At 73.8% G+C, this 57,671-nt stretch carries 45 protein-coding genes, 1 pseudogene and 1 riboswitch (2 of these 47 only partly in view); of the genes and pseudogenes, 15 read left to right on the forward strand and 31 right to left on the reverse strand.

The features are described from left to right. Window positions 1-506: the beginning of a hypothetical protein gene (locus FRAAL_RS19160; protein WP_041940750.1), read on the reverse strand. 829 nt of this gene lie to the left of the window's left edge; 506 of the gene's 1,335 nt are visible here — the first part of the coding sequence; it begins with the start codon at window positions 504-506; the stop codon falls past the left edge of the window. 204 nt (window positions 507-710) lie between these two features. Continuing rightward, the gene (locus FRAAL_RS33175; RefSeq protein WP_157892148.1) at window positions 711-863 is read right to left on the reverse strand and encodes a hypothetical protein; all 153 of its coding nucleotides are present in this window, start codon (window positions 861-863) and stop codon (window positions 711-713) included. 62 nt (window positions 864-925) lie between these two features. On the opposite strand from FRAAL_RS33175, the gene ligD reads away from it, so the two are divergent. Further along, window positions 926-2,671, forward strand: a complete 1,746-nt coding sequence (gene ligD / locus FRAAL_RS19165) for a non-homologous end-joining DNA ligase (RefSeq protein WP_011605504.1) — start codon at window positions 926-928, stop codon at window positions 2,669-2,671. A 253-nt stretch (window positions 2,672-2,924) separates the two neighbouring features. On the opposite strand, the gene FRAAL_RS19170 is transcribed toward ligD, so the two are convergent. The 15 genes from FRAAL_RS19170 to FRAAL_RS19240 all read right to left on the reverse strand — a co-directional run bounded on the left by FRAAL_RS19170 (window position 2,925) and on the right by FRAAL_RS19240 (window position 17,270). Then, the gene (locus tag FRAAL_RS19170; protein WP_011605506.1) at window positions 2,925-3,272 is read right to left on the reverse strand and encodes an antibiotic biosynthesis monooxygenase family protein; all 348 of its coding nucleotides are present in this window, start codon (window positions 3,270-3,272) and stop codon (window positions 2,925-2,927) included. 2 nt (window positions 3,273-3,274) lie between these two features. Then, window positions 3,275-3,616: an antibiotic biosynthesis monooxygenase family protein gene (locus tag FRAAL_RS19175; protein WP_041939494.1), complete on the reverse strand. Its 342-nt coding sequence runs from the start codon at window positions 3,614-3,616 to the stop codon at window positions 3,275-3,277. Further along, complete coding sequence (locus FRAAL_RS19180; protein ID WP_041939495.1) at window positions 3,616-4,353, reverse strand: SDR family NAD(P)-dependent oxidoreductase; 738 nt, start codon at window positions 4,351-4,353, stop codon at window positions 3,616-3,618. The genes FRAAL_RS19175 and FRAAL_RS19180 overlap by 1 nt, the downstream gene beginning before the upstream one ends. Window positions 4,354-4,550: 197 nt before the next feature. Further along, window positions 4,551-5,849 (reverse strand): beta-ketoacyl synthase N-terminal-like domain-containing protein, encoded by a 1,299-nt coding sequence (locus FRAAL_RS19185; RefSeq protein WP_011605509.1) that lies wholly within the window; start codon window positions 5,847-5,849, stop codon window positions 4,551-4,553. Further along, window positions 5,846-7,141: a beta-ketoacyl-[acyl-carrier-protein] synthase family protein gene (locus FRAAL_RS19190; protein ID WP_041939496.1), complete on the reverse strand. Its 1,296-nt coding sequence runs from the start codon at window positions 7,139-7,141 to the stop codon at window positions 5,846-5,848. The genes FRAAL_RS19185 and FRAAL_RS19190 overlap by 4 nt, the downstream gene beginning before the upstream one ends. Beyond that, window positions 7,138-7,668: a cupin domain-containing protein gene (locus FRAAL_RS19195; RefSeq protein WP_041939497.1), complete on the reverse strand. Its 531-nt coding sequence runs from the start codon at window positions 7,666-7,668 to the stop codon at window positions 7,138-7,140. Before FRAAL_RS19195 ends, FRAAL_RS19190 begins: the two co-directional genes overlap by 4 nt. Before the next feature lie 14 nt (window positions 7,669-7,682). Beyond that, window positions 7,683-8,177, reverse strand: coding sequence for an SRPBCC family protein (locus FRAAL_RS19200; protein WP_011605512.1), 495 nt, complete (start codon window positions 8,175-8,177; stop codon window positions 7,683-7,685). Between the two features lie 79 nt (window positions 8,178-8,256). Then, the gene (locus tag FRAAL_RS19205) at window positions 8,257-8,514 is read right to left on the reverse strand and encodes an acyl carrier protein (protein WP_011605513.1); all 258 of its coding nucleotides are present in this window, start codon (window positions 8,512-8,514) and stop codon (window positions 8,257-8,259) included. Between the two features lie 486 nt (window positions 8,515-9,000). Beyond that, the gene (locus FRAAL_RS19210) at window positions 9,001-9,375 is read right to left on the reverse strand and encodes a TcmI family type II polyketide cyclase (RefSeq protein WP_041939498.1); all 375 of its coding nucleotides are present in this window, start codon (window positions 9,373-9,375) and stop codon (window positions 9,001-9,003) included. Between the two features lie 577 nt (window positions 9,376-9,952). After that, the gene (locus FRAAL_RS19215) at window positions 9,953-11,089 is read right to left on the reverse strand and encodes a LuxR C-terminal-related transcriptional regulator (RefSeq protein WP_011605516.1); all 1,137 of its coding nucleotides are present in this window, start codon (window positions 11,087-11,089) and stop codon (window positions 9,953-9,955) included. Continuing rightward, window positions 11,086-11,796, reverse strand: a complete 711-nt coding sequence (locus FRAAL_RS19220; RefSeq protein WP_011605517.1) for a GTP-binding protein — start codon at window positions 11,794-11,796, stop codon at window positions 11,086-11,088. The genes FRAAL_RS19215 and FRAAL_RS19220 overlap by 4 nt, the downstream gene beginning before the upstream one ends. Beyond that, window positions 11,777-12,148, reverse strand: a complete 372-nt coding sequence (locus FRAAL_RS19225; RefSeq protein ID WP_011605518.1) for a DUF742 domain-containing protein — start codon at window positions 12,146-12,148, stop codon at window positions 11,777-11,779. The genes FRAAL_RS19220 and FRAAL_RS19225 overlap by 20 nt, the downstream gene beginning before the upstream one ends. Before the next feature lie 127 nt (window positions 12,149-12,275). Then, window positions 12,276-12,695 (reverse strand): roadblock/LC7 domain-containing protein, encoded by a 420-nt coding sequence (locus tag FRAAL_RS19230; RefSeq protein WP_041939499.1) that lies wholly within the window; start codon window positions 12,693-12,695, stop codon window positions 12,276-12,278. 1 nt (window position 12,696) lies between these two features. After that, window positions 12,697-15,546: a sensor histidine kinase gene (locus FRAAL_RS19235; RefSeq protein WP_011605520.1), complete on the reverse strand. Its 2,850-nt coding sequence runs from the start codon at window positions 15,544-15,546 to the stop codon at window positions 12,697-12,699. A 716-nt stretch (window positions 15,547-16,262) separates the two neighbouring features. Next, complete coding sequence (locus FRAAL_RS19240) at window positions 16,263-17,270, reverse strand: acyl-CoA thioesterase (RefSeq protein WP_063822651.1); 1,008 nt, start codon at window positions 17,268-17,270, stop codon at window positions 16,263-16,265. A 222-nt stretch (window positions 17,271-17,492) separates the two neighbouring features. Here FRAAL_RS19240 and FRAAL_RS19245 point away from each other — a divergent pair, with 222 nt between their 5' ends. From FRAAL_RS19245 to FRAAL_RS19285, 9 genes are all read left to right on the forward strand, one after another. Next, the gene (locus FRAAL_RS19245; RefSeq protein WP_041939500.1) at window positions 17,493-18,263 is read left to right on the forward strand and encodes an enoyl-CoA hydratase-related protein; all 771 of its coding nucleotides are present in this window, start codon (window positions 17,493-17,495) and stop codon (window positions 18,261-18,263) included. 80 nt (window positions 18,264-18,343) lie between these two features. Next, on the forward strand, window positions 18,344-18,655 hold the full coding sequence (locus FRAAL_RS19250; RefSeq protein WP_011605523.1) for a DUF6343 family protein: 312 nt from the start codon (window positions 18,344-18,346) through the stop codon (window positions 18,653-18,655). Window positions 18,656-18,947: 292 nt separating this feature from the next. Beyond that, window positions 18,948-20,249, forward strand: coding sequence for a DUF445 domain-containing protein (locus FRAAL_RS19255; protein WP_050997182.1), 1,302 nt, complete (start codon window positions 18,948-18,950; stop codon window positions 20,247-20,249). A 1,670-nt stretch (window positions 20,250-21,919) separates the two neighbouring features. After that, window positions 21,920-23,233, forward strand: a complete 1,314-nt coding sequence (locus FRAAL_RS19265) for a DEAD/DEAH box helicase (protein ID WP_011605527.1) — start codon at window positions 21,920-21,922, stop codon at window positions 23,231-23,233. A 513-nt stretch (window positions 23,234-23,746) separates the two neighbouring features. Continuing rightward, the gene (locus FRAAL_RS33785) at window positions 23,747-23,923 is read left to right on the forward strand and encodes a hypothetical protein (protein WP_011605528.1); all 177 of its coding nucleotides are present in this window, start codon (window positions 23,747-23,749) and stop codon (window positions 23,921-23,923) included. A 113-nt stretch (window positions 23,924-24,036) separates the two neighbouring features. Then, window positions 24,037-25,113: an alpha/beta fold hydrolase gene (locus tag FRAAL_RS19270; RefSeq protein WP_011605529.1), complete on the forward strand. Its 1,077-nt coding sequence runs from the start codon at window positions 24,037-24,039 to the stop codon at window positions 25,111-25,113. Between the two features lie 20 nt (window positions 25,114-25,133). Further along, window positions 25,134-26,762 (forward strand): pyridoxal phosphate-dependent decarboxylase family protein, encoded by a 1,629-nt coding sequence (locus FRAAL_RS19275; RefSeq protein WP_011605530.1) that lies wholly within the window; start codon window positions 25,134-25,136, stop codon window positions 26,760-26,762. Between the two features lie 187 nt (window positions 26,763-26,949). Continuing rightward, window positions 26,950-30,483 (forward strand): DNA polymerase III subunit alpha, encoded by a 3,534-nt coding sequence (gene dnaE / locus FRAAL_RS19280; protein ID WP_011605531.1) that lies wholly within the window; start codon window positions 26,950-26,952, stop codon window positions 30,481-30,483. Window positions 30,484-30,798: 315 nt separating this feature from the next. Then, window positions 30,799-32,193, forward strand: a complete 1,395-nt coding sequence (locus FRAAL_RS19285) for an SAM-dependent methyltransferase (RefSeq protein ID WP_011605532.1) — start codon at window positions 30,799-30,801, stop codon at window positions 32,191-32,193. A gap of 294 nt (window positions 32,194-32,487) precedes the next feature. Here FRAAL_RS19285 and FRAAL_RS19290 read toward each other — a convergent pair whose 3' ends face one another. From FRAAL_RS19290 to lat, 4 genes are all read right to left on the reverse strand, one after another. Then, window positions 32,488-33,399, reverse strand: coding sequence for a 1-aminocyclopropane-1-carboxylate deaminase/D-cysteine desulfhydrase (locus FRAAL_RS19290; protein WP_011605534.1), 912 nt, complete (start codon window positions 33,397-33,399; stop codon window positions 32,488-32,490). 37 nt (window positions 33,400-33,436) lie between these two features. After that, window positions 33,437-34,462: a polyphosphate kinase 2 gene (gene ppk2, locus FRAAL_RS19295; protein WP_083866851.1), complete on the reverse strand. Its 1,026-nt coding sequence runs from the start codon at window positions 34,460-34,462 to the stop codon at window positions 33,437-33,439. A gap of 356 nt (window positions 34,463-34,818) precedes the next feature. Continuing rightward, window positions 34,819-36,480 carry an aldehyde dehydrogenase family protein gene (locus FRAAL_RS19300; RefSeq protein ID WP_011605536.1) on the reverse strand — a complete coding sequence of 554 codons (1,662 nt, stop codon included), beginning with the start codon at window positions 36,478-36,480 and terminating at the stop codon, window positions 34,819-34,821. Next, complete coding sequence (gene lat / locus FRAAL_RS19305; protein WP_011605537.1) at window positions 36,477-37,901, reverse strand: L-lysine 6-transaminase; 1,425 nt, start codon at window positions 37,899-37,901, stop codon at window positions 36,477-36,479. Before lat ends, FRAAL_RS19300 begins: the two co-directional genes overlap by 4 nt. Before the next feature lie 395 nt (window positions 37,902-38,296). On the opposite strand from lat, the gene FRAAL_RS19310 reads away from it, so the two are divergent. After that, a complete protein-coding gene (locus FRAAL_RS19310; RefSeq protein WP_011605538.1) occupies window positions 38,297-40,261 on the forward strand; it encodes a protein kinase domain-containing protein in 1,965 nt (654 codons plus the stop codon). A gap of 380 nt (window positions 40,262-40,641) precedes the next feature. Continuing rightward, window positions 40,642-42,513, forward strand: a complete 1,872-nt coding sequence (locus FRAAL_RS19315; protein WP_011605539.1) for a serine/threonine-protein kinase — start codon at window positions 40,642-40,644, stop codon at window positions 42,511-42,513. Between the two features lie 247 nt (window positions 42,514-42,760). Here the strand turns inward: FRAAL_RS19315 and FRAAL_RS35095 are convergent, their stop codons facing one another. The 3 genes from FRAAL_RS35095 to FRAAL_RS19330 all read right to left on the reverse strand — a co-directional run bounded on the left by FRAAL_RS35095 (window position 42,761) and on the right by FRAAL_RS19330 (window position 48,223). Further along, on the reverse strand, window positions 42,761-45,229 hold the full coding sequence (locus FRAAL_RS35095; protein ID WP_011605540.1) for a serine/threonine-protein kinase: 2,469 nt from the start codon (window positions 45,227-45,229) through the stop codon (window positions 42,761-42,763). Between the two features lie 900 nt (window positions 45,230-46,129). Continuing rightward, window positions 46,130-47,035: an LLM class F420-dependent oxidoreductase gene (locus FRAAL_RS19325; protein WP_041940758.1), complete on the reverse strand. Its 906-nt coding sequence runs from the start codon at window positions 47,033-47,035 to the stop codon at window positions 46,130-46,132. Window positions 47,036-47,317: 282 nt separating this feature from the next. Further along, on the reverse strand, window positions 47,318-48,223 hold the full coding sequence (locus FRAAL_RS19330) for a TIGR03564 family F420-dependent LLM class oxidoreductase (RefSeq protein ID WP_041939502.1): 906 nt from the start codon (window positions 48,221-48,223) through the stop codon (window positions 47,318-47,320). 205 nt (window positions 48,224-48,428) lie between these two features. Here FRAAL_RS19330 and FRAAL_RS19335 point away from each other — a divergent pair, with 205 nt between their 5' ends. Beyond that, window positions 48,429-48,956: a TetR/AcrR family transcriptional regulator gene (locus FRAAL_RS19335; protein ID WP_011605545.1), complete on the forward strand. Its 528-nt coding sequence runs from the start codon at window positions 48,429-48,431 to the stop codon at window positions 48,954-48,956. A 28-nt stretch (window positions 48,957-48,984) separates the two neighbouring features. Here FRAAL_RS19335 and bluB read toward each other — a convergent pair whose 3' ends face one another. From bluB to FRAAL_RS19350, 4 genes are all read right to left on the reverse strand, one after another. After that, window positions 48,985-49,662: a 5,6-dimethylbenzimidazole synthase gene (bluB, locus tag FRAAL_RS19340; RefSeq protein WP_011605546.1), complete on the reverse strand. Its 678-nt coding sequence runs from the start codon at window positions 49,660-49,662 to the stop codon at window positions 48,985-48,987. A 92-nt stretch (window positions 49,663-49,754) separates the two neighbouring features. Then, window positions 49,755-49,952: riboswitch (cobalamin riboswitch) on the reverse strand. 80 nt (window positions 49,953-50,032) lie between these two features. After that, on the reverse strand, window positions 50,033-50,161 hold the full coding sequence (locus FRAAL_RS35615) for a hypothetical protein (protein ID WP_256804472.1): 129 nt from the start codon (window positions 50,159-50,161) through the stop codon (window positions 50,033-50,035). A gap of 1 nt (window position 50,162) precedes the next feature. Then, complete coding sequence (locus FRAAL_RS19345) at window positions 50,163-51,290, reverse strand: MFS transporter (RefSeq protein WP_011605547.1); 1,128 nt, start codon at window positions 51,288-51,290, stop codon at window positions 50,163-50,165. Between the two features lies 1 nt (window position 51,291). Beyond that, on the reverse strand, window positions 51,292-52,263 hold the full coding sequence (locus FRAAL_RS19350) for a LysR family transcriptional regulator (RefSeq protein ID WP_011605548.1): 972 nt from the start codon (window positions 52,261-52,263) through the stop codon (window positions 51,292-51,294). A 96-nt stretch (window positions 52,264-52,359) separates the two neighbouring features. Between FRAAL_RS19350 and FRAAL_RS19355 the strand changes: the two genes are divergently transcribed. Further along, complete coding sequence (locus FRAAL_RS19355) at window positions 52,360-53,187, forward strand: oxidoreductase (protein WP_041939503.1); 828 nt, start codon at window positions 52,360-52,362, stop codon at window positions 53,185-53,187. 14 nt (window positions 53,188-53,201) lie between these two features. On the opposite strand, the gene FRAAL_RS19360 is transcribed toward FRAAL_RS19355, so the two are convergent. Then, complete coding sequence (locus tag FRAAL_RS19360; RefSeq protein ID WP_157892150.1) at window positions 53,202-54,767, reverse strand: acyltransferase family protein; 1,566 nt, start codon at window positions 54,765-54,767, stop codon at window positions 53,202-53,204. Between the two features lie 714 nt (window positions 54,768-55,481). Between FRAAL_RS19360 and FRAAL_RS31910 the strand changes: the two are divergent. Continuing rightward, window positions 55,482-56,009, forward strand: a pseudogene (locus FRAAL_RS31910) (RNA-guided endonuclease InsQ/TnpB family protein); the annotation flags it as partial. 476 nt (window positions 56,010-56,485) lie between these two features. On the opposite strand, the gene FRAAL_RS19370 reads toward FRAAL_RS31910, so the two are convergent. Together FRAAL_RS19370 and FRAAL_RS19375 are read right to left on the reverse strand one after the other, a co-directional pair. Next, entirely contained in the window at window positions 56,486-56,839 is a 354-nt protein-coding gene (locus tag FRAAL_RS19370; RefSeq protein ID WP_011605552.1) for a hypothetical protein, read from the reverse strand. A 375-nt stretch (window positions 56,840-57,214) separates the two neighbouring features. Further along, on the reverse strand, window positions 57,215-57,671 hold the 3' portion of the coding sequence (locus FRAAL_RS19375) for a Clp protease N-terminal domain-containing protein (RefSeq protein ID WP_083867027.1). Its footprint extends 236 nt past the window's final position; the window shows 457 of its 693 coding nt (coding positions 237-693); its start codon lies off the right edge, out of view — the gene reads right to left on this strand; the stop codon is at window positions 57,215-57,217.

Raw genomic sequence — 57,671 nt, forward strand, 5'->3', positions numbered from 1 at the left:
CGCCGGGCGGCCTCGTACGCGCCCCGGTAGGCCTCGCGGGTCTCCTCGGCGATGTGCGCGGGCAGCCCGTCCGGGCGTAGCTGAGCGAGCATGGCCCGGGCGGGTGGGTCGACCCGATCAAGCAGGGCCCGGGCGAACGCGGTGGACGGCACGTAGGAGGGCAGCCGCAGCCGGCGCGCTCGGCTCACCGCGGCCCAGGTGCGCTGTACGGGCGGATGATCGGCCATGTTCGCCGAGGCCTCGTCCCGGCCGGCGGTACGCATGGCCCGCAGGGGCCCGTCGAGCATCTCCGCGGCGACGTCCACGGGCGGCGGGGCCCCCGGATCGGGCGGTGCGCTGCCCGGCGGCCGGCCGCCGAGCAGCCTGCGCAGCTCCGACTCGAGGCGGCGGCCCCGGTAGCGCACGAGGCCGAGCACAGCCTCGTTGATCCGCGAGACGGCGAGGCTGAACGCGGCGAACAGCAGCGCGAGGCCGATCAGAACGTCCAACGCGGACGAGTCAGGCATCCGATTCCCCCGATCCCACCGCGCCGACGACGGCCGGTTCGCCACCCGCGACCACGAACCCCGCCCGGAGCTGCGCGGATGCCAGCCGGCCGCGGGGTGCATCCGGGCACCGCGGGTGCATTCGGGCCGGACCGCGCATTTCTACACCGAGAGGCAGGATCGCCACCCAGCGGCGCCGGCCAATCCCACAGCCGACACGATCCGTCACAGCAGGACGAGGTCGGACGTGGGCACGGGGCCGCAGCCTTGAGGTGCCCCTGGCGGCCGCGGTGCCGGGGAGGCGGTGAAGTCGGCGAACAGCGAGGTCGGCGAACCCAGACCTCGGCGAACCCAGCCCTCGGCGAACGGGGACGTCACGGAACCTGCTCGGGAGGGTCACCGTCCTGCGCAACGCGGTCGCGGGCGGGTACACCGCCCGGATGGGCAGTGACGACGCCGGTGGCGACCACGCGCGAGGGTCTCGGCTGGCCGAGTACCGGTCTCGCCGGCACAGCGGGCGCACCCCCGAACCGGACGTGTCACCCCTCGCCGATGCGGGCGACGATGGCGGCCGGCGTACCCCCCGTTCGCAGGAGCGCCCGACCTCCCCCGCACCCCCGCCGCCCGATCACACGGGAGACGACCAGAACGGCCGCGGCGACCGGTTCGTGATCCACGAGCACCACGCCCGCCGGCTGCACTGGGATGTCCGCCTGGAACGGGACGGGGTCCTGGTCAGTTGGGCGGTGCCCCGCGGATTGCCGACGGATTCCCGCAGGAACCATCTGGCCGTCCGCACCGAGGATCATCCCCTCGCCTACGCCGACTTCGCCGGGACCATCCCGAAGGGGGAGTACGGCGCCGGTGAGGTGAGTGTCTGGGACCGTGGCCGCTACCGGCTGGAGTCCTGGTCGGCGGAGAAGGTCAAGGTGACGCTGCTCGGCGAGCGGGTCCAGGGACGTTACGCGTTCTTCGCCACCGGACGCGCCCACGGCGGGGGGACCGGATCGGACCAGAGGTCGGACCGGGGGGACCGAAACTGGATGGTTCACCGGATGGACCCGCGGGGCGACACGGACCCAGGCGGCACGGATCCAGACGGCACGGGCCAGCCACGCCGCGCGGGCCGGCCGGCCCGCACAGACCCGGCGCGCAGCCCGGACCTGCCGGGGGGTACGGAATCGCGGGACAGCATGGACCCGCCGGGCGACCCCGAACGCACGCCGATGCCGGGCCGGATGGCACCGATGCTCGCCGTTCCCGCCGCCGCACCGCCGGAGGGGGACGACTGGGCCTACGAGGTCAAGTGGGACGGGGTACGGGCACTCGCCTTCGTCGACGGCGGCCGGCCCAGGCTGCGCAGCCGCTCGGGGCACGACGTCACCGACGTCTTCCCCGAGCTGCACACGCTCGGCCCGGCGTTCGGCGCCACCCAGGTGATCCTCGACGGGGAGATCGTCGCCTTCGGCCCGGCGGGTACGCCCGACTTCGAGTTGCTCAGCCACCGGGTACACATCGCGACGCCGGCCATCGCGCGTCGTGCCGCGGCGACGATTCCCGTCCGGTACCTGGTGTTCGACCTGCTGTTCCTCGACGGGCACTCGCTCCTCGCATGGCCCTACTCCGGGCGGCGGGCGCTGCTGGCCGACCTCGCCGACCGCGGGCGGCTGCGCATCTCCGAGGAACTGGTCGGTACGGGCGACGAGGTCGTGGCGGCGAGCGCCGCCGCCGGCCTGGAGGGGGTCGTGGCCAAACGGCGCAGTTCCCCCTACCAGCCCGGTCGGCGGTCGGTGGACTGGGTGAAGGTGCGGCATGTCCGACGGCAGAGTGTGCTCGTCGGCGGGTGGGAGCCCGGCACCGGTCGGCGCGCCGACCGGATAGGGGCCCTGCTCGTCGGTGTCGCCACGCCGGCCGGCCCCCGCTACGCCGGGCAGGTCGGCACCGGCTTCAGCGAAGCGACGCTCGACCGGCTGGCCGCGTTGCTGGCGCCGTTGCGCCGCTCGGACCCTCCGCTTCGGGATGTCCCCGCCGAGGTCGCTCGCGGCGCCGTCTGGGTGGATCCCGAGTTGATCGCCGAGGTCGAGTTCACCTCGTGGACGACGGACGGCCGGCTACGTCACCCGTCCTTCCAAGGGCTGCGCATCGACATCTCCCCCGCCGACACCGCCCGTATGGAGGAGACCTGACCAGCCGACCGACCCACACTCGCGACCAGCACGCACTCGGACCAGCCACCCATCCGGCGACTGAGGCTGACCAGGCGAGCCCGTTCGGGCCCTGACTCCCGTTCGGACCAGACGCGCTCCACGGGGGCGGGCACGGGGGCGGGGGCGGGGGATGGCATGGCGTCGGCCGCGCCGCCTGCCCCAGACGGTGCGGCCGACGCCATGCGACTGTGGTGCCCCCGGGCGGTGGGTCCGGCCCGCGGGCAGCCGGGGGTCAGCCCGCGGGTGCCTCGCTGAACGGCCCCTGCGGGCCATACGCGGCGACCTCGGTGTAGATCGCCGGGCGGCGCTCGGGATCCTGCAGCGGCCGCAGCGGGGAGGTCGTCCCGCGGTGGTTCGCCCCCTGCTCCCAGGCGCTGAACTCGGTCACGCCCGACCAGACGCTCACCACGACGTACCGGGACGGGTCCGCCGCCGAACGCTGCAGCGTGTTGCCGAGCAGTCCCGGAGTGCCGACCAGCTTGGAGCTGATCGCATGGTAGGCGCGTTCCACCGCCCCGGGGTCGTCGGGCGGATCGACCGCCCAGAGCATCACCCGGACCGCCGCCTCGCCGGCTCCCACGGCTAGCCGGCCGCCGGCACCGGCAGGGACGCCGCGCCGGCCAGGTGGGTCAGGACGCTGCCGGTGGCCATCGAGCCGCTGGCGCGCAGCGGGTGCAGCGCCTTGCGGTGCTCCAGGTGCCGCTCGCTCGTCTCGAACTCGCGGAACTGCGCCTCGTCGACCCAGTCGCTGGTGATGAAGTACGTGCTCGGCTCGTCCTCCGAACGGATCAGCCACTGGCCCAGATTGGCGGGGTGAGAGGTCACCGCGTCGCCGATGCGCAGCCAGGTCTGCTCGAACTCGGCCTCGCGGCCGGGGTGGATCCGCATGGTCAGCATGATCCGGAAGGGCGGGGTCGATGCCATCAGATTCCTCCGTCGACCGTGAAGGTGGCGCCGTTGACGTAGGACGACACGTCGCTGGCCAGGAACAGGACGACCGCGGCGACCTCGTCGGCCTCGCCGAGACGGCCGAGCGGGATGCGGTTGGTGTAGGCCGTTCGGGCGGCCTCGGGCATGCCGGCGGCCTGGTCGGTCTCGATGACGCCCGGCGAGACCAGGTTGACCCGGATGCCGCGGGAGCCGAGCTCCTTGGACAGCGAGCGGGTCAGCCCGATCAGGCCGGTCTTCGCCGCGGTGTAGTGCGCCCGCAGCGGCACGCCGACGACGCCGGCGCCCGACCCGATGTTGACCACCGAACCGGACTCGCCGAGCAGCGGCAGCGCGCCCTGGGTGACCAGGTGGGTGGCGGTGAGGTTGGTGGCGAGCACCTGCGTCCAGGCGTCCAGCGGCAGGTCCGCGTAGGGGATGTGGCTGATCGTCCCGACGCTGTTGACCACGATGTCGAGGCCGCCGAGGTGCGTGCCGGTGGCCTCGATGAGCTCGGTGATCTGGGCCGGGTCGGCCACGTCCGCCTGGACGAGCAGGTGGTCGCCGCCGGTGTCCTTCAGCTCGCGGCGCAGGCTCTCGGCCTCCTCCGTCTGGCGCTGGTGGCCGACGACGACCGTCGCTCCGGCCCGGGCCAGGCCGAGCACGACGGCCCGGCCGATGCCGCGGGTGCCACCGGTGACCAGGGCGCGTCGCCCGGCCAGGTCTGGGAACATCGCTGACTGTCTCCTAGGTCGAGGAATCGAGCAGGTCAAACGGATCGAGCGGCTCCAGTGGGTCGAGCAGCTCAGACGGTTCCCGCAGGCCGGGCCGGGGCCCGGTCAGGCGAGGTGAGGTGAGGGTCCGGTCAGGCGGGGTGGGGGCCCGGCCGGTCGGGGTGGTGCAGGCCCGGTCAGGCAGGGCCGCGATCCGGTCAGGCGGGGTCGACGGCGCGCACGACGAGGCTGCTGTTGAAGCCGCCGTAGCCGCGGGCGTTGACCAGCGCCACCCGGACGGGGACCCGCCGGGGGGCCTGCACCAGATCCAGGCCGTAGCCCGGGTCGGGGGTGTCGAGGTTGCCTACCGCGGGGATGACGCCGTCCCGGATCGACAGCAGCGCCGTCGCCACCGACAGCGCCGAGCCGCCGGCGCACAACCGGCCGACGAGGCCCTGCGGCGCCGTCACCGGCACCGCGCGGTCGCCGAACACGTCCCGGATCGCCGCCGCCTCCTGGGCGTCGAGGTCCGGGGAGCCGGCGCCGTCGGCGAACACCACGTCCACGTCGTCCGGGGTGACGCCCGCGTCGGCCAGGGCGCGGCGCATCGCGGTGGCCAGCCAGCGACCGTCCGCTGCCGGGCGGGCGTGGTCGGCGGCGTCGTGCGTCGCGGCGTATCCCGCGATCTCCCCGTAGACGTGCGGGGCGCCGCGGGACGCCGCCGCCGCCGGATGCTCGACGACCAGGGTCGCGCCGCCCTCCCCCGGCAGGTAGCCGTTCGCCCGGATGTCGAACGGCTTGTAGCCGTCCGCCGCCGCGGCGGCGGTGCTGACCCGGCCGCTGCTGAGATGGCAGGTGAGCCCGTACGGCGTCAGGCCCGATTCGGCGCCCCCCGCCAGCACCGTCGACGTGCCGCGGCGGATGACCCGTCTGGCCTGGGCAAGACTGTCCAGGCCGCCGGCACCGTCGCTGACCACGACTCCGGATGGCCCCTTCAGGCCATGACGGATCGACGTCTGACCGGTCGTCGCCGCGTAGAACCAGGCGATCGACTGGTAGACGCTCACCGCGGTCCGCCCGCGGGTCCACAGCCGCTGCAGCTCCCGCTGACCGAAGTCGTTGCCGCCGGAGCCGCTGCCGAACACGACCGCGGTGGCGTACGGGTCGTGGTCGGCCGGGTCGTAGGCGGCGTCGGCCAGAGCCAGCCGGGAGGCGGCCATCCCGAACCAGGTCCACCGGTCGGTCTGGACGATGTACCGCTTGTCGACGTGCTCCTCCGGCTCGAACCCGCCGACCTCGCCGGCGAGCCGGGCGGAGTAGCGAGCCGGGTCGAAGCGGCTGATCGGGGCGACGCGCAGCTCCCCGCGCAGGGTCGACGCCCAGTACTGCTCGACTCCCAGGCCGCTGGGGGCGATGACCCCCAGGCCGGTGACGACCGGCCGGACCGCGGTAGCGGCGGCGGTGGGGGTGGTGGCGGTGAGGGTGGCGGCGGCGGCGGTGTCCACTGGGGCGCTCACCGGTTCGGCGTCGACAGGACGATCGCGGACTGGAACCCGCCGAAACCGCTGCCCACCGACAGGGCCACGTCCACGGTGTGATCACGGGCGATGTTCGGCACGTAGTCGAGGTCGCACGCCGGATCGCGGGTGGCCCAGTTGGCGGTGGGCGGGACCACGTCGTTCTCGATGGCCAGGGCGCAGGCGGCGATCTCCAGGGAGCCGATCGCGCCGAGGGAGTGGCCCACCATCGACTTGATCGAGCTGACCGGGACCTCGTACGCGCGCTGGCCGAGCGAGCGCTTGAAGGCCGCCGTCTCGTGCCGGTCGTTCTGCTTGGTGCCCGAGCCGTGCGCGTTGATGTAGTCGATGTCGTCCGCGCCGACCCGCGCCGCGTCCATCGCGACCCGGATCGCCTCGGCCATCTCGACGCCGTCGGGACGCAGGCCGGTCATGTGGAAGGCGTTGGACCGCGAGGCGTAGCCGCCGACCTCGCAGTAGATGTGCGCCCCCCGGGCCCGCGCGGACGACAGCTCCTCGAGGATGAGCACGGCCGAGCCCTCCCCCATCACGAAGCCGTCGCGGCTGGCGTCGAAGGGGCGGGAGGCGTGTTCCGGGTCGTCGTTGCGCGCCGAGGTCGCCCGGATCGCGTCGAAGCAGGCCACCGAGATCGGCGACAGTGGCGCGTCGGAGGCGCCGGCGATCACGATGTCCGCCTCACCGTCGGCGATGAGCTGCGCGCCGTAGCCGACCGCGTCGATGCCGGAGGTGCAGCCGGTGGACACCACCGACGCCGGGCCGTGCGTGCCGAAGCGGCAGGCGAGCTCCGTGGCCAGGCAGCTCGGGACGAGTGCGTGGTACAGGAAGGAGCTGGCGTAGTGCGGGTCGACCTCCCAGTGGCGGCCCGAGTCGGAGACGACGACGTACTCGTTCTCCAGCCGGGTCGTCGCGCCGACCGCACTGCCCATGCTGACGCCGATGATCGGGCCGTCCCCGCCCTCGTCGCCGAGGCCGCCGGCGCCGGCCGGGCGCAGGTCCAGGCCGCTGTCCTCGACCGCCTCCAGCGCCGCGGCGAGCGCGAACTGCACGAAGCGGTCGTTGCGGGCGATCTGCCGGGCGGTCAGCCCGGCCGCCGCCGGATCGAAGTCGCATTCGGCGGCGACCTGGGAGCGGAACTGCGACGGGTCGAAGAACGACAGCCGCCGGGTCGCCGTGCGTCCGTCGGTCAGCAGCGTCCAGAACTCCTTGCGGTTCACCCCGCCCGGGGCGACCACCCCGATGCCGGTGACCGCGGTCCTCCTCGGTGCGCTCACCGTCTGGCCCCGGCGGACAGGGCGTCGGCGATGTGGGCGGTGTCGGCGGTGTCGGCGGTGTCGGCGGTGACGGTGACGGTGTGGGCGTGGGGGCCCGACTGGATGATCGGGGCGTGCGGCGCGTCCGGGTTCAGCACCGCCTCGGTGTCGACGTGGCCGAGGTCGGGACGGGGCGCCAGTGGGCTGAGGTGGAAGACCAGGAACGCGGTCTCGTCGCCCGTGTTGACGATGCGATGGCGCATGCCGATCGGGATGCACACGCCGTGGTCGGCGCCCAGGACCTGGTGCTCACCGTCCAGCCGGGCGGTGACGAGGCCGCGCACGCAGTAGAGGAACTCCTCCGAGTAGGGGTGCCAGTGCTCGGTGACGACCTCGCCGGGCTCGAGGGTGAGCGTGCCGAGGAAGCCGGTGGTCGAGCCGACGGTCGCCGGGGAGAGCAGGGCACGGATGTCCCCGCCGCGGCGCCGGTTGGGCGCGATGTCGTGGATGCAGAGAACCTTCGGGGTCGTCGTCACTGGAGCTGCCATCGGTCGCGTCCTCCTCAGACCTGTTCCGGCACGGCCACGGCGAGCGGGGCGGGCCGCGCGGCCGCGGCGGCCCGCTCGACCTTGTCCCGGATCACGGCCATCTCCCGGGCGGTGTTGGTGTTGATCCGGGCGGTCATCTGCTCGTCGTTGAGCGGCGCCGCCGGGCGCATGTGGAAGTCCTGCACCCAGCGCATCCGGGTACCGGTGCCCTCCGGGGTGTAGGTCCAGTGGATGTGCATGTACTCGAACGGCCCGGTCTCGACGCGGTAGGCGCGGACCTGCCGGTTCACCGGGTCGAGCGTCCGTTCCGACACCCAGCTCCACGCCGTTCCGTTCTCGTCCGGGTGCATGGTGAGCCGGAACTTGAAGGTATTCCCGTTGCTCTCGATGATGTCCACCGACGCGTACTCCGTGAACAGGTCGGGCCACGTGGGCAGATCGTTGGTGATGGTCCAGACCGTGTCGATGTCGGCGTCGATCAGAATCGAGTTGTCGGTATGCCCACTCACGGCTACTCCCCGGTTTTGTGAAGGAAATCCGGATGCGGATCGAGAATCGGCGGCCGGCGGGTCCGCGCGCCCGGCGAAATCAGACCGTTTCGCGCTCGCCCAGCGCGGCGTTCACGGTGTCGAGAATCTCGGCGAGGGTGTAGTCGTCGGGCATCTCGGCCGGCAGGTCCACCCCGAAGGCGCCGACCACCTCCGCCGAAAGCTGGAGGTAGGCCAGCGAGTCCAGGCCGATGTCCAGGAACGTCACGGCCAGGTCGGTGGGGCGGTCCTCCGGGGGCAGCCCGGCCTGCTCGACGAGAAAGTCGAGCAGGGCGTCGGCCGTCCACTGCTGGGGCATGTCACGATCTCCTCGGGTTGGTGCAGATGGGATCGATGGGAAGGTCGTCGTCATGTTTGTGCCGGGATCCGCCGCGGGCAGCGAGCCGGCGGGCGACGGTAGGCGACGGCGGGTAGCGACGAGTAACAGAAAGTGACGGCAGGCGACAGCGACCGGCAGCGTTGGCGGTCCCGGGCGCCAGGCAGCAACCCCGGCGGAGCAGGCGGTTACGCGCATTCGGGTGGCCGGCGCGGCGCGCCCGCCGCGCCGGCGTTACCGGGGCAGGTCGAGGCGGCCCTGGGCACCGCGGCGATCGCGGGCCCGGAGGGACGTCATGGCGGCACGGGTCGGGTCGGGTCGAGACGGGTCGGCGAGACCGGCCGGTGCGGATCCGCCAGCGCCAGCCGGGCCGGCGTGCGGATCAGGTCTCGGCGGCGCACGCCCCTCGCGGGGGGCAGGCCGGGGCCGCGGGTGACCGATGCCCGCGGCGCTGTGGACCCGGGCCGGTCAGCCGGCCGACCAGTGGTAGAAGCTGCGCGCCATCGCGTCCCGCGGTCCCCGCCAGGTCGCCGGTTCGTAGGCGGTGATGAACTTCTCCAGCTTCGTGTTCACATCGACGAACAGCGGATGCCCGCGCACGTCGGAGACGGTCGGCGCGATATCGGCCGGCGCGTCGATGAGATGGAAGTAGAGCCCGTGGAACTCGAACAGCTCGCGGCGGGTGACGCCGACGATGCCGGGGAGTTCTCCCGCATCGGACTCGGCGAAGGTCTCCGCGACGGCGTCGGCGTCGGCGGGGTTCATTCTCGCCACGATCAGCGTGCGGTGCGTCGGCTTTTCCGACGGTGTGGCGGCGGGCTGCGATCCGGCAACTGCGGGCACGGAAGGACTCCTCGGGCGGTTTCCAGGAGAGACGAGCGGCGCGCATGGCGACCTGCGGGCCGGCAGGTCGACGGCACGGTGGATGGCGGACAGACGGACCCGCCGCGGGCCACGCGTGCGCCCGCGCGGCCTGCGGGGCCCGTCGACGACGGGCGGGCAGGCGGGCACCGACCGACTCGCGACCGCCGGCCGTACCCGCCGACCCCCTGACATTGTCAGTATTCGGCTCATCGAGAGCATGCGGCCGGGCGCGGCCGGTGTCCTGAGATTGGCCTGGCATCAAGCTGCCCTGGCAACGATGTGCCAACTGACACGCACCCACGCCACAACACCGCTACAACGATCCGACCGTAGGGCCTTGACCAGCAGGGATATCCCCCAATGCCGGCCCGTCCACGCCCATCCGGAGCGCCCTCGACCGCAGGCCCGGCGAGAACGCGGCCGCCCCCGTGAGCACTGTCACGTGGGGTCGGCAGCGCCGCCGGGACCGTCGTCACCCGCGAGATCTCGTTGTTCCCCGCCCGAGCCGCACCATTCCACTACTTTCCGTAACATCGGCGGGCCGCCGACGACGGGATCAGAGCCAGCCGCGGCGGGAGGCGAGAGTGCCGGCCTGGAAACGGCTGCGGGCGTCGAGGCGGGACATCAGGTCCGCGATCATGCGGCGCACGGTGCGCACGGAGACACCGAGATGGCGGGCGGCGGCCTCGTCCTTGACGCCGAGGCTGAGCAGGCGCAGCAACAGCCGCTCGGTGTCGGAGGGGTCGTCCGCGGACTCCTCGCCGCCGGTCTGCGTCGACCCGCCGCCGAGCGGCTCGGCGATCTCCCAGACCTGCTCGAACAGGGTGAGCAGGACGGCGGTGAGCTCGGGCGTCCGCACGAGCAGCGTGTGGCCGCCCGTGCCGATGCCGCCGCGGGCCAGCCGGACGAGCCCGACGCGGCCGTCGATGGTGGTGGCGTCCAGCCGCGGGTCGTCGGTGACGCGCGCGTCGAGGCCGTGCGCGGCCACGGTGCGCACGTAGCCGGCGCCCCGTTCGTCGAGGCGCAGCGAGCGCGGCAGCACGCTGCGCATCACGACCCCGCGCCGCAGCGCCCGCAGCTCGACCGGCATGACGTCGGCGGACAGCGCCGCCGACCAGCCGCGGCGGGTGCGCAGGGTGAGCACCTCTCGCTCGGCCCGGCCGACGAGGGTGAGCAGCTCGGCGCGGGCCTGGTCGACGCCGTCGATGCGCTGCACCTCGACGGTGTCCGGTCCGGGGCGGCCCTCCAGGTAGTCCGAGACGAAGACGCTCACCTGTGCCCGGGCCCGCACGAGCCGCTCGTGGCGGCGGATGAGCTGCTCGTGCTGGGCCTGGAGCAGATGGTCCAGGCCGGCCTCGGGATGGACGGCGACGAAGCGTCCGGGCCGGTCCCGGGAGGCCAGCAGCAGGCCGAGCTCGACCAGCCGGTCGCGGATCCGGCCGACGCCGCCCGCCGGTTCCCCGAGCATCTGCGCCGCCTCGGAGACGCTCAGCGAACCGTGGCGCAGCCAGAGCCGATAGGCGGACAGCGCGTCGTCGTCCAGACCGAGGATGTCGAGCGCTCGGCCCTTCCCGGGAACCGGCTCGGGAGCCGGATCGTGACCTCCCTGGCGGGCCGGGGGCGGGGCGGTCGGGCCCACCGCGGGCGGGGCGCTCGTGCTGGTCAGGTCCGAACAGTCGTCCGTGGCGTTCACCCGGACCGCTGCGGCAGGCTCGGCCGGCCGGCCGACTCGGCGGAGACCACGTCAAGCGCATGGCGGACCAGCGAGACCAGCGACTGGCGGACCGACTCGCGCTGGCGGGCGTCGCAGAACACCACCGGCCGGCGCGGGTCGAGGTCGAGCGCCGCGCGGACGTCCTCGACGCGGTACTCGCGGGCGCCGTCGAAACGGTTCAGTGCGATGAGGAACGGGATGTCGCGCTCCTCGAAGTAGTCGATGGCGGGGAAGGAGTCCGCCAGCCGCCGGGTGTCGACGAGCACCACCGCGCCGATCGCGCCGAGGACCAGCTCGTCCCACATGAACCAGAACCGGTCCTGCCCGGGCGTGCCGAACAGGTAGAGGATGACGCTGTCGATGAGCGTGATCCGCCCGAAGTCCATCGCGACGGTCGTCGTCGTCTTCGCGCTGACCGAGCTGGTGTCGTCGATGCCGATGCTGGCGGCCGTCATCGCGGCCTCCGTGGTCAACGGTGGGATCTCGCTGACCGCGCCGACGAACGTCGTCTTCCCGACGCCGAACCCGCCGGCAATGATGATCTTTACCGGATGGGGCGCCGCCGTCTCGGGCGAGCGCGCCCGGTCGGACCAGGAGCCCTTGTTGTCGGGCCACGAGCCCTTGTTGTCGGGCCACGAATCCTTGTTGTCGGGCCACGAATCCTTGTTAGAGGGCCTGTAGTCCATCGAGCACCTTTTCGATGAGGGCGGCGGAAGGACGGTCGGACGAGCGGACGGGTCGGTTCACCGTGACCAGCCCGGCGTCGAGCATGTCGCCGACGAGAACCCGCACGACGCCGAGCGGCAGATCCAGCCGCGCCGAGATCTCGACGATCGACTGCACGCGCTGGCAGAGCAGCGCGATCGAGCGCTGCTCCATCTCCAGCGTCGCGCCCATCAGCCGTCCGTTGGGAGTGGTGGTCACCAGCGCCACCAGCTCCAGCGCCCGGTTGGTGGGCCGGGTCCGACCGCCGGTGACGGCGTAGGGCCGGACGACCGGACCCGCATCATCGTCGAACCATTCCTCGTCCTGCGACATACCGGTCCTCCTGCCTGAGAGAGCTCCGCCGCCATGACGGTGAGCGTTGCGGTCCGGTCGGTGCGGGCAGGGGTCGACCGGTGGGCCAGATTCGCGGTCGTACCCCCGTCGACCGCCACGGCGCCGCCTACAGCGGCAGCGCGGACTGCATCTGGGCGCGCAGCTCCGGGGTGAGGAACTCCCCGACCCTGGTCACCAGCAGGGCCATCTCGTAGGCGATGAGGCCGATGTCGGCCCCGGTGCTGGACAGGATCGCCAGGCACGAGCCGTCGCCGACCGCCGTGACGAACAGGAAGCCCTGGTCCATCTCGACGATGGTCTGGCGGACACTGCCACCGCCGAAGAACCGGCCCGCGCCGCGGGCGAGGCTGTTGAACCCGGAGGCGACCGCCGCGAGCTGGTCGGCGGTCGCCCGGTCCATCCCGTAGGACGTCGCGAGCAGCAGACCGTCCGAGGACAGGGCGATCACGTAGGTGACTTCCGGAACCTTCTTGACGAGGTTGTTGAGCAACCAGCTCATGTTCTCGGACGGCCCCAGCGGACGCATCTCAGGTCACCTCTCCCACATCGTCGCCGTCGTTGGACACCTGACCGTCCGCCAGCCCGCGACCGAAGTTGCTCTGGAAGGACGACATCATGCTGCGGATCTCTTCCGGGCTGCGCTGCGCGGCGAGCTTGCCCGGCTGGTCGTCCGGGCCGTCTCGGCGCAGCTGGGGTGCGAGGCTGGCCCGCCGGGTGCGCCGCGGCAGACCGACCTCGGTGTGCTCCTCCGGCGCCGGGCCGCCACGCTCCGCCCCGTCCGCCCCACCGAAACCACCGGGACCACCGGGACCACCGATGTGGCCGAAGTCGCCGGCTCGGGTGGGGGGCGCCGGGCGATGAAGCGGGACTATCGACTGGCCCGCGCCGGGGGTGTCGCCGCGACGGGGCCCGGTCGGGCGGCTCAACGGCGAGGTGAACGGGTCGTTGCGGGCCAGGGGGCCGCCGGACAGGTCGCGCGCCGCGGGGGGCTGCGCGAACAGGGACGGGGGGCGGCGCCCGGCGTCGTCCGCCGGCGGCTCCGGCGGCCCGAACCGGTCGGTCTCGGCCGGCGGGTACGGCTCCGGGGCGCCCCGGCTGCCGCGGGAGCGGCGGGTCGGCAGGTCGGGCAGGTCGCCGTCGCCCTGACCGGGCTCGCCGCCCGGGGTGGGCTTGGGACGCGGGCCGGTCGGCCGCGGCGGGCCGTCCGGACGGCGGCCGTTCGAACGGTGCCGGGGACGGTCCGCGACGAACCAGCTCGACCGGACCGTCGCGAAGACCGGCAGGTCGTCGATCAACGTCTCGTCCGGGCCCCCCGGCGCCTCGTCCGGCCGCTGCGCAGCGGGGGCGGCGGTCAGATTGCCGTCCGCGTCGACGAACGGTCCCCCGAACCCGTCCTCGTCGACCGTCGGGCCGTCGAGCGCGGGCACGGCGGCGACGGGCAGCGCCCGCACGGTCGCGGTGCCCTCCGACCGCGTGTCGCCGTCGCCCTCGGGCTGGCGCAGCAGGGTGGCCGGCACCAGGACGATGGCCATCGTTCCGCCGTAGGGCGAGGGACGGAGCTCCACCGAGATGGCGTGCCGCTCGGCGAGCCGGCCGACGACGAACAGGCCGAGCCGCTCGCTGGTCGACAGGTCGAAGGGCGGCGGGTTGGCCAGCCGGTCGTTGAGGGAGTGGAACTCCTCCGGGCTCATCCCCAGGCCGCGGTCCTCGACCTCGATGACGAAGCCGTTGGACACCTCGTGCCCGTTGACCTGGACCGGGGTGTGCGGCGGGGAGAAGGAGGTGGCGTTCTCGATGAGCTCGGCGAGCATGTGGATGACGTCACCGACGGCGTGCCCGCTGATGGCCCCGCCGTCGATGGGCATCACCTTCACCCGGGTGTAGTCCTCGACCTCGGCGACGGCGCCGCGCACCACGTCCTTGACGGCGACCGGTCGGCGCCAGCCTCGCGCGGGCTTGGAGCCCGACAGCACGATGAGGTCCTCGGCGTGGCGCCGCATGCGGGTGGCCAGGTGGTCGAGACGGAACAGCTCCTCGAGCTCGTCCGGGTCGGTCTCCTTGCGCTCCAGCGCGTCGATCACCTTGAGCTGGCGGTGGATGAGGGCCTGGCTGCGGCGGGCCAGGTTGAGGAAGGTGTCGCCGATGCTCTTGCGCATCGCGGCCTGCTCGACCGCGGTGCGCACCGCGACGGAGTGCACGGTGGAGAATGCCTCGGCGAGCTGACCGATCTCGTCCGTACTCTGCACTTCGACCGGGAATAGCTCGGCGGACATGTCGACCTGTTCGCCGCGGTGCAGCCTCTCGACGACCCCTGGCAGCCGCTCGTTGGCGACTTCGAGGGCACCGCGTCGCAACGTCCGCAGATGCCGGATCATCGGGCTTGCGACCAGCAGCGAAATCACGACCGACACGACCAGGACCAACGCGACCCCGAAACTGCTGAACAGGGCGTCACGAGTGGCTGAACTGGCGATGTCCTGGCTGGTGGAGCCCAGGTCGGTCGCGATCCTCCGCTCGACCTGCCGCATCGCCGCGATCTTCTGGTCGACGGTGTCCAGCCAGTTCTGCTGCGTAATCGTCAGCGGCTGACCATTCTGAACGGCGTTGACCGTGTCGTCGCGCATTGCGGTGGCGGCGGAGATGGTCCGGCCGACCGTGACGTTGTAAAACGCCTGCTCATCCGCGGTGGCGGTGGCCCGGAACTGCTGCAGCCAGGCGTCCTCGGCGCCGGCCGAGCTCTCGATCTGGCGCAGGGTCGCGGAATCCGTCTGGCCGAGAATGATCACACGGGCGATCGAGCCGCGCTGCTGGGCCGCCTCCTCCTTCGCCCGGGAGATACCGACGAGCGTGGTGGCGCCGTTGACCAGCGACGCGTTATCGCTGCCCGCGGTGACGCTGGCGTTGAGCGAAAGGAGGTCGCGCACCAGGTCGTTGTAGAAAGTGTTGTTCTGGTCGACCTGGGCCTGCCGGGCGTCGATCGCCTTGCGCTGCGCGGGCAGCCGGTCCAGGCGCGTGGAGATCGACGCCAGCGTGGCCGCCAGGGTGTCCCGGGCGCCCGAGGGCAGCCCGGCCTCCCCGGCGTTGTAGGTCCCGAGCGCCTGGTCCACCGGACCCCGGGCGGCGACGGCGGCCTGTCCCGGGCCGGCGGCCATGTAGTTGGAACCCACATAGGCGTTCGTCGCGTACCGCTCGGCCTGCAGCGCGGCGACCAGGTCGTTGCCCTTGATCGAGAAGGCGGCCAGCGCCTTGATGCGGTTCGCGGCCCGTACGTTGTCGACGTTCCCCCGCACCTGTATCGCGCTCAGTACCGCCAACGCGGCCAGGGGGACGACGAGAATCACCACGAGCTTCGAGCGGATGGGCCAATTCTGGAGCATCCGGTCCTCTCGTCCGGCACCCGGGAGTTGGGCGCCTCATGTGCGGGGTGAGTGTTCGAGTTCAACGGGTCTTGTCCCCGAAGGACCACGCGCGACAACACCCGGACCGGGGTATTGGAGGCGTGGCCCGAACATCGGGGGAATGTTCCTGGGGCGCCGACGACTCTAGCGGGTGAATGAAGGGGCTGCGTTAGGGGCGGGCGTCTATAACGGAAGAGCATGGCGGCGTTGCACCGCGTGACGGGCATTCGTTCTGACCCGCTATGAGCGATAGGACAGCTACGCATAATGAAAGTCGACGTAGCCCGGACCAAGCGACGTCCATGCACCGGAACTAGCACTGATCGGCAGTATCTGGCAGGAGCCGGCACTAGGAGTCCGCCCGGTGGTGTCGAGCCGATGACCGAACTCCCGACGGCGGCAACACAATCACAGAAGTGTTGCCGGAAACACATCCGCACATCCCGGGACGCCCTGCCGGGACCGGGTCGTCGGAGTGGTCGTCGGCCGGGTCGCAATACGCGCTCTCACCGGCTTGGGTTGGAGCCCGCCCCCGGGACTCCCCCGCGCCCACCATCACCCGGCGATGTCCAGCTGCACAGCACCCGCCGCACGCCTCGACCTACCCCGGCTACCGAGGTTTCAATCCAGCGTTTGCCGCCGATCCCCAGGCGGTCATCTGTTCGGCCCACCAGCCCGCCCAGCAGGGCTGTCGGTCAGCGGGCGGTCGAGGCGGGCGACAGGTGATCGCCCCGGCTGACCGGGGACGGCGGACGCACCCGGTGGACCAGCGTCGTCTGACTCACGGTGGCGACCAGCGCCCCCGCGCGGTCGTACATCCGCCCGCGCACCTGCGCGACGTTGCGGACGATGGCCTCGACCCGCACGTCCAGCAGCACCCACTCGCCGACCGGCGGCGAGACGATCCGCAGGCTGTTGTCGAGGCTCGTGCCGGCGGCCATGTCCCCCGTGGCCTCGATGAGTCCGACCGGGGCGAAGTCGCCGAGCAGGGCGAGCACCGCCGCATCCAGGGGCAACCGAGGTCGCAGGCGCAGCCACAGCGCGCTGCTGCCGCCGCCCGGCCGGCCGTCGAGGTCGGTCCGGGCCGGGCGCGCCCACCGCTGCTCGACCAGGGAGATCACGCCGTCGCGGGGGAACTCCAGCCAGGTCGGGTACTCCCGCGGGGGGCAGCCGTCGGGGTCCGGCGCCCAGTCACCGGCCGGGCCGAACCTGCTGACGACGCCGCTCACCCGGCTGAACGTGCCCCCCGCGAGGAACACCAGGCGTCCGGCCGCCGTGGCACGCACGACGGCCTGCGACAGACCGCCGGTGCCCGGGTCGACGCTCAGCTCCACCTCTTCCCCTGCGCGCACCGGAGAGAGGAACTGGGTGTGCGCCCACACGCAGTCCCGGCCGCCGCAGGCCTGGACGAAGGCGATCGCGGCGGCGAGGCCGCAGCCACCCCACAGGGTGCCCCGCGTGTTGAGAAGGTGCGTGTCGGCCACGAAGCTGCCGCGGAGCTCTCCCGGGTCGACCGTCAGCCCGAGCAACTCGGCGAGGGAGGTGGCCTCGCGGCGGAGCTCACCCTGGGACCGTTCGGCCCGCCGCGGACCACCGCCCTGACCGCCCTGCCCGAGCTGGCCGCCCTGACCACCCTGGCCGAGCTGGGTCGGCAGGTCGGCCGCAGGTCTAGGCGGGATGCCGGGTTCGCACGGATCTGTCACATTCTCATCCTGGCAGGCCCGGTCGGGCCACGCGTCAGGGTCGCCCGACGGGACCGCCGGGGTCCGCTTTCGCGCGGACCCCGCACGGTGACACAGTGCGAGTCAGCCGGCGGCACCGCCCGTTCGCAACACCGCCCGTTCGCAACACCGCCCGTTCGCAACACCGCCCGTTCGCAACACCGCCCGTTCGCGGCACCACCCCGTCGGCATCAGGAGGCCAGAGTGAGCAGCCAGATCGAGACCGAGGTCGCCGACGGCGTGCTCACGGTGCGCATCGCCCGCCCGGACAAGCGCAACGCCCTCACCCAGGCCATGTACGCGGCGCTCGCCGAGGCGTTTGCGGCGGCCGAGGCCGACACCGGGGTGCGGATCGTCCGGATCCGTGGCAGCGGCGGCTCCTTCACCGCCGGCAACGACCTCGCCGACTTCCTGGCCACGGCCGACCTGGCCCCGGACGGTCCGACGATGACCTTCATCCGGACGGTCGCCCGCGGGACGAAGCTGCTCGTCGCCGAGGTCGACGGGCCGGCGGTGGGCATCGGCACGACCCTGTTGCTGCACTGCGATCTGGTGTACGCCACCGAACGCAGCACCCTCGGCATTCCGTTCGTCAACCTCGGTGTTGTGCCCGAGTTCGGTTCGTCGCTGCTGCTGCCCCGCCGGGTCGGGCCCGCGGCGGCGGCGAAGCTTGCGTACTTCGGCGAGCCGTTCGGTGCCGCGCAGGCCGCGGAGCTGGGGATCGTCACCGAGGTGCTGCCCGATGCCGACGCGCTGCGCGTCCGGGTGGACGACCGGGTCGCGGCGCTGCTCGCCCAGCCACCGCAGGCTCTGGCCGCCACCCGTGCCCTGCTCCACGACGGCGGGACGCCGGCGGTGCTCGAACGCATCGACGTCGAGGGCGTGCTCTTCGCGGAGCGGCTGGCCTCGGCGGAGGCGAAGGCGGCGATGACCGCGCGGCTACCCGGCCGCGCGGCGCCCCCACGGTCGGACTGAGTCCCCCGCGCGGACACCCACCGGCCCGGAGCGGTCACGATCCCCGGTTCACCCGGGCGTGGCCGGGCATACCGGGGATCGTGACCAGTTCCCTGCCGCGCCAGCGCGACCAAGGGGACGTCCTGCCACGTCGGCGCTGGTGGCATCGGCTCTCCCCCGGTCCGGGGGGTGCACCGCCGGCCCGCAGCGCACTCGGGCTGCGGCTGGCGCTCGCCGTGTTCGGTCTGGTCTTCTGCGGCGTCACCGCGGGTCTGTTCGCCTCGCGCGACCAGCCCGCCGCCGCGGGGGTGCTCGCGTTGCTGGCGCTGGTGGCCGTCGTCGACCTGGCCGTCATCCGGCGCCGGTGGCGCCAGCGTTCCCATCCCCGCCGACCGCCGCCTCCGCGGCCGTGACCGCCGAGCGCGCGACATCCTGGCTCCGGCCGATGTCCCAGGGCCACGCGTGCCCCGAGACCGCCCGGCATCCCGAGACCGCCCGGTGTGCCGAGGCCGCCCGGTGTGCCGAGGCCGCCCGGTGTGCCGAGGCCGCCCGGTGTGCCGAGGCCGCCCCGTGTGCCGAGGCCGCCCGGTGTCCCAAGGCCGTCTGGTGTCCCACTCCGGCCGCATAAGGTGTCCGAGGATCGACTGATCGGATCCGGTGGGCCCGGGTGGGCGTCGAGGTGGCACGGGAGAGGGACGGCGGCCCATGAGCGAGCCGGCGGGCGGCGGACGGCCGATGCCGCCCGGGCTGCCCCGGGGCACGGCGGACGAACCGGGGCTGCGCCAGGCGCTGCGCCGCATGCGAGTGATCGCCACCGGGCTGCTCGCCGCCGTCGTCACCATCTACCTGCTCGCGCAGGGCTGGCACAGCCACGGCGGCCCCGGCTGGGTGGCGTACGTGGCCGCCGCCGCGGAGGCCGGCGTCGTCGGCGCGCTGGCCGACTGGTTCGCGGTGACGGCCCTGTTCCGCCACCCCCTCGGCCTGCCGATCCCCCACACGGCGATCATCCCGGAGCGCAAGGACGCCCTCGGCCGTGGCCTGGAGAACTTCGTCAGCACGCACTTCCTCGCCGAGGAGGTGATCCGGGAGAAGGTCGACGGCATCGGCGTCTCGGTGCGCGTCGGGTCGTGGCTGCGCCAACCGCACCACGCCGAGCGGGTGACGACCGAGATCGCCGGGCGGCTCACCTCGGCCATCTCCGGGATGAGCGACGACCTGGTCCGCGAGGTCGTGGAGAAGGCCGTGCTGCCCCGGGTGGTCGAGCGGCCCTGGGCGGGGGTGCTGGGCGCGGCGTTGCAGCGGGTGCTCGACGACCGGCTGCATGTCCGGCTCGTCGACGTGATCGTCACCGAGGTCCAGGAGTGGCTGACCCGCAACCCGGAGGTCTTCACCCGGCTCGTGGTCGACCAGGCGCCGAGCTGGACGCCGCAGTGGCTGGACGAGGCCGTCGCGATCAAGGCCTACGACAAGGCCCTGGAGGCGATCGCCGAGCTGCGCGCCGACCCGGAGCATCGGGTGCGCCAGGCGCTGGACCGGTTCCTCGGCGACTTCGCCGGCCGCCTGCGCGCGGATCCGAGCCTCGGCGAGCAGGTCGAGCAGATCAAGCACCGGCTGCTGGGGCACGCGGAGGTCGGCCGGGCCGTCGCCGCGATCTGGGCGACGACGCGGACGATCCTGCTCGATCTCACCACCGATCCGACCAGCACCGCCCGGGTACGGGGCACCGACGAGCTGGCCGCGTTCGGGGCGCGGCTGGCCACCGACCCGGAGCTCGGCCGCACCGTCGACCGGGCCGCGTCCGACCTGGCCGCCCGGGCGGTCCAGCGCTACCAGGGGGACATCGCCGCGATCATCGGGGACACGGTCGCGAGCTGGGAGCCCGAGGAGACCTCGCGGCGCATCGAGCTGCACGTCGGCCGGGACCTGCAGTTCATCCGCATCAACGGCACGGTCGTCGGCGCCCTCGTCGGGTTGGTCATCCACGCTCTCACCGAGCTGGTCTTCTGACCACGGACCGCCCGCTCTCGATCACCCGGCGCGCAGCAGCTGCAGGAGGCCCACCGCGGCTCGCCCGCCCGCAACCGTCGGGCGTGCAGAGGGGCGCGCCGCCGAACGAACGCACCCACACGAACGCAGCCGCACGAACCGCAACGAACGCAGCCGCACCCGCAGCCGCACCCGCACCCGCGGCCGCGGCCGAACGAGCCGCAGCGGACCGCCGTCCGCACCTCACCCCTGCACGTGCACCCGGACCGCCCTCGGGACCGGGCGGCGCGGGGGACCACCGGATCGGGCGACGCGGGCTGGCCGACCCTGCCCACCCGGGCCGTCCGGCCCGTCACACCACCCTGCCCGACCGGGTCATCGCGCCCTGGCGTCGATCAGGCGGGCAGACCCCAGGCCGACAGGAGCAGCCCGTCCGGAGCAGCCGACCGGAGGGACTGCGCCGACCGGGCCACCCGAAATGGCGGCCTTCCCGGTGATCCGGAGGACAGACGACGTGGTCCCACCGCTTCATCCGCTCCTTCAGACGGCGCCACGCCCGCCGATCCCTGCCGGACCGAGCGGCGCGGCGGACCCGAACGGCGCGCAGGACAGGGCCCGCCCGTTCGGACCCCCATGGCGCCGCCGGCGGCATCCTCACCCGAAGGTCCCGTCCACCCCGTGCCGGTCGCCACGTCCGCGATGGTCCTCTGGCACCTCCGACCGCCGCGGCGCCGCGGCGGGTTCGCATCGGCCGTGACCGCGGTCATCCCGGCGTCACCGACGGTTTCGGCCTGCTCGGCGCGCCTGCGGCCGGGCCCTTCGCCGGTCGGCGCAGGCCGACGGTCCCGATGGTGACCCTCGTCGCGTCCCCGGCCACCACGCCCCCTCACCTCCGGTGACAGCCCGGCGATTGTTGCTGCGACGCAGGCGCCGGACGCACGCGTCATCGGCCGATGCCGCCCACGCCGTGGCGTTCTCCCTGGTCACCGGCGCAGCCCGGAGCAACCCGGCACGCTGCGCAACCGCCGCCGCCGGGGGGCGGCGCCGACCCGCCGGCCCGACCGGGACGAGGCGGACGACCGTGCGGACGCGCACCGGCTCGCCGTCGTTGCGTGACCGCCCGAACCGGCACAGAGGGGTATGCAACGGCTCGTTGCGTGCCGCGGCCCTATCCCGAAGCACGGATCGTCGATGTACCGTGAAGGAGACGACGGCCCGAGCGGCTGTCCGCGCCCGGCTGAATGGTCGGGTGTGCGAGGTCGGTGCGAGCGCCATAGCGGGAATCACCCGCCGTTGGGTCTGGTCGCGGAGCCGGCCGTACCCCGGCCGCCGGACGATGCAACGGGCTGGTGTGGACCTCCTCACCCGTCCAATTGATCTCATGGTGGCCCTGACCTGATCGGCGGATCCCTCTGTCTCAGCACGGAAACTCCCAGTCCCCTGCTGCCCATCGCCAGCCCCGCCCGGCCCGTGGCCGCGGCGTTGCAGGCGGTGCTGGACGCGGCGGCGCCCGTACCGCGGGCCGCGGTCCTCGGCCCGGCGGCTCCCGCTTCGGCGGCCCGGCGCGCCCGGCCGCTCCCCTCATCACGACCCGTGAACCCCGACCCCCGGCCGAGTCGTTCGAGGCAGCCGGCCTGCCCAAGCGCCTGATCAAGGCGCTCGCCGACCGCAACATCGCCGCGCCGTTCCCGGTGCAGGCCTCGACCCTGCCCGACGTACTCGCCGGGGAGAACGTCCTCGGCAGGGCGAAGACCGGATCGGGCAAGACGCTTGCCTTCGGGCTGCCCATCCTGGCCCGGCTCGCCAGCGGCGGTCCGGCGGCGCCGCGCCGTCCCCGCGCCCTGGTCCTCGTCCCGACCCGGGAGCTGGCCCAGCAGGTCAGCGACGCGCTCGAGCCGCTGACCCGGGCACTCAACCTGCGCCTGGCGCCGGTGTACGGCGGGACGTCGATCAGCCGACAGATCTCGGCGCTGCGCCGCGGCGTGCACCTCGTCGTGGCCACCCCGGGCCGGTTGACCGACCTCGTCGAGCGCAGCGCCTGCGAGCTCGGCGAGATCGAGATGACGGTGCTGGACGAGGCCGACTTCATGTGCGACCTCGGTTTCCTGCCGGCCGTGCGGGCCCTGCTCGACGCCACCCCGTCCACCGGGCAGCGGCTGCTGTTCAGCGCGACGCTCGACCGCGAGGTCGAGGTCCTCGTACGCGACTACCTGCCCGACCCGGTCCTCGTCGCGATCGACTCGGAGACCTCCCAGGTCACCACGCTGGTCCGGCACGCCCTGGAGGCGCCCGACCGCGCCGCCCAGGTCGCGCTGGTCACCGCGCTGGCCGGCGGCTCGGGCCGCACCCTGGTCTTCGTCCGCACCCAGCGGGACGCCGACCGGGTGGCCGAGTCGCTCAGCCGCGCGGGCGTGCCGGCCGAGCCGCTGCACGGCGGGATGCCGCAGGGCGCCAGGACCCGGGCGCTGGCCGGTTTCACCGACGGCTTCTACCGGGTGCTCGTCGCCACCGACGTCGCCGCCCGCGGCATCCACGTCGACGGCATCCGGCTGGTCATCCACCTCGGCCCGCCGGAGGATGCCAAGACCTACCAGCACCGCGGCGGGCGGACCGCGCGCGCCGGCGCCGACGGCGCCGACGTGCTGGTCACCCTGCCCGCCGAGCGGGGCAAGGTCCGCGGGCTGCTGCGCGCGGTCGGCATCGAGGCCCGTCCCGAGCCGACCACGCCGGACGACCCGATCGTCCTGGAGCTCGCCGGCCCGCCAGCCCCCCGGGTCAGCAAGGACGAGATCCCGCAGGCCCGCGTGGCCGGCGCGACCGGTGGGCGCGGGCCGCGCGTCGGCGCCCCCCGGACCGGCAGCGGCCGTGACGGTGAGCACCGGCACGCCCGCCGCGACGGCGGCCACCGCTTCGCCCGGTCCGGGACCGCGCACGGCCGGCCGCAGCGTCGCCCCGGCGCCCCGGCGGCGGCCCCGGCCCCCGCCGCCCCGGCCTCGACGGCCTGACCCACCGACGGCCTGACCCACCGACGGTCCGACCCACCGACGGTCCGACTGGCCGACGGTCTGATGGCCCGGCGGCCTGAACCACCGTCGGCCTGACCGACCGACGGCCTGCATCACCACACGTCACCCGCTCCCGACGTCGGCGCCGCCCCCCTGATCCGTCAGGGGAGCGGCGCCGACCGGTATCCGGCGCCGGCCGGAGGGTGTCCCGACGCAGCCGCTCCTCCGCCCCTTCCGCTCCTCCGCCCCTTCCGCTCCTCAGCCCCTTACCTGTCTTCGGTGACCGGCGGGGAGGAGTCCACTGAGGCACGGCACCGGACCGTCACCGTGGGGCCGCCGCGTCCAGAGCGGCCGACTCCCTGCGACAGGTCCGTCACCAGCGGCGGGAGACCGACACGTGCGGAGACAGTCCGGATCTGTGGTGTGAGCAGGGCCACCCGAGGTCTTTGTGTGCCCCGTCCGCTCGATACCGTTTTAGGGACAGGTGTCGACATCGATGGAAGGAGCGTGCACATGGAGCAGGACCAGTCGACCCATCTGACCTCGGGTCTGTCCGGGCCGGGTCCGCGGGACATCGTCCCCGGCGCCGCCGACGCGGTGGAGGTCGTGGAGATCACGACAGAGAAGATCGCGTTTGGTTCCGTCGCGAACCCGAAGCGGCTGCGGCTCGGAGTCGCCCGCGCACTGTGACCCCCTACGGGTCTGCATTTCTCCAGGTCGGCCGCCGTCGGGCGGCCGACCTTGCGTTTCCTCTCATCGATCCCGGCTTCCGGTCGGGGTCGGGATGGTCCTACCGTCGAGGGATGAGCAGCCCCGAGACGACCCCGCGTGCCGCCGGATCGACCGCAGCCACCGGCTCCACCGGTCCGGAGCCGGCCGCCGTCGCGGGGCACGCCCGCGTCACGTCACCGGCCGGCGGCGACGGTTTCCGGTCGTCCTGGGCCCAGCTCGACGGGCCGGTGCACGTCGTCGACTTCGGCGGCCCGTCGGACGGCCCGCTGCTGCTGTGCGTGCACGGCCTTGGCGGTTCCTATCTGAACTGGCTGCCCCTCGCCCCGCTGCTCACCACCACCCACCGGGTGATGGCCGTCGACCTGGCCGGTCACGGCCGCACCCCGGCCGCCGGCAGGCGCACCGACGTCGTGGCCAACCAGGGCCTGCTCGACCGGTTCCTCGCCGAGGTCCTCGACACCCCGCCCGTCCTCGTCGGCAACTCGATGGGCGGCATGATCAGCGTGATGCAGGCCGCCCGGCGCCCCGACTCGGTCGCCGGCCTGATCCTCGTCGACCCGGCGCTGCCCCGCCCGCGCGGCGTGCGTCCCGATCCGGAGATCGCCCGCATCTTCGCCGGCCTGTTCGTCCCCCGCCTCGGCGCCGCGGTCCTCGCCCGCCGGCGGACCCGTTTCACCCCCCGTGAACTCGTCGACCAGAGCCTGCTGCGGCTCACCGCCGACCCGAGCGCCATCCCCGAGGCGGCGCTGGCGTCGATGGAACGCGCCCAGCGGGAACGCGGCGGGCTGCCCGACGCCGACCAGGCGTTCGTGGGCGCGGCCCGCTCGGTGGTCTGGTCGCTGCTGCGCCCGGCGCCGCTGGCGCACATGGTCCGCACCGTCCCCCAGCCGACGCTGTTGCTGCACGGCTCCGCCGACCGGCTGATCCCGGTGGCGGTGGCCCGCAACGTCGCCGCGCAGCGGCCCGACTGGCGGGTGGAGATCCTCGACGGCCTCGGCCACGTGCCGATGCTCGAGGCCGCGGAGCTGACCGCCGAGCTCATGACGGACTGGCTGGGTCACGAGGGCCGCGCGGCGGCCGAACGCGCCCGCCGTCCCGCCAGCCCGGCGGCCCCGGCCCTGGCTCCGCTGCCGGCGGTGGGGAGCTGACCGGGACGGCCGACCCCGGCGTGGCGCTCGACCCCGGCGAGGCGATCGACCCCGGCGAGGCGATCGACCCCGGCGAGGCGATCGACCCCGGCGAGGCGATCGACCCCGGCGAGGCGTTGCGGGCCGCGCTGCGCGCCGCCGCCGGCCACGCCGACGCCTGGCTCGCCGGCCTCGCCGGGCGCCCGGTGCGCCCGGCGCACAGCGCCGCCGAGGTCCTGGCCCGGCTCGACGGCCGGCTGCCGGCGGGCCCCAGCGACCCGGTGGCCGTCGTCGACGCGCTCGTCGAGGCGGTGGGGGGCGGGCTGACCGCCACCGGCTCACCCCGGTTCTTCGGCTACGTCGTCGGCGGCACCCTGCCGGCCGCGCTCGCTGCGGACCTGCTCGCCGTCGTCTGGGACCAGAACGCGGCGCTGGCGTCGCTGTCGCCCGCGGCCAGCGCCGCCGAGACCGTCGCCGGCCGATGGGTCGCCGAGCTGCTGGGCCTGCCCGCGGGCGTGTCCGTCGGCTTCACCACCGGCACCCAGATGGCCCACGTGACCGCGCTCGCCGCCGCCCGCCAGCGGGTGCTCGCCGACGCCGGCTGGGACGTCGCCGCCGACGGTCTGACCGGGGCGCCGCCGGTGCGCGTGCTCGCCGGCGCGGACCGGCACGCCACCGTCGACGCCGCGCTGCGCCTGCTCGGCTTCGGCACCCGCGCGATCGTCGAGGTGGCATCCGACCGGCTCGGCCGGATGCGCCCCGATGCCCTGCGCGCCGCCCTCGCCACCCCCGACGACCGCGGGGACCTCGCGGGTCCCGCGCAGGCGCGCTCTCCCGGCCGGCGGCCGACGATCGTCATCGCCCAGGCGGGGGAGATCAACACCGGCGCGTTCGACCCGCTCGCCGAGATCTGCGCGCTCGCCCACGCCCACGGCGCCTGGGTGCACGTCGACGGCGCGTTCGGCCTGTGGGCGGCGGTGTCGGCGTCGCCGGCGCGCCGGGCCCTCGTCGCGGGCGCCGAGCTCGCCGACTCCTGGGCGACCGACGGCCACAAGTGGCTCAACGTCCCCTACGACTGCGGGATCGCCCTCGTCGCCGACCGGGCAGCCCACCGACGGGCGATGTCGGCGTCGGCGGACTACTTCGTCCTCGACGCCGCGGGGCAGCTCGACCCGGTGGACTGGACCCCGGAGTTCAGCCGGCGGGCCCGCGCCCTCGCCGTCTACGCGGCGCTGCGCTCCCTGGGCCGCGCGGGCCTGCGCGACCTCGTCGACCGGTGCTGCGACCTCGCCGACCACGCCGCCACCCGGCTCGCCGCCCTACCGGGCGTGACGGTGCTCAACGCGACCGGTGACCCCGCCCACCCGGGCCCCCTCGTCGCCCTCAACCAGGTCCTCCTCCGGATGGACGACACCGACGCCGCGGGCAGCCGGGGGGCGGCCGCCCGCGGCGACCAGCTGACCCGCCAGGTCACCGCGGCGGTGACGGCGGGCGGCGAGGCCTACGTGACCGGCACGGTGTGGCGGGGCCGCGCGGCGATGCGCCTGTCGGTGGTCAACTGGGCGACGACCCGGCGGGAGATCGACCGGGCGATCGCGGCGATCACCGCCGCGATCGCGGCCGCGCGGCCCCGCGGTGCCGATCCGCACCCCAGCGGTGTCCCTTCGTGATGGTCACGCCGACACGGTGATGGAGGCGCCGGCGGGCTCGGGCGGGCCGCTAGGCTGCCGGGTAAAGCCCCGTCCATCCGGCCGATCCCCGTGGCGAGCGCACCCGGCGCGTCGGCGTGCCGTCCGCCCGTGACGGGGTGATCGGCCCCGCTTCGACCGGCGTGCCCAGCGCGCGGGAGGGTCCGACGTGTCAAACTCCTTCGTCCATCTGCACGTCCACACCGAGTACTCGATGTTGGACGGGGCGGCTCGGCTGAAGGACATGTTCAGCGAGGTCTCACGCCAGCAGATGCCGGCGGTCGCGATCACCGACCACGGCTACATGTACGGGGCGTACGACTTCCACAAGCAGGCCACCGCCGCGGGCGTGAAGCCGATCATCGGCTGCGAGGCGTACGTCGCCCCCGAGTCGCGCCTGCTCAAGCAGCGGGTGCGCTGGGGCGAGCCGCACCAGAAGAGCGACGACGTCTCCGGTGGCGGCTCCTACACCCACATGACGATGTGGGCGCGCAACGCCGACGGGCTGAAGAACCTGTTCCGGCTGAACTCGCGGGCGTCGATCGAGGGCCACTACATCAAGTGGCCGCGGATGGACCAGGAGATCATCGCCGAGCACGCCGACGGGCTGATGGCGACGACCGGCTGCCCGTCCGGCATCGTGCAGACGCGGCTGCGCCTGGGCCAGTACGACGCCGCCCTGCAGGCCGCCGCCACCTACCAGGAGATCTTCGGCAAGGAGAACTTCTTCTGCGAGATCATGGACCACGGGCTCGACATCGAGCGCCGGGTCCGCGACGGCCTGGTCGACATCGCCCGCGCGCTGGACATGCGCTTCGTCGTCACCAACGACTCGCACTACACCTACGAGCACGAGCGCGACGCCCACGCCGCGCTGCTGTGCGTGCAGACGGCCTCGACGGTGGCCAACCCGTCGTTCCAGTTCGAGGGCTCGGGCTACTTCCTCAAAAGCGCCGAGGAGATGTACGGGATCGACTCCTCGGACATCTGGCAGGAGGGTTGCGAGACCACGCTGCTGATCGCCGAGCGGGTCGACCCGACCGGCATGTTCGCCAAGCACAACCTGATGCCCCGCTTCCCGGTGCCCGACGGCGAGACCGAGGAGAGCTGGTTTCGCGCCGAGACCTGGGCGGGCATGGACCGGCGCTTCCCCCAGGGGTTCGACGACGAGCACCGCGAGCGGGTCGAGTACGAGATCAGGGTCATCCTGCAGATGGGGTTCCCGTCGTACTTCCTCGTCGTCGCGGACTTCATCATGTGGGCGAAGGCCCAGGGCATCCCGGTCGGGCCGGGCCGCGGCAGCGCCGCCGGGTCGATGGTCGCCTTCGCGCTCGGCATCACCGACCTCGACCCGATCCCCCACTCGCTGCTGTTCGAGCGCTTCCTCAACCCCGAGCGCGTGTCCATGCCCGACATCGACATCGACTTCGACGAACGTCGTCGCGGCGACGTGATCCGTTACGTGACCGAGCGCTGGGGCGACGACCGCATCGCCCAGATCGTCACCTTCGGCACGATCAAGGCCAAGGCCGCGATCAAGGACTCGTCGCGGGTGCTCGGCTACCCGTACGCCGTCGGCGACCGGATCACCAAGGCGATGCCGCCGGCCGTGATGGGCAAGGACATCCCGCTGGGCGGGATCTTCGACCCGAAGCACCCCCGTTTCAGCGAGGCCGGGGAGATCCGCGGCCTGTACGAGTCCGACGCGGACGTCAAGAAGGTCATCGAGACGGCGAAGGGCCTGGAAGGGCTGATCCGCCAGGCCGGGGTGCACGCGGCCGGCGTCATCATGTCCGCCGAGCCGATCATCGACCACATCCCGGTGTGGCGCCGCGACGCCGACGGCGCGATCATCACCCAGTTCGACTACCCGACGTGCGAGACGCTCGGCCTGCTCAAGATGGACTTCCTGGGCCTGCGCAACCTCACCGTCATGGACGACGCGGTGCGCAACGTCGAGGCCAACCGGGGCATCACGATCGACCTGCTGGGGCTCACCCTCGACGATCCCGCCGCCTACGAGCTGCTCGGCCGCGGCGACACCCTGGGAGTGTTCCAGCTCGACGGCGGGCCGATGCGCTCGCTGCTGCGGATGATGCGCCCGGACAACTTCGAGGACATCTCCGCCGTGCTCGCCCTGTACCGACCGGGGCCGATGGGCGCGAACTCGCACATCAACTACGCGCTGCGCAAGAACGGCCAGCAGGAGATCACCCCGATCCACCCGGAGCTGTCCGAGGCGCTCGCCGACATCCTCGACACGACCTACGGCCTGATCGTCTATCAGGAGCAGGTCATGGCGATCGCGCAGAAGGTCGCCGGCTACTCCCTCGGCGGCGCGGACCTGCTGCGCCGGGCGATGGGCAAGAAGAAGAAGGAGATCCTCGACAAGGAGTTCGTCCCCTTCTCCGAGGGGATGAAGAACAGCGGGTACTCCGAGGCGGCGATCAAAACGCTGTGGGACATCCTCGTCCCGTTCTCCGACTACGCGTTCAACAAGGCGCACACCGCCGGCTACGGGCTGGTCTCCTACTGGACGGCCTACCTCAAGGCGAACTATCCGGCCGAGTACATGGCCGCGCTGCTGACGTCCGTGCGTGACGACAAGGACAAGAGCGCGATCTACCTCAACGAGTGCCGCCGGATGGGCATCCGGGTGCTCCCACCGGACGTCAACAGCTCCAACGCCGACTACACCGCGCACGGCGCGGCCGAGATCCGGGTGGGCCTGGCCGCGATCCGCAACGTCGGGACGAACGTCGTCGAGTCGATCGTCCGCACGCGGAAGTCGAAGAGCCGCTTCGTCTCCTTCCCGGACTTCCTCGACAAGGTCGACGCGGTGGTCTGCAACAAGCGCACCATCGAGTCGCTGATCAAGGCTGGCGCGTTCGACGCGCTTGGGCACACCCGCCGAGGCCTGGTCGAACGGCACGAGCAGGCCGTCGACGCGGTGATGGGGGTGAAGAAGAAGAACGCCGAGGGCCAGTTCGACCTGTTCGCCCTCGATGCCGACGACGACCCGGGCGCAGCGCCCGTCTTCGGCGTCCAGGAGTTCTCCGACCAGGAGTGGGACAAGGCGGTCAAGCTGTCCCACGAGCGGGAGATGCTCGGGCTCTACGTCTCCGACCATCCCCTGCGCGAGGTCGAGCACATCCTGACCGCGAGGGCGGACTGCAGCATCGCCGCCCTGACCGGCGGGGAGTACGCGGACGGGTCCACCGTGACCATCGCCGGGATCATCTCCAGCCTGCAGCGCAAGGTGACCAAGCAGGGCAAGCTGTGGGCGCTGACCACCGTCGAGGACCTCGCGGGCGGGCTGGAGGTGATGTTCTTCCCGCAGACCTACGAGGTGTGCTCCACCCAGCTCGCCGAGGACGCCGTCGTCATCGTCCGGGGGCGCCTGGACAAGCGGGAGGACACCCCGCGCCTGATCGCCTCCGAGCTGACCGTGCCGGACCTCAGCGAGGCGGCGCTCAGCCCCCCGGTAGTGATCACCATGTCCGCCGCCCGGGTGAACCCGCCGACGGTGGAACGGCTGCGCGAGGTCCTCGGCACCCACCCCGGGACGACCGAGGTCCACCTGCGGCTGCAGACCCCCGGCCAGACCACCGTGCTGCGCCTCGACGACGCCTACAAGGTCCAGCGCACCCCCGCGCTGATGGGTGATCTCAAGGCCCTGCTCGGCGCCGCCGCGGTCGCCTGAACCCGCCGCTTCCCGGGCCCCATCCCACCCACGGCCACCTGCGGTTTTCCCTACGTCAACCGGCCGAAATATTCCCCCGACGGGGATACCGCCATGCGACACCGGACACCGTTCGCACACGGCGTTTCTGGGGGACGATGGGAGCCAGGTAACCAGGTGCGACCGCGCCCCGCGGGGCTGGGCCGACCATGGGCCTTCCGCCGATCGACCGGGCCGCCGGCGTGGGCGAGGGTCCTGGTCGGGCGGGTGCCGACCGGGCAGTCTCCGGCGACGTCCCAGCCGAAGGGACCGCGCACACGACCCGGAGGATGCGCCTTGACGATCAGTCGAGAACTGGAGGAGCACGAGCCCGCCGCCCCCACCACCCACGCTCCGGACCCACGGTGGTCGCCGGAGCTGGCACGGGCGACCCGCACCCTGCTCGAGACCTTCATCGGGACCGCGCCACCGGTGCGGGTCGTCCTGTGGGACGGCTCCGCGCTCGGCCCGGACACCCCCACGCAGGTCGTGGTGCGCTCGCCGCAGGCGATGCACCGCGCCCTGTTCCGCCCCGGCGAGCTGGGTTTCGCCCGCGCCTTCGTCGCCGGCGATCTCGACGTCGAGGGCGACATCTTCGCCGCCCTGGAACTGCGCAACCACCTGTCCGCCCTCCCCCGCCGCCCCACCCCCGCCACGGCATCCGCCCTGCTGACCCTGCTGCGCGAGCTCGGCGCCCGACCGCCCGCCCCACCGCCGGAGGAGGCCCGGCTGCACGGGCGCCGCCACAGCCGCCACCGCGACGCCGCGGCGATCTCCCACCACTACGACGTGTCCAACGCGTTCTACCGGGTGTTCCTCGGCCCGACGATGACCTACTCGTGCGGGGTGTGGGAGTCACCGGCCGGCGGGCTCGACGCCGCCCAGACGGCCAAGCACGAACTGGTCTGCCGCAAGCTCGGCCTGCGCCCCGGCGAGCGGCTGCTCGACGTCGGCTGCGGGTGGGGCAGCATGCTCATCCACGCCGCCCGTCACCACGGCGTCCGCGGCGTCGGGGTCACCATCTCGGTGGAGCAGGCCGCGGAGGCCCGCCGGCGGATCGCCGAGGCCGGGCTCACCGACGCCGTCGAGATCCGTCTGCAGGACTACCGGGAGATCCCCGACGGCCCGTTCGACGCGATCAGTTCGGTCGGCATGGTCGAGCATGTCGGGCGGGCGATGCTGCCGACGTACTTCGCCAGCCTCTACGGGCTGCTGCGCCCCGGCGGCCGGCTGCTCAACCACGGCATCTCCTCCCCCGGCGACCCGGCCGGGGCGTACCGGTACCAGCCTCACCTCGGGCCCATCCCGCTGCCGAAGGGCCGCGACTTCCTGCGCCGCTACGTCTTCCCGGACGGGGAGCTGCACGAGATCGGTCTGATGACGTCGCTGACGCAGGCCGCCGGCTTCGAGGTCCGGCACGTCGAGAACCTGCGCGAGCACTACGGCCTGACTCTGCGGGCCTGGGTGCGGGCGCTGGAGGAGAACTGGGACGCCGCCGTCGCCCAGGTCGGCGCCGGGCGGGCGCGGGTGTGGCGGCTGTACATGGCCGGCTCCGCGCTCAGCTTCGAGGCCGGCCAGACCCAGATCCACCAGACCCTCGCCGTGCGCCCCGACGCCGGCCGCTCCGGCCAGCCCCTGCGCCCCCGCTACGACTCCCCCGCCCCCCTGCCCACCCAGCCCACCACCGGCTGACCGCCGACGACCCCGGACGCCGGCCCGGCATCCGCCCGGCCGGGCTGGCGTGCTGGGGCGGCCTCCGCGCAAGCTCACCCCATTCATGGAGACGTTCGCGTCGCCCGCCTCGGCAAGGAAGTCCGATGCGTTCGCGGTGCTGGACCAGCCCATCGGGTCATGGTCGCAGCCCGGCCAGGGGCGGTCAGAACGCGAGCACCTGACGTAGTCCTCGGTCCAGGTCTCGCAGGAGGCCCCCCGGTATGGCGCCTACAGCGTGCCCGAGTTCGTCCTTGTCGAGAGTGACGATGGCCGTCACGTTGGCGACGGAGTCGCGCGGAAGGCCCTGTCCGCGAGGGCGTTGAGGACCGCGACGACCGTCGTGCCGGGCGGGAAGGCGTCGGCGGCGAGGGCGAACAGGGCGTAGAGCAGCTTCGCCTCGTAGACCGGTTCCAGGGCGAGGCCGTGGCGGTCGTGGAAGTCGGCGATGAAACGGGCCAGCTCCGGCGTCGACTTCGCGTAGCCGCCGAAGTGGAAGTCGTAGGCCATGGTCCAGTTGCCGGAGTTCACGCCGAACGCCGCGCGCTGGAGGGCGTCGACCTCGTCGGCGAGGAACCGTGCGCCCCGCAGCACCGGGACGCCGAGGGCGCGCTGGCCGGGCGCGAGGCCCGCGGCGATGCCGGCGAGGGTGCCGCCGGTGCCGCAGGAACAGCAGATCACGTCAAACGGGCGGTCGATCTCGGCGGGCAGCTCCGCACAGCCGCGCACCCCGAGCGCATTGCTGCCGCCCTCGGGCAGCAGGCAGAACGCGCCAAACTCGGCGCGCAGCCGATCGACGACCCCGGGCGACGACTTCGTCCGGTACGAGGTCCGGTCGAGGTAGGTCAACCGCATGCCGGCGTCGACGGCGAAACGCAACGTCGGGTTGAGCGGCAGGTGCTCCTCGCCGCGGATCACTCCGACCGTCCGGAAGCCGAACAGCCGGCCGGCCGCCGCCACCGCCCGGACGTGGTTCGAGTACGCGCCGCCGAAGGTCAGCAGCGTGTCGTGCCCGAGCCGGCGTGCCTCGTCGAGGTTGCCTCGCAGCTTGCGCCACTTGTTGCCGGGAATGTCCGGGTGGATCAGATCATCCCGCTTCAGCAGCAGCCGGACGCCTCTCCCGCCCAGCCGCGCGTCCGCGATCTCCTCGAGCGGCGACGGCAACACCGGCAGCCGCAAGCCCCCCACATCGGCAAGATAGCCGTGCTCGCGGCGCCGCGAGGGATCAGTGCAGGGTGGGGAAGGTGCGGTCGGCCTTCTCGCCGGTCTCCAGCAGGTTCATCGCGGGGCCGACGATGAGCGGGTCGGGGGTACCGACGACGCCGGCATCCTTACCCGTGTAAGGAAGCGTGTGCAGGACGTGACGCATGGTCTCCAGCCGGGCCCGCTTCTTGTCGTTGCTCTTCACCACCGTCCACGGCGCCTCGACCGTGTCGGTGTAGAAGAACATCGCCTCCTTGGCGTCGGTGTAGTCGTCCCAGCGGTCCAGCGCGGCGAGGTCGATCGGGCTGAGCTTCCACTGCCGGACCGGATCGATCTGGCGGACGATGAACCGGGTCTGCTGCTCGCGGCGCGACACCGAGAACCACAGCTTGATCACTCTGATCCCGCTGCGGGTCCACATCCGCTCCAGTTCCGGGGCCTGACGCAGGAACTCGCGGTACTGGTCCGGTGAGCAGAAGCCCATGACCCGCTCGACGCCGGCCCGGTTGTACCAGGACCGGTCGAACATGACGATCTCGCCGGCGGCGGGCAGGTGCTCGATGTAGCGCTGGAAATACCAGGACTGCTGCTCGCGCGGCGAGGGCTTCTCCAGCGCGACGACCCGGGCACCGCGCGGGTTGAGGTGCTCGGTGAACCGCTTGATCGTCCCGCCCTTGCCGGCGGCGTCGCGGCCCTCGAAGACGAGCACGATGCGCTGCCCGGTCTCCTTGACCCAGTACTGCATCTTCAGCAGCTCGATCTGCAGCAGCCGCTTGTCGCGCTCGTAGTCGGCGCGGGCCAGGCGGGTGTCGTAGGGGTAGTTCTCCCGCCAGGTGTCGACGGGGGTGCCGTCGGGCCGCAGCAGCGTCGCCTCGTCGTCGTCCTCGTCGAGGACCCGCAGGCCGGCCAGGCTCTCCGCCTGGACACCGACCCGCTCGGCGAGGCCGGCCGCGCCGAGCCACCCGCCGATGCCGTCGGCGATGCCGCGCACCAGCGGCTCCGCCCGGCCGTCGGCCCCCTTGGGGATCACCCGTTCGACATGGGTCACGCTGATTCCCTCCCGTACGGACAACGAGGCTGCACCGGGTGGCTGTTCCCACCCGGCGGCACCGTCGACCAGGGCGGATCCGCAGGGCCGGGGGCAGCCGGCCGGCCAACGGTACGGAGGCCGGCCGGCCCCTGGTCGACGGGCGTTCGAACACCAGGTGACAGGACGGTCCACATCCGACACAACCGACACATCGGACGCCCATCGCGCCATCGTGAAACGAGCGGAGGCGGGGAGTGCGCCTTTCGCGGGCGGTTGGAGAGGCGAACGGGCCGAGGGCCGGCGGCCGGCGGACGGCGGCCGGCGGACGGGCCGACGGGCGACGGGCGACGGGCGACGGGCCGACAGGCCGACGGTCAGCGGGGCAGGCGGAAGGACAGGTCGGCGGCGGGGACCACGGTGTCGAGCTGGGCGCGCTGCAGCCGGCCGGAGTAGTCCCAGCTCAGCGACTGCCAGCGGGTGACCTGGTCGAGCATCCAGACACCGGACTGGCGACTGCCGTTGCCGGACCGGCCGTTGCCGCCGAAGGGCAGGTGCGCCTCGGCGCCGGTCGTCGACCCGTTGACGCTGACCATCCCGGCCCGCACCCCGCGGCGGAACCGCAACGCGCTCGCCGCGTCCGCGGTGTAGATCGACGACGACAGGCCGTAGCCGGGCAGGTTCGCCAGCTCGATCGCCTCGTCGAGGTCACGATAGGTGGTGACGCCGACGATCGGGCCGAAGGTCTCCTCGCGAAACAACTCGTCGTCGGGGCGCACCCCGTCGACGATCAGCGGATGGTAGTAGAGCCCGCGGTCCGGGTCGCCGACGAAGCCGCGGCGCGGCCCGTTGCGCGGCAGGCCGCCGGGTCCGGGCGGCTGCGCGGAACCGGCGGTTGCGCCGGTGATGCGGCCGAGCGCGGTGGAGCCCGACAGGCGGTGGTGGTCGCGCAGGAGGGTGAGGTGTCGCTCGAAACCGGCGGCGAAGCGGGCGTCGAGCAGCGGCCCGTAGAGCACGTCGCCGGTGGGGTCGCCGATGACCGCGGCGGACACGGCGGCGTCGAGGCGGCGGACGAACGCGGCGTGCACCGACTCGTGCACGATCGCCGTGCCGAGCGAGGTGCAGCGCTGCCCGGCGGTGCCGAACCCGCCGAACACGGCGGCGGAGACGGCGGCGTCGAGGTCGGCGTCGGGCGCGACCACCATGGGGTTCTTGCCACCGAGCTCCAGGCACGGTGACTGCAGGTGCCGCCCGCACAGGGCGCCGATGACCCGTCCGACCTCGGTGGACCCGGTGAAGCCCACCTTGTCCACGGCCCCCGCGGCCAGCGCCCGTTCGAGCCCCAGCGACGTCGCCCGGCCGTCGGCGGGGACGAGGTTCACCGCACCCGCGGGCACCCCGGCGGCGGTGAGCAGGTCCAGCATCGCCTGCGCGCAGGCGGCGGCGTACTCGGCCGGCTTCCAGACCACCGTGTTCCCGGCGAGCAGGGCCGGCACGAGGTACCAGGACGGGACCGCCACCGGGAAGTTGCCGGCGGTGATCACCATCATCACCCCGAGGGGTTCCCGGAACGTGAACAGCTCGCGGTCCGGCATCTCCGACGGCACGGTCTGCCCGTAGAGCCGCCGGCCCTCCCCGCGGAAGAACTCGCAGGTGTCGATGATCTCCTGGACCTCGCCGCGGGCCTCCGCGGCGGGTTTGCCGACCTCGCGGGTCACCAGCCGGGCGAGGGCGTCGGCGTTGTCCGCGACGAGCCGACCGAAGCTGCCGATCACCGACCCCCGCACGGGGGCCGGCACCGCGGCCCACTCGCGCGCGGCGGACCGGGCGGCGACGGCCGCGGCGAGGATGGTCTCGGGGCCGCCGAGCTCGACCTCCGCGACGACCTCGTCGAGGCGGGCCGGGTCGGTGGAGGCGACGACGCGGACCGCCGCCGGCTCGACCTCGGCGCCGCCGGCCGGTCCCCCGACGGTCGCGCACAGGTCGTGGGCGCGTCCGGCGATACGCGCGCCGACGCGCCGCGGGCGGACCATGGTCATGCCAGGTTCCCCTCTTCCAGGTCGGCGAGGACTCGGGCGAGTGCGGTGACGCCGGTGCTGAGCTGGTCGGCGCTGACGGTCAACGCCGGCCGGAACCGCAGGGTGCGGACGCCCGCGGGCAGCGCGAGAACATGTTCGCGCACCCGCAGCCGGCGCAGCACCTCGTCGCGGGTGGTCCGATCGGGCAGGTCCACCGCGCAGAGCAGGCCCCGCCCGCGCGCGTTGGCCAACAGCCCGGGATGGGCCGCCGCGAGCGCGGTGAGCTCCGTGAGCAGGCCGGCTCCGAGCTCACCGGCCCGCGCGATGAGCCCCCGGGCCTCGATGACCTCCAGGATCCGGGTCGCGCGGACCATGTCGACCAGGCCCCCGCCCCAGGTGGAGCTGATCCGTCCGGGGACGGCGAGGACGTTGGCGGCGACCTCGTCCACCCGCCGCCCGGCCATGATCCCGCCGAGCTGGACCTTCTTGCCGAACGCGACGATGTCGGGACGCAGGCCGAGCTGCTGGTAGGCCCAGGCGGATCCGGTCGCCCCGACCCCCGTCTGGACCTCGTCGAGGACGAACAGCGCGTCGTGACGCCGGCACAGCGCGGCCATGGCGGTGAGGAACTCGGCGCGCAGGTGGTTGTCGCCGCCCTCACTCTGGATCGGTTCGGCGAGGAAGCAGGCGATGTCGTGCGGGTGGGCGGCGAAGGCCGCCTCGGCCTGCGCCAGGGCGGCGCGCTCGGCGGCGACGACGGCGTCGAGGGCGGCGCCGGTGCAGGGGAAGGTCATCGCCGGACAGTCGATGCGCGGCCAGTCGAACACGGGAAACCGGTCGGTCTTGACCGGGTCGGTGTTGGTGACCGACAGCGTGTAGCCGCTGCGCCCGTGGAAGGCGTGGCGCAGGTGCAGCACACGGCGGCCGAGTCGGGCCGGGCGGCCGTGCGCGGCGTTGTGCCGGCTCTTCCAGTCGAAGGCGCACTTGAGCGCGTTCTCCACCGCCAGCGCGCCGCCCTCGACGAAGAACAGGTGGGGCAGTTCCGGGTCGCCGAGGACCCGGGCGAAGGTGCGCACGAACTCGGCGTAGGCGGCGGTGGCGACATCCGGGTTCGCCGGCTTGTTCACCGCGATGCGGCCCAGCCGGTCGACGAAGCCCGGGTCGGCGGCCAGCTCGGGCGGATTCACCCCCAGCGGCGCCGAGGCGAAGAAGCTGTAGAGATCGAGGTAGCGCCGGCCGTCGCGGGCGTCGACCAGGACGCTGCCGGTGCTCTCGGCCAGGTCGCAGACCAGGTCCAGACCGTCGACGAGCACGTGGCGGCGCAGAACGGCCAACACGTCGCGCGCCGCGACGCCCGGCCCGGCCGGCACCCCCTCCACCGCCTGCACCGGCCGCAGCGCCTCCACCGGCTGCTCCGGCGCCTGTGGAACGCGGACGACCATCCAGGCTCCCTCCGTCGCCGGCAGCGGCGCACGCACTCTGCTCGCGGGACCTTCACCTCTCACGAATATCTTCCCTCGAAAGCCGCTTTGAATCTTCAATATTCTCGTATTGCGCAAGAGAATCCTTCGATCATCCTCCAGAAGACGGAACAGGCCGATGATGCGTCGGATCGCCGAGAACTCGCCTGAGCGGAACACATTGTGATCTGACTGCGACGGAAAGTGATGACCTCGCCAGCGGATGAGGACGACCGCCGCGCCGAGGGACAATCGGCTCCTTCCCCGCGTTGCCCCGGGGGGCGCTGCACCAAGGCGTGATCGGATAGCCTCCCCCGACCCTGTCGATCCCCGCACCACCCGCCCGCCGGCGGAGAGCTCGGAGAATAGGAAGCGGTGTGCTGACGCCCCTGACCTCGGACGACCCACGCCGCATCGGACCCTTCCGGCTGGCGAACCGCATCGGCGCCGGCGGCATGGGCGTCGTCTACCTCGGCTTCGGCGACGACGGCAAGCCGGTCGCCGTCAAGGTCCCCTCCGCCGGCCTCGCCGACAACCCCGAGTTCCGCTCCCGGTTCCGCCACGAGGTCGATGCCGCGCGACGGGTGCGTGGCAGCTCCGTGGCGACGGTGCTCGACGCCGACCTGACCGGCGAACGCCCCTGGATGGCCACCGAGTACGTCGAGGGCCGCAGCCTCGCCGACGCCGTCGCCACCCGCGGTGAGCTCGACGACCGTCTGGTGCACGGGCTGGCGATCGGGCTCGCCGACGCCCTCGTCGCCATCCACGCGGCGGGGGTGGTGCACCGCGATCTCAAGCCGGCGAACATCCTGCTGGCCTGGGACGGCCCGAAGGTCATCGACTTCGGCATCGCCCGCGCGGGGGACAGCACCAGCCATACCCGCACCGGGATGCTCATCGGCACGCTGGTCTGGATGGCCCCCGAGCAGTTGCGCGGCGAGCGGGCCGGGCCGCCCGCGGACATCTTCGCCTGGGGCGCCTGCGTGGCGTTCGCCGCCGCCGGGCGCCCCCCGTTCCGGGGGGAGCGCGCCGAGGCGGTCGGCATGCAGATCCTCACCGCCGAGCCCGACCTCGACGGCCTTCCGCCCGACCTGGTCGGCGTCGTGCGGGCCGCGCTGGAGAAGGAGCCTGCCCGCCGGCCCACGGCATCCGAGCTGCTCCGCCGGCTGGTCGGCCGCGACGTGCGCTCCCCCGCCGACTCGGACGAGGCCAGCGAGACCGCCCTGGCCCAGGTGTGGTCGCTGCCGCCCACCCCGCCGCAGGGTGCCGGCCCGCTCGGCGGAGCGCGCGACGCCGGGTATGGCCCGCCCGGGGGGCAACCCCAACGTGCCACCGGCGGCTACCCGGATCCGACGTTGCGCGACCCCCGGTCGGCCTACGACGCCCCACCCGCCTACGGCAACCGCGCCGGGTACGGCAATCAGGCCGGGTACGGCAACCAAGCTGGGTACGACAACCGCCCCGGGTATGACAGCCGGGCCGGGTACGACCAGGCCGGGTACGACCAGGCCGGCTACGGCGCGGCGCCCCCGCGGGCCGGTGGTCCGGGCTACGACGACCGTGTCTCCGAGCCGGGTGGCCGTCGGGGCACCGCCCCCTACGCGGACCAGTACGCCGCGGGCCACGGCGGCGCCGGGCGGCGGGCCGACGGCGGCTGGGACGGTGCGCCCGGGGGTGGGCGCGGTTCGGGAGACGGGCGGCGCGGCGCGGTCATCGCGGTCGCCGTCCTGATCGCGCTGCTGCTCGGCGGCGGGATCGCGGCGGCCGTCGCCCTCAGCAGCGGCGGTGGCGGCGGGGACGACAACGTCGCCACCCCGCCCGTCGGGACCACGCAGGACGCCGGTGGCACGGCGGGCGCGACGGCGACGGGCGGCCCGGCGCCGACCACGGGCGCCGCCTCCCCGCCGAGCTCCTCGCCGACGCCCAGCCCGACGCCCTCGGCGTCACCGAGTCCCGCGACGCTGTCCACCGACGACGCGGCCGCCCTCGTGCGGAGCAAGGGCTACGAGCCGGACATGAGCACCTATCAGGAGGACCGCCAGCTCAGCGTCGTCATCGGCACCGCCCCGGCGAGCGGGGACACCCCGCGCCAGCTCGCCTACGTCTTCGCCGACGGCCAGTTCCGCGGCACCGACACCTCGGCGCCGAGCGCGCATGTCACCGTCAAGAGCCAGCGCAATGACCACGAGGTGGTACTGCGCTACGACACCTACGACCCGCAGGACCCGATCGGCTCCCCGTCCGGCCACGCCGACGTACGCTTCCGCTGGAACGGGTCGGCCTTCTCCACCCTCGACCCGATCCCGTCGAACGATCCGAACGCCACCGGTAGCCGCCGGTGACCGGACCGGGGCCGGCCGCCGAGGATGACGCGCCCACCCCCGCAACCGGCCGCATACGGACGGCTGGAAGCATTACGGTTCAGGCAGCGCGATTCCGCGGCGGATGAGGCGACCTCGACGGGCGCCCCGCGGCCGACGGGGACGGCGGGCCGGCCGGGGCCCACGATGATCGAAGGAGTGACCATTTCGGCGCAGGTCGGGCGGTCCGGGTGGCGTCACCGGACTCGGCGGCGGACAGGATGCCGGCCGGCGCGGCCAGTCGGGCTGACGTCGACTGGCGTGGTGCCGAACGGGGTGGCCTTGAGCGGGCAGGCCTTGAGCGGGCAGGCGTCGAGCGGGCAGACGTCGAGCGGGCAGACGTCGACAGCGGTGGCATTGCGATGTTGACACCGCTCGTCGAGGACGACCCGCGCCGGGTCGGCCCCTTCGCCATCCACAACCGGATCGGCGCGGGCGGCATGGGCACCGTCTACCTGGGATTCAACGCCGACGGACGGGCCGCGGCGGTGAAGGTCCCCGATGCCAGGTTCGCCGACGACCCCGAGTTCCGGGAGCGCTTCCGCCGCGAGGTCGCCGCCGCCCGGCGGGTGCACGGTCGTGCGGTCGCCGCCGTGCTCGACGCCGATCCGGAGGCCGTCGCCCCCTGGCTCGCGACCGAGTACGTGGAGGGAACGAGCCTCGCGGACGCGGTGCTGCGCCACGGGCGGATGGAGGAGCGGCTGCTGCACGGCTTCAGCGTCGGGCTGGCGGACGCCCTGATCGCCATCCACGCCGCCGGGGTCGTCCACCGCGACCTCAAGCCGTCGAACATCCTGCTGGCGTGGGACGGCCCGAAGGTCATCGACTTCGGCATCGCCCGGGCCTCCGGGGTGCCCAGCCACACCCGCACCGGGATCCTCATCGGAACGCTGGCCTGGATGGCCCCCGAGCAGCTACGCGGCGAACGGGCCGGGCCGCCCGCGGACATCTTCGCCTGGGGCGCCTGCGTGACCTACGCGGCCACCGGCCATCCGCCCTTCGCCTCGGAGCAGGCCGACGTGCTCACCCGGATGCGCGAGGACCGCCCGCCGGACATCGCCGGGGTGCCCGACGGGCTCGCCCCCCTGGTGCGGGCCGCGCTCGCCCGCCGTCCGGAGGATCGACCGAGCGCGGCCGAGCTCGTCCGCCTGTTGGTCGCCGACCCGCGGGTCGCCACGCCCGCGGACGCCGACCGGGCGGCGGCGCTCGCCCTCACCCCCTGGCAGGCCCGTCCGCCGCTCGCCGCCCCCGACGACGCCCCCGCTCCCCGCGCCGGCGCCGTCGGGTCCGCCCGGGCCGTCGGGGTGGTCGGTGCCGCCGCAGCGCCCGCGGCGCTCGATCCCGACCAGCCCGATCAGCCCACCCACCCGCTGGCGCTGCGTCCCACCCCGCCGCCGGGCGGCGACCGCTCCCTCGGCACCTACCCCGTGCCACGCTGGTCCGACGCCACCGCGGTCGGCGACGCGCCGCCGGTCGCTCCCGGCCCACCGCCGGCCGGGCGCGCGCTCGTCGACGTCTCGCCCCCCACCGACCCCCGCCCGTTCACCGGGCGCCCCACGCCCGCCGCCGCCGGTGGTCCGGGCGCCCCACGCTCCCCCGTACCGGGGCCGGGCGTGTTGCGGACCGGTGCAGCGGGGTCGGGGGCGGGAGGGCCGAGTGCGTTGCGTGTCGGCTCCGGGGCCACGGCCGGCACCGACGCGGCGCCCGGGGTGATCCGCCGCGGCAGTCCGCTGGACGCCGCCTTCGGCTGGTTGCCGCCGCCGTGGCGGCGGACGGGCCCGCTGGCCGGCGGTGCGCTGCTGGTCGCTCTGCTGGTCGGCATCCTCGCTGTCCTCGTCGCGGCCGGCGGTTCGGACTCGCAGGTGGAGCCGCCGGGGATGTCTCCGCTGGACCGCACGGCCCCGGGGGCGCGCTCCGATCCGGCGGTCCCCGGCGGCCCGCGGTGGACGTCCGGCGGCGGTGCCCGCGGCCAGTTGCCCCCGCCGCGGACTGCCGCGCCCCCGTCCGCCGGCGCGCAGCCCGACCCGTCGTCCGACCCGCAGTCCTCGGCGACGGCGACCGTCTCGCCGAGCGCCCAGCCGAGTGCGCCGTCGACCGAGCGTCCGACGCCGACGTCGGGTGCCTCCCCGAGCGGCGAGCCGTCACCGTCGGCGACCGCGTCGTCCCCGCCATCGCCCACGAGCTGCCCGACGGGATCGGGCGGCACGGCCACGTCCTCGCCGCCCGCCTGCTAGCCGAGGGCGACCGAGATCCAGGTCGGCGGTCGGCGGTCGGCGGTCGGCTCAGGGTTATCGGCCACCGCGCGAGGACGGCCGCCGCTGCGTGCCTGTCTGCGTACCGAGAGGTGCTGGAGGCTGATGGCCGTTCCGAGGCCCGGGGACCGTCATCCGCCTCCAGCACGTCGGCCCCGCCCGGGCCGGATGACCTCCGGGCCGCCGGGGGCTCGGGGGATGCGCGCGGGCCGCTACCCGACGTGGTGGGTCACGGCGCGGCGCTGGTGTAGAGGCGCAGGCCGCTCGGCGACGGCTGCTCGGTCGGAGAGCTGCCGCAGGTGCGCTTGGTGCTCCCGCGCCCGCCGGAGGTCTGGCAGGTCTTGGTCGGCTTGGGCGTGGGTTTGGGCGTGGGTTTGGGCGTCGGTTTGGGCGTCGGCGCGCTCGACGATGGCTCCGCGGTCGGCGCCGGGGGCGTGGCGGTCGGCGGGCGGGTCGCGGGAGGAGCCGGCGGCGGCGTCGTGACGATGCCGCCACCGGGCGACGCCCCACCCGGGGATGGCGGCAGTGGACCGGCGGCGCCCGAGGTCGGGGCCGGCCCGCCAGCTCCGCCCGGAACCGGCGCGCCGGGAACATGCACGCCCGGGGCGGCCGGATTGCCCGCGACGCCCGTGCCCGGCGCCCCCGCCGAGCCGAGCCAGACGCCTGGGCCGCCGCCGGCTCCGCCCTGCCCTGGCGTGGGCAGGACGGCCCCCGGGGATGCGCCGGCGCTGACGCTCACCCGGGACGACGGTGCGGGGGCCGGGTCCGAGCCGTCGGAGGGGATCGCCGCGGCGGCGACCGCCGCGGTGGCGAGGCCGAGCAGCAGGGCGACGCCGCCGGCCAGGATGCGGGACCGTCGCCGGCGGGCCGCTTCGGCGCTCCCGTCGCCCGGCTCGCCGGATCGCTGCCCGGTCGACCCGGCCGCCCCCGTCCGATCGGACCGCCTCGACGATGCCGGGCCGCTCCCCCCAGGCAGGTCCGCACCCGCCGACAGGACTGTGTCTGCCGACGTAGGCGAACCTGCCGACGTGGGCGCACCCGCCGGCGGAGCAGCACCCACCGATCTGGACGGTGGTGGCCCCTCCGTTCCGGCCAGGCCCGCACCCCCCTGGGCCGGCGGCGCAACGGGCGCGTGCGCCGACACTCCGTGCTCCGCGGCGGCCGGCCGGGCCTTGATCTGCGTCAGCGCCAGGTCCGTCGCCGTCCCCGGATCGCCCGCGCTCCTCACGCCGGCCGCCGCTCCCAAGCCGGCCGCCGCTCCCAAGCCGGCCGCTGCCCCCGAACCGCCCGCCGTCCCCGGATCGCCCGACGTCCTCGAACCGGCCGCCGTCCCCCGATCGACCGTCGGCCTTGGCTCGACTGCCGTTCTCAGACCGGCCGCCGTCCTCGGACCGCCCGCCATCCCGGGATCGACCGTCGTTCCCGGCTTGACCGTCCTTCTCGGGTCGGCCGTCTTCCCCGGACGGGAGTCGCGTTGTGCCGGCAGACCATACGGGGCCACTGCGGCGGCATCCGGCGACACCGCCCCGCCGGGCAGGTACACGGGGGACGGTGTCGTCACCGGATCGTCGAACTCCTCGTCCGTCAGTCCGGACGGGCCCGTCCCCGGCGCCACCCCCTGACCGGGCAGGTACACCGGGACCGGCGTGGTCACCGGATCATCGAACTCCTCGCCACCCGGCTCGATCGGCGCCGCGCGGACGGCGGGCTCGCCCGGCGAGGGTGGCCCGGACGGGGTGAACCATCCCACCGGTCCGGGGGACCCCGCCGAGGCGGCGGCTCCCGCCCCGGATGCTCCAACCGGGGCACTCGGACGCCCCAGGGACACCGTCGGCATCGCCGCCGGAACCACCGAGGACGGCGGGGTGCGCAGCGGCGGCAGTGCGGGCAGTCCCGTCAGACCGGGCAGCAGCTCCTGCAGCCGATCCACGCCGGGCCGGTCGTTCGGGTCCTTGGCGAGCATCGCGGCGACGACGGCCCACAACTCGTCGGGGACGCCTGCGGGCCGGCCCGGGGCCGCGTCGGCGTGGGCCCGCAGGATGGACAGCATCTCCCGGCCGGCGAACGGTGCGACGCCGCAGAGCATCTCGTACAGCATGGTGCCGGCGGCGTAGACGTCGGCGGCCGGTCCGACCGCGCCGCCGTCGACGCTTTCGGGTGCCATGTACAGAGGGGTGCCGAGCATGCCGCCGGGAATGGTCAGCCTCGTCGCCGCGGACGCCATCAGGCCGGCGACGCCGAAGTCCGAGATCTTCGGCCGGAACCGTTCCCCGCCGCGATCGAGCAGCACGTTCTCCGGTTTGAGATCGCGGTGGACGATGCCGAGCCGATGGGCCGTCCCGAGCCCGGCAAGGATGTCGACCACCAGAGCAACCGCCTCCGCGGGCGGCATCGTGCGGCGCCGATGCAGCTCCCGACGCAGATCCGAACCCTCGACGAGTTCCATCACGATGGCCAGGTCACCGCGTTCGGCCACCAGGTCGTGAATCGCCACCACGAAAGGCGACTGGACTCGGATGAGAATGGCCCGCTCGCGCATGAACCGGGCTACCACTCCCGGATCCGACGTGAAGTGGGGCAACAGCAGTTTGAAGGCGAGAACATTGCCCGCCTCGTCATGGCCGCGCCACACCTCGCCCATGCCACCCCGGCCGATGCGCTCTTCCAGGGTGTAGGAACTTCCCAGCTTTCTAACCACTCCGCGCCATCACCACTTCACTGTGGGTTCCAGGTGGACCCGCCGATCCGCGCATTCCTCGGATCCCGGGACTGCCACGGCCGACGGACGGGCGACGAAACGCAGCGCGTCCATCATCACGTCGCGGCATTCATGCCGCGGTCCACTGCCCGACGGTGTTACCCCGCGTTCCGCGCACACGTCGTCCTCTCCGCGTCGGCGTCGGCGGGCCGCCCTCATTCCCCGGAAAGGCGTGCCCGCGAGCCGAAGCTGGTACCCGCGGTTCCAAGGTGCGATGTCCCTGGTCAGGATGCAGGACGCCGGAGAGCACGAGGAACCTGGCAGATATGGCTATCATCACCGGGGGAAAACCAGGGACTCGGGTTTGCGACGGCGCGCGGCTCATCCGCCGGGGCACGACGGTCCGACCGGTTCGCGCGGTTCCCGGCGGGGCGCCGGGGCCACCCGACGGCGCAGCGGCGAGCTGACCGGCTCCGGCCCCGGTGCGCCGCGGCGCCGGGAGCGATGGCCGCCGGCGATCCACGGGGCCGGCGCGGGCAGGCGCCGGGGTCACGGCAGACCGTGTCCAGACCGACATTGACGAGCGCGGTGTCCAGACAGGTGAGGACGGCGCCGAGCACGACGCCGCCGATCACCTGCCAGACCTCGGCGGGGATCCCGAGCAACCCGGCGGTCGCGACCGCCGCGGGCTCCGCCCAGGCGACGGTGGCCGCTGCGCGGCGCGGCCGCGGCAGCCGAAAGGGCCCGATCGGAGGGCCCACCATCGGGCTTGGCGCGCGCCCACCGGTGGCCCGTTCGGGCCCCGCGGGCAGGTCGGCAGCCAGCCGGTCCGCCGGTCGGTCGGCCCGTTCCGCCGGTCAGCCCGTTCGGCCGGTCAGCCCGGTCAGCCGGTCAGCCCGGTCAGCCGGCCGAGCGCAACGAGGCGGCGACGTCGAGGGTTCGCGCCCGTTCCTGCGGGTCACCGACCGGGATCACGAGCAGCTCGGTCGCGCCGGCGTCGGCGTAGCGCCGCATGGCCCGCTCAACGACCTCCGCCGAGCCGGCCACCACCGTCTCGTGCACCCCTCCGAGGCCCTCGCGGTCGAGGATCGCCCGGTAGGAGGGGAGGTCCGAGGCGAAGCCGACCTGCGCTGCCACCGCGGTGCGGACCTGGTCCGGATCGGCGGTGACGCAGGCTATGACGGAGCACACGACCCGCGGCGCGGGCCGGCCCGCGTCCGCGGCCGCCTTGGCGATCGTCGGCGCGATGTGATCACCGATGGTCCTCGGGCCGGTCCACACCGTCACGGTCCCGTCGGCCAGCTCGCCGGCGACCCGGAGCATGACCGGTCCCAGCGCGGAGAGGAGCACCGACGGCGCGACGGCGACCGGCGCGTCGACGCGACCGACCGCCGTCACGGTCTCCCCGTGGACGTCGACCGCCTCCCCGCGCAACAGGGGCCGCAGTGCGGTCAGGTACTCGCGGATGTGGCGGGCCGGCCGGTCGTACCGGTAGCCGAACTGCCCCTCGATGATCTGCTGGTGGCTCGGGCCGATTCCCAGGGTGAGTCCCGCGGGGGCGACCGCCTGGACGGTGAGCGCCTGCCCGGCCAGCGCGAGCGGATGGCGCGGATAGGTCGGCACCACCGCGGTGCCCAGCTCGATGCCGGGCACCGCCGCGCCGGCCAGCGCCGCCAGGGTGAGCGCGTCCCAGGACACGAGCTGGCCGAGAAACGCGCTGTCCAGGCCGGCCCGTGCTGCCGTACGGACCTGGTCGAGGACCGCCGCGGGACTCGGACCGCCATTGACGTACATTCCGATCTTCATGATCTCCAACCTGAACCGGATCTTCATCTTCCGCGCCCCGCGCCACCCTAGGCCGAAAGTGCGATGGGGGCGGGCAGGCGCCCCGCCGGCCTGGCCCGGTTGGGCGAGAAGACCACAGGTCCAGTCATCGGGATCGGCTCCGGGATCGGGCCGAGATCGGGATCGGGATCGAGAGCGGGACCGAGAGCGGGATCGAGAGCGAGAGCGGGATCGAGAGCGGGATCGAGAGCGAGAGCGGGATCGAGAGCGGGGCCGGCCTCGGGACCGGGGCGCGGGGCGGGCTCAGGCGGCCGAGCGCAGGGCCGTGAGGAGGTCGAGGGTGCGTGCCTGCTCCCCCGCGTCGCCGATCGGGCCGACGACCAGTTCGGTGGCGCCGGCGTCGGCGTAGCGGCGCACGGCCCGCTCGACGACCTCCGCCGAGCCGGCGACGACCGTCTCGTGCACCCCGGAGAGGCCCTGCCGATCCAGGATGGCCCGATAGGCGGGGAGCCCGGAGGCGAAGCCGAGCTGTGCCGCCACCCCGGCACGGACCTGGTCCGGATCGGTGGTGACGCTCACCATCACGGTGGAGACGATCCGTGGCGCCGGCCGGCCGGCGGCCGCCGCGGCCCGGGTGATCGTCGGCACGATGTGATCGCCGACGGTGCGTGCTCCCGTCCACACCGTCACCGTGCCGTCGGTCAACTCGCCGGCTACCCGCAGCATCACCGGACCGAGGGCGGACAGGAGCACGGACGGTGCGGTGGCCACCGGGGCGTCGAGCCGACCCACCGCGGTGACGGTCTCCCCGCGGACGTCGGCCGCCTCGCCGTGCAGCAGCGGGCGCAGCGCGGCCAGGTACTCGCGGATGTGGCGGGCCGGGCGGTCGTAGTGGTAGCCGAACTGGTCCTCGACGACCTGCGGATGGCTCGGCCCGATGCCCAGCGTGAAGCCCGAGGCCGCGACGGCCTGGACCGTGAGCGCCTGCCCGGCCAGGGCCAGCGGGTGTCGGGGGTGGGTCTGGACGACCGCGGTCCCCAGCTCGATCCCGGGCACCGCCGCCGCGGCGAGCGCGGCGACGGTGAGGGCGTCCCACGACAGCGGCTGGCTGATGAACGCACTGTCGAGGCCCGCCCGGGCCGCGCTCCGGACCTGATCGACCAGGGCCTGCGGACCCGGACCGCCGCCGACGTACAACCCGATCTTCATGATCGCTCCAACCTGAACCGGACCTTCCGGTTCAGCTCCGCACGCTACATTAAGCTGAATGCGATACTCCGGTTGACCGAAGGCCGGCTTCGTCCGGCTCGCCCGCAGTCGGCGGGTGGACGTGTGGAAGCCCAGGCCGGGGCCGGGGGGCGCGGCCCGGTGGTGGCCTGGACGGGTGGGGCACAGGAGGCGGAGGGAGCGGGCCGTGCGAGCCGACGCGCAGCGCAACCGCGAGCTCATCGCGACCACCGCCCTCGATCTGCTGGCCCGTCGCGGCCCGAGCGTGTCGATGGAGGAGATCGCCCGGGCCGCGGGCCTCGGCGTCGGCACCCTCTACCGGCACTTTCCCGACCGTCAGTCGCTGCTGGATTCGGTCGCGGCCACGACGCTGCGCACGCTGCTCGCCGCGGGCCGGGCCGAGCAGTCCTCCACCAGGCCCCGCTGGCAGGTCCTGGTCCGGATCGTGGCGAGGTGCACCGGCCTGCCCCTCGCCCTGATCTCGTCACTGCCCGACGCCACCCGGGTCGACCCGACCGTCGCCGAGCTGGTGGCGGAGCTCGACGCGCTGTTCCAGGGCCTGGTCGAGGACGCCCAGCGCGAGGGATCGCTGCGGGCCGACCTCACCGGCGCGCAGGTGGTCGGCCTGCTCAACGTGGCGGTCTGCCGCCCCGGCGCGCGCGCCGACGACCCGCTGACGACGGTCCTGCTCGACGGCCTGCGGGCCCGCCCCTGACCCACGCGCCCGCCCGGCCTGGGCGGATCTAGGCGGAGCGCCGCTCGGGCCGTCCACGCCAGCGTTCGGCGTGGACGGCGTCGGCCAAGGGACGCCGCCGCGCCCAGCCGTGACGCTCCAGGTCGGGGGTGGCTTCGAGATGGGTCACGGGACCGACGCACAGCCACGCGACCGGCCGGATCCCGACGGGGATGCCGAGCAGCTCCCGGACGAACGGCTCCCGGTAGAACGACACCCAGCCGACCCCGAGGCCCTCGGCGGTCGCGGCGAGCCACAGGTTCTCGATGGCCAGGCACACCGAGTACAGGCCCGCGTCGGCGATGGCGTGCCGCCCGAGGACCGCCGGTTCCCCGCGGCCCGCGTCGTAGGTGACGACCAGCGACATCGACGCGGCCAGGATGCCGTCGATCCGGATCCCGGCGAAACGCTCGGCCCGGTCTCCGGCCAGGGTCGCGGCGAACACCGCCCGTTCGTGCTGGACGTGCGCGTGGAAGGCCCGCCGCGTCCCGTCGTCGGTGACGCGGATGAAGTCCCAGGGCTGGCTGAGCCCGACACTCGGCGCTGCATGGGCGGCGGCGAGGACGCGCCCGAGGGCGTCGGCGGGGATCGGCGCCCCGGTGAACTGGCCGCGCACGTCGCGCCGCCGGTGGATCGCGTCGTACAGGGCGTCGGCACCCGAGCCGGTCGCGAGGCCTGATCGGGCCATCGGGTCGGGCGAGGTCGTGGAGTCCGGCCGGGGGGCGGTTCCGGTGTCACGTTGGTGTGGCAAGGCAGGCTCCCGCTGTCGGCCGCCCGGGTGGGCGGCGTGGCGGCGGGGCCGGTCTTCGGACTCCCGGATCGACGCCGGACCGTCCGCCTTCCCAGGCCGGTGGCCCAGTGGCTGCGTGGCACGCGTGGACGGCGACTTCCCGGTTACCGCGGCGGGCCCGTGCCGGACTCACACCGGCTTCCCGATTCTCCCCGGTCGCCCGGGGCACCCCGCAATTGTTGCCATCGCGGACGCTACCAGCCCCGCGCGGACAACCCCCACCGTCGGCGAGCGTGGACGCCCACCGGGGCCGGCCCCGTGCTCCTGCTCAGTTCAGCACGGCGAGGGCGGCGAGGGAGAAGCTCAGCTCGGTACGGTGGGCGGCCAAGATCCCCGTCTCGACGATGCGACGAACAAGATCGTTACTGATGGACGATCGGTGCTGGCGGTCCGACATGTCAGCTCCTGGTCTGGGTGGGTGATGCGGACGTGGTCCGGTCCGACGTGGTCCGGTCCGGCATGGTCCGGTCCGGCATGGTCGGGGCGACCGCGGCGGGCGGGGGTGCAGCGGGAGTGTCGGCACCCTGTCGCCACCGAGCCGGAACTGCTGCCGCCGCGAGCAGCGGGACGGCGATGATCGCGGCGAAGGCCGCCGGGTAGCCATGCGCGTCGATGAGGACCGCGAGGACGGGTGGGGTGGCCGCACCGACGGCGTTCTGCCCGGTGTTCTGGATGCCGAGCGCGCGGCCCGCCCAGTGCGGCCCGGCGTTCTCGGCGACGGCCGTGAAGGCCAGGCCGTTGGTGCTCACCGAGAGCACCGCCGCCAGCAGCAGCGCGCCGATCGCCAGCGGTGTGCTCGTGGCGGTGCCCAGCACCAGCACGGCCAGGATGACCGCGGTGGCGCAGGCCAGGATGCGCATGGGGATCAGGCGGCTGCCCACCCGATCGGACCAGATCCCGCCGGCCAGGCGGGCTGCGGCGCCGCCGACCTGGGCGATCGCCAGCAACCGGCCGGCGCCCGCGGCGGACCAGCCGTGGGTGTCGACGAGGTAGACGACGGCAAAGGTCGCGACGGTGAACTGGGGGACAACAAGCAGGGCACTGGCGAGGTGGATCCGCCATAGCAACGGGGTCCGGTACGGGGAGGCCACCGGCGCGTCCGGCCGCCGCGCTGGGCGCGCCGGATCGCGCGTCGCCACCACGGCCACGATCGCAGCGAGCACGCACAGCCCGGCGAGGAACGCCAGCGCTACCCCGCGCCCGCTGCCGGCCAGCGGCGGCAGGGCGACGGCCGCCACCGCGACGCCAAGCGGCTGGGCCGTCTGGCGGGCGCCCATCGCGAGTCCCCGCTCGTGCACGGCGAACCAGCCGAGGATCAGCCGCCCGCTGGAGGCGTGCACGGAGCCACCGGCGGCACCGGCGAGGACCAGACTCGCGCCGAGCGCGAGCGGGTCGGACACCGTCGACGCGACGCCGAGCACCAAGCCGGCGAGGCCCAGGCCCAACGCCAGCACCAGCCGCTCCCCCCACCGGTCGGCGGCGGCTGGCTTCTTCGCCGGGTCGCGGTCGCGTACACGTCGCGTCACATCAGCGACCGAACCCCGCCCCGTCGCCGGCCCCGGCCCTGTCACCGGTAGCGGCCCCGTCACCGGTACCGGCCGGGCCGCCGTGCCCGACGGCCAGGCGGACGGCACGGGCGTAGGCCTGGACGAGCGGACGGCGGTCATCGGCCTGCCAGGCCACCGCCAATCGGCTGGGCGAGACGCCGGCAACCGGACGGGTCACGACGCCCCCGCGGGTGACCAGTGGGGCGTTCCCCACCGCCAGCAGGCAGACGCCGTAGCCGCCGACCAGGGCCTCGTACGTCTCGTCCGCACCGGCGATCTCGGCGCCGATCACCGGGGGGCGTCCGCCGCGGGCGTCGAGCGCGAGCCAGTAGTCCCGCAGCCGTCCCGCGCTGGGTGGCAGGGCCAGGAACGGCTCGTCGAGCAGGTCAGCGAACTCGACGGTCTCGTTGGCCGCCAACCGGTGTGTCCGGGGCAGCGCGACGTGGCGCGGTTCCGTGGCGACGACGATCCACGTGTAGCGCTCGGCGTCACCCAGCGGCAGCCAGACGAAGGCCACGTCGCTGGACCCGCCGGCCAGCCCGGCGGTCGGGTCGTCCCAACTGACCTGGCGCAGCAGGAGCCGAACGTCGGGCACCTCGGCGGTGAGCCGGGAGGTGATCGCCGGCAGCAGGCCGCCGCGACCCGGGCTGGTGTTCATCCCGACCACCAGGGTCGCGCGCTGCTCCGCCTTGGCTCGCTCGGTCGCCTCCCGGGCGGCGTCCCACTCGGCCAGCACGCGTCGGGCATGGGGCAGCAGCGCCCTGCCCACCGGCGTCAACCGGACCTCCCGGCGACCGCGCTCGAAAAGGGACGCGCCGAGATGCCGCTCCAACATGCGGATCTGTTTGCTCAGGGCGGGCTGGGAGACGAACAATCGCTCCGCGGCCTTCGTGAAGTGCAGTTCCTCGGCGACCGCCACGAAATAGCGGAGATCCCGGCCCAGCGCGTCCATAACAAATGGCTATCACAGCGGGACTTGGACCCGCGGCGGCGACGACGGCAGTCTGGAGAGGACGGTTCGACGACGGCTACGACGGGAGCGAACACGATGAGCCGAGTGTGGCTGGTGACCGGCGCGAACAGCGGTTTCGGCCGGGCGGTGACCGAGGCGGCGGTGGCCGCCGGGGACGTCGTGGTCGCGACGGCGCGGCGCGCCGCGACCTTGGACGACGTCGTCGCGAGACATCCTGCGCAGGTCGAGGCGGTGACGCTGGACGTCACCGACACGGTCACGATCGACGCGGTCGTCCGGGATGTGGTGAGCCGGCACGGCCGGATAGACGTGCTGGTCAACAACGCCGGCCGCGGCCACGTCGGCGCGGTCGAGGAGACCACCGACGCCGAGCTGCGGTCCCTTTTCGACGTCCACGTGTTCGGGCCGGCGGCGCTGGTCCGAGCCGTCCTGCCGCACATGCGCGCCGCGCGATCCGGCGCGATCGTGCAGATGAGCAGCATGGGCGGTCAGCTGTCGTTCGCCGGGTTCTCCGCCTACAGCGCCACCAAGTTCGCGCTCGAGGGCCTGTCCGAGGCGCTCGCGGCCGAGGTCGCCCCGCTGGGAATCACGGTTCTCGTGGTCGAACCGGGATCCTTCCGGACCGGACTGTTCGGGGGTACGTCCGCGAGCACCGCGATGTCCGTCTACGCCGACACCGTCGGCCCGACCCGCCGGATGATCGAGACCGACAACGGCAGCCAGCCCGGTGATCCGGCGAAGGCCGCGGCGGCGATCATCACCGCGCTGGAGGCGCCCCGGGTTCCCCTGCGCCTTCCGCTCGGATCCGACGCGGTCGACGCGATCATCAGCCACCTCGACGGCCTCCGCGCGGACATCGCCGCCTGGGAGAAGGTCGCCCGCGACACCGCCATCGACGCCTGACCCCGCGATCTTCGTTACCGGCTCCGGTGGCTGTCCGCCAACGCCGGCCGGCGGCGCGACGGGCTCGCGCGGGTCGGCCGGGGCCGCGGCCGCTCGACGGCGCGGCGCCGCTGGACGGGCCGTTCGAGCAGGTAGTAGGACGCGGCCGCCAGGGCCACCGAGATGAGGCCGACCACCACGATCGCCGGCCACCGGCCGAGCGCACCGGTCAGGTCGTGGCCCCAGTGCGCGACCACGGGAAAGTGCCAGAGGTAGAAGCCGTAGGAGATCCGGCCGAGCCACTCCAGCGGGCGGGCGGCGAGGGCACGGAACAACCAGCTCGTCGTCGCGCCCTGCTCCAGACTGAGGATGAGGGCGCCGGCGAGCAGCGCGACCACCGTGTAGCCGCCGCGGGACAGCAGCGCCGACCCCTCGCCCCAGCCGCTCGGTGCGGTCACCATCGCCACCGCCAGCAGCGCGAGCGCCGCCGGACCCGCCACCGGCAGGACGGCCCTGACCCGGTCCAGACGGCGCCGCCAGCACACCGCCGCCCCCGTCACACCGGCCGCCTCCGTCGCCTCGGCCACGCCCGTCGCCCCGGCCACGCCCGTCGCCCCGGCCACGCCGCCCTCGCCGGCCGCCCCCTGCCGCGCCGCCCGCAGCCAGGCGGCGAGCGCGCAGCCCACCAGCAGCGCGTCGGCGCGGGTGTCCAGGGCGAAGTACGTCCGCGTCCCCGGAGCCCCGGACGTGACCAGCGCGTTGCGCCACAGCACGACGCCGGCCACCCCGCCCAGCAGGACCGCGGGCAGCCGGCGGGCCACCCACGGCCAGCGGCACAGGGCGATCAGCACCAGCGGCCACAGCAGGTAGAACTGCTCCTCCAGCGACAGCGACCAGGTGTGGCCCAGCCAGCCGGCCCCCGTGCTCTGCCGCACCACCTGGAAGTAGTTGTTCACATACAGCGTCGAGGCGGCCAGGCTGTCGAGGAACTCGGACCGCTCACCGGCCGTGCCGATCCCCAGCAGGACGACCGCCGTGAGGCCGACGAGGGCCAGCGCCCAGAACGCGGGCAGCAGCCGGTAGGCCCGCCGCAGGTAGAACCGTGCGAGGGACACCCCACCGGTCCGGTCCCGTTCCGCCAGCAGCTGTCCGGTGATCAGGAAGCCGCTGAGGACGAAGAACACGTCGACACCCAGGTAGCCGCCGGGCAGCGAGTCCATGTGGAACACGAGCACGCAGAGCACCGCGAGCGCCCGCACGCCGTCCAGCGCGGGGTTGCGGCCGCCGCGCCCGACGCCGCCCCGCCCCGGCGCCCCGGTGGCCCGAGCAGCCCGTTCCCGGGAGGCGTCCGGCCCGGTCGACCTGTTCGGACCGGACGGCCGGACGCCCCGCTCCGGCCGGCCAGGCGTTCCCAGCCGGCCAGAGGTTCCCAGCCGGCCGGACGTCCGCGGCTGGCCAGCCGTCCGCGGCTGGCCGGGCAGCCGTGACGGCGGTTCGGCCAGCAAGGTGCTCGTCCGGCGGTCCGCCGATGCCGGGCGCCTGGGTGACACCGCTGCGGTGGGACGCGCTCCGTGCTCCGGGTCGTGTCCGTGCTCAGCCATCCACGCTCCCCTCAGAACTGCCGGTCTGCCCGTCTCCTGTCCCTTCGCCCCCTTCGTATCCCGCCAACCTGGGCATTTCCTGTCAGGCGGACCTGGCGACCGCGACAACGAAGCCGACTTTCGGCATCCGAGCGACTACGCAGCGAAGTCATTCCCCGCCGGTGCGGGTTGAGCCGTCACCGTCCGGCCAAGTCCGCCGGCAGCCGAGGGCACAGTGGTCGACAGAGGGGCAGACAGGTCGTTTCCGCGCAGGACCAGGGCACGACCTCCACGGACGTCCGGGCGGCCGTCCTGTCCGCCGCCGTCATCGGGGGCGTGGCCGCAGCGGCCTTCGGCGCTCACCGAGGGCGACGCGGGGTCGGCCTGGGCGGCCTCACGGGGGCGGTCACGCTGGCCGCCTCCGAGGTGGTCCCCCGTGCTCGGCCAGGCCGCGGCCGGGCGAACTATCCGCGCTGTGGCAGCGGATCGCGACCAGCGCTGCGCTCGTCGCCCTCGCCGGGTGGGCGGCCGGGCGGCTGGGCGGCTGGGTGGCGCCGGCCCGTCACAGTGGGCGCGGAGACCGGAGGTGTCGGCGGCCTGTAGGGGCTTCGGCCGCAGAAGGTGCTGCTCGGGCCGCTGTTCGGAGCGGCAGTGGGCAGGGCGCTCGCGGCGCGCACGCACCCGGTGCCGTCGGCCGCGCTGGGGGCGGCACCTGCTGTCGGTCTAGCGCCAGGTAGAGCCGGACAGCGCTGTTTTCCCCGGTGGAAAAAGCGCGGGAAGGCCCGCGACGGCTTCCGCTACACCACCGGCGCCTACGGCCCAGCCGGCGAGGCGTATGTGAAGCTGCCCCGGATCGGCCGGGTCAAGGTCGGCGAACCGATGGGCGCGCTCACCGCCCGCCTCGCTGACGGCCGCGCCCGGCGGCTCGGCGCGACCGTGTCCCGGACCGCCGATCGCTGGTTCGTCTCGTTCACCATCGAGGTCGAGCGCGACGTTCCCGCCCGGCCGTCGCGTCGGCAGCGCACAGGCGGCCCGGTCGGCGTCGACCTGGGAGTGAAGCATCTCGCTGTCCTGTCGACCGGACAGAGCGTGGCCAACCCGAAGCACTGCCAGCGGGCCGAACGGAAACTGCGCCGGGCGTCGCGGGCCCACGCCCGGTCGAAGCCCGGCTCCGCCGGCCGCCGGCAGCGGGCCGCCACCCTCGCCCAGGTCCAGAACCGGATCGCCGACCAGCGCCGCGATGGCCTGCACAAGATCACGACCGCCTACCGGAGCGTCTCGCCGCTGGCCTTTCGCGATCCGCAGGTGAGCCTGCTTGCCGAACCGGTCCCGCGCAGCGGCTGCCCTTCGTCGTGCCGCGGCAGGCGCGTACGCGCCGGGTCGGCGCGCCGGCGTTCCGTTGCCCCGGGCGAGTTCACCGCGACGCTCCTGCCCCGCGACCGGGCCGACGGCGGGCTGACCCTGGAACACTCGTTCTTTCTCTTCGAATCCCCGTCCTCGTCCTTCATCACCACATCACCCGCAAACACGCGAATCCGATGCGGGACCCGCAGCACCAGGCGCGGTCCAAGGGGACGACGCACAGCCGACCGGCAGTCTTCTGGACGTCGGCGGTGCCCTGCGCCGCCTCCAGGACGAGCTCGAATGCCGCGTCCTCGACGAGGTCGGTGGTGCAGCCGTCGATATCCGATACCAGCCTGGGCTCGGGCCACGGGGCCCGAGCCCAGGTGCCGCTCGGGTTACCCGGCCGCGATCTGCGTGACGGTCTTCAGGTCCGCGCTGACGAGGTACTTCACCGTGACGCCGGCCTTGGTTCCGACCACCAGGTAGGACCCGTCGGAGTTCTTCACCACGCTGGTGACCGCGACCGACGAGTCCTTGGCCTTGAGCGCCGCGGTCACCTTCGCCAGCTCACCCGCCGACAACGACGTGTTGACCGCCGTGGCCAGGCCGGGCGCGGAGTTCCCGCCCGTTCCCGCCTGGACGCCGGCGGACAGTCCCGTGGTTGCGCTCGCCATCGTCGCACCACCGAAAACAAGCCCCGCGGTGGCGGCGATGGTCGTGAAGGCGAGGCCGATCTTCTTAGCGGACATGTTCCTGGCTCTCCTTCGCGCGAGGCGGGCCGACAGCCGGCCCGCCCAGTTCTCCACACATTCCTTCGACGACCCGCCCGTTTACCTCTGGTCGACCCCGCGCATGGTTTCGGGAATTCCAGCCCCACTTTCACGAGCTTTTCCGACTTCCGGCGAGACGTTGCGAGTGCGTCGAGATGAACGCTACCCACGGGCCGGCCGGTCCCAGCTCCGGAAGGCCTGTCGTCAGGCCGATAGTTTGTGGATTACCCGGCATCCGGCCAGGTAGAGGAGGGTGCGTTGCCAGGCTCACACCCCGGCGGGTATCGCGACATTCAGGCATTCCCGGGCGGCGACGGCGAAAAGGTGTCGTGCGTCCCACGCGGCGTGCCGCGGCTACTCCGGTGAGGGGGCCGGCGGTGGGGTCTGGCCGCCGGGCCGCAGCTCGGTGATCAACCGGTCGCGTTCCGCGATCAGGGCCCGCTCGCGTGCACGCATCGCGGTCGCGGCGGCGAAGTCACCCGCGTCGAGGGCGGCGTCCTTCGCCGCCTGGGCCTGGCCGAGCTGCTCGGCGAGCTCACGGGCCCGCGCGTTGGCGCCGGTGACGGCGTCCCGGCGCGGCGAGTACATCACCTCGGACAGCGGGACTTCCCCCCCGGCGGCGATGGCGGCGAGCACTCGGTGGCCGGCTTCCTCGGGGTCGACGCCGTGACGAGCGAGGATGTCGGCGGCGACGCCCTGGTCCTCGCCCAGCAGCCCGAGCAGAAGATGACCAGGGCCGATGAACGTGTGCTGGAGCCGCTGAGCCGCCTGCAGCGACTTCTCCAGGACCAGCTTCGCGCGCGGGGTGAAC

The organism is Frankia alni ACN14a (assembly GCF_000058485.1).
Classification (GTDB): domain Bacteria; phylum Actinomycetota; class Actinomycetes; order Frankiales; family Frankiaceae; genus Frankia; species Frankia alni.

Coding starts and splice junctions, on each gene's coding strand:
- ligD (WP_011605504.1), top strand. CDS start 926: ATGGGCAGTGACGACGCCGGTGGCGACCACGCGCGAGGGTCTCGGCTG.
- FRAAL_RS19175 (WP_041939494.1), bottom strand. CDS start 3,616: ATGGCATCGACCCCGCCCTTCCGGATCATGCTGACCATGCGGATCCAC.
- FRAAL_RS19180 (WP_041939495.1), bottom strand. CDS start 4,353: ATGTTCCCAGACCTGGCCGGGCGACGCGCCCTGGTCACCGGTGGCACC.
- FRAAL_RS19195 (WP_041939497.1), bottom strand. CDS start 7,668: ATGGCAGCTCCAGTGACGACGACCCCGAAGGTTCTCTGCATCCACGAC.
- FRAAL_RS19205 (WP_011605513.1), bottom strand. CDS start 8,514: ATGCCCCAGCAGTGGACGGCCGACGCCCTGCTCGACTTTCTCGTCGAG.
- FRAAL_RS19220 (WP_011605517.1), bottom strand. CDS start 11,796: ATGGACTACAGGCCCTCTAACAAGGATTCGTGGCCCGACAACAAGGAT.
- FRAAL_RS19225 (WP_011605518.1), bottom strand. CDS start 12,148: ATGTCGCAGGACGAGGAATGGTTCGACGATGATGCGGGTCCGGTCGTC.
- FRAAL_RS19230 (WP_041939499.1), bottom strand. CDS start 12,695: ATGCGTCCGCTGGGGCCGTCCGAGAACATGAGCTGGTTGCTCAACAAC.
- FRAAL_RS19235 (WP_011605520.1), bottom strand. CDS start 15,546: ATGCTCCAGAATTGGCCCATCCGCTCGAAGCTCGTGGTGATTCTCGTC.
- FRAAL_RS19255 (WP_050997182.1), top strand. CDS start 18,948: ATGAGCGAGCCGGCGGGCGGCGGACGGCCGATGCCGCCCGGGCTGCCC.
- FRAAL_RS33785 (WP_011605528.1), top strand. CDS start 23,747: ATGGAGCAGGACCAGTCGACCCATCTGACCTCGGGTCTGTCCGGGCCG.
- FRAAL_RS19270 (WP_011605529.1), top strand. CDS start 24,037: ATGAGCAGCCCCGAGACGACCCCGCGTGCCGCCGGATCGACCGCAGCC.
- FRAAL_RS19300 (WP_011605536.1), bottom strand. CDS start 36,480: ATGACCATGGTCCGCCCGCGGCGCGTCGGCGCGCGTATCGCCGGACGC.
- lat (WP_011605537.1), bottom strand. CDS start 37,901: ATGGTCGTCCGCGTTCCACAGGCGCCGGAGCAGCCGGTGGAGGCGCTG.
- FRAAL_RS19315 (WP_011605539.1), top strand. CDS start 40,642: ATGTTGACACCGCTCGTCGAGGACGACCCGCGCCGGGTCGGCCCCTTC.
- FRAAL_RS19325 (WP_041940758.1), bottom strand. CDS start 47,035: ATGAAGATCGGAATGTACGTCAATGGCGGTCCGAGTCCCGCGGCGGTC.
- FRAAL_RS19330 (WP_041939502.1), bottom strand. CDS start 48,223: ATGAAGATCGGGTTGTACGTCGGCGGCGGTCCGGGTCCGCAGGCCCTG.
- bluB (WP_011605546.1), bottom strand. CDS start 49,662: ATGGCCCGATCAGGCCTCGCGACCGGCTCGGGTGCCGACGCCCTGTAC.
- FRAAL_RS35615 (WP_256804472.1), bottom strand. CDS start 50,161: ATGTCGGACCGCCAGCACCGATCGTCCATCAGTAACGATCTTGTTCGT.
- FRAAL_RS19350 (WP_011605548.1), bottom strand. CDS start 52,263: ATGGACGCGCTGGGCCGGGATCTCCGCTATTTCGTGGCGGTCGCCGAG.
- FRAAL_RS19355 (WP_041939503.1), top strand. CDS start 52,360: ATGAGCCGAGTGTGGCTGGTGACCGGCGCGAACAGCGGTTTCGGCCGG.
- FRAAL_RS19360 (WP_157892150.1), bottom strand. CDS start 54,767: ATGGCTGAGCACGGACACGACCCGGAGCACGGAGCGCGTCCCACCGCA.
- FRAAL_RS19370 (WP_011605552.1), bottom strand. CDS start 56,839: ATGTCCGCTAAGAAGATCGGCCTCGCCTTCACGACCATCGCCGCCACC.